The following is a 53,509-nucleotide window of genomic DNA, read 5'->3' as shown; positions in this document are numbered from 1 at the left end:
GAAAGGAGCTGATTGGTTTTTGTGTTCATTCGTTGACAGTGGGAAGATAGCATGACATAATGAAAAGAATATATGAGAGCATAGGCGATGTGATGTTTTGATGGGAGGCGTATTGATGAGAGATGAGCGAATTATCGTAGCTTTGGATATGCATACGATGGAGGATATGAAGCAGATGGTTACCCAGTTAGGCGATAGCGTATCGTTTTATAAGGTGGGAATGGAGTTATTTTATAGTGTTGGCATTGACGCAATTACTTATTTGAAACAAGCAAATAAGCAGGTGTTTTTGGATTTAAAGTTACATGATATTCCTCATACGGTAGCACAGAGTGTGCGTGCTTTAACGCGGTTAGGCGTTGATTTAGTCACGGTACATGGATTAGGAGGTAGAACGATGTTATCAGCTGCGGTAGAAGCAGCAAAACAAGAAGCGGAGATAAAGGGGGTTAAACGACCGAAGATTTTAGCAGTGACCATTTTGACTAGTATGGATACGAAAGATTGGCAAGAAATAGGCGGTGCTTTTGATGTATCGCAAGAAGTAAGCTGTTTGGCTTCAGTTGCCCAGTTGGCAGGAGTTGATGGAATGATATCTTCTCCGCATGAAGCCAAGGTGGTTCGTCAGCAATATGGTTCAGATTTTCTTATTGTTACTCCAGGGATTCGTCCAGCTTTTTCTATGTCACAAGATCAAAAACGTATTGCTACACCAGCACAAGCGTTGCGTAATGGTGCATCTTATTTGGTTATAGGAAGACCGATTACGGCTGCGACTAATCCTCAAGAGGCAGCAGAAAAAATAATAGAAGAAATACGGGAGGTATAGATATATATGATGACAGAAGAGAATGTTAAAAAATTATTAATTCAGACAAAGGCTATTTTAGAAGGGCATTTTTTATTGACATCGGGATTACATAGTCCTCTTTATGTAGAAAAATTTAATGTGTTACAACATCCCGAATATACAGAAATGTTGTGTAAAGAATTAGCTCGTCGGTTTGCCGATAAGCACGTACAAGTTGTTATCGGGCCTATGACGGGGGGGATTTTATTAGCACATGAAGTGGGAAAAGCGTTAGGAACACGGGCTATTTTTACGGAACGAGAAAATGGGGTTATGACGTTACGTAGAGGTTTTCGCATTGCCCCAGGCGAACGGGTTTTGATTGTGGAAGATATTGTGACTACGGGTGGATCTGTACGAGAGGTTGTAGATGTAGTAAAGCAAGCCGCTGGAGAAATTGTAGGTGTAGGTTTATTAGTAGATCGTAGTGGAAATAAAGCTGAATTTGGGGTGCCTCAACAGCAAGTGGAAGCATTATTGCATTTAACCGTACCTACTTATAAACCTGATATGTGTCCGTTATGTAAGGACGGGGTACCGATTACAGAACGTGGCAGTCATCATTTAAAATAAGGGAGGAAATAAAGCAATGGAAAGTGTTATGATCATTCTTCCTTTTGTAGGAGCAGGTTTATTTAGTGCTGTTTTTTCTCGCCTAACAGGTATGAATTTAAGTATGTGCATGATTTTTATCTTTTTGTATATGGGCGCAATTCCAGAGCAAGCGGTGGCGGCATTATTAATGTTTAATGCGTTTACGTATTTTACGACTTATTCACAAAAATATCCGGTACAATTTCAAACATTTACGTTTTTTAAGGGAGCTAAATTTTTGATTCCTATTGTTATTACCTTTGCTTTGGCGTTGGTAAATCCTTTCTTTGGCATTGTGTTTTTTGTCATTGTTTTTTTAGCGGAAATATTTGCAAAAATGTATCAGGCATTACCTGTAAAGGTGCGACCGTCAAGAAATCAAATTATTCGGATGGCTGTTATTGCTTCAATTTTGGCTGTAGTGGGAGTTAGAGTGGTGCATGTTATTCCTACTCAGTATTATTTTGCCGTAGTAGGGATAGTGGTTGTTGGCATAGTTCTTTTGATGTGGTTTGCTGGCGATAGACGCCGGTTTAGTAAATCGTGGGATGCGATATTATATGGCACGGCGTTTTTGACGGGATTAACGGGAATGGAAATTGCAGATTGGTTACAAGCAATGAAACGGACGGAAATAACTGTCTTATCACGGATGTATTCTATGGTTATTAATATTGCTATTATTGTCGCTTTAGTGGCATCATATGGATTTTATAGCTATTTTTCTTTAGCTGCATTGTTTGCTACAATCGGAGCTTCTTTGGGGATTCGTTTTTTTGGTATGTATACGTATAGTGAAAAAGGAGCCTTTTCTTATATCACCATGGGCATTACCTTTGTAGCGGCCTTGGTGTTTATGATTATACAACCGCAACCTAGTGGCTTTGTTGATTTACCCACGGTGACAACGGCTCATTCGATTTGGTCGATTTTACACTTTTAATGACATATGTCATTAAAATATGAGTATATTCTACTTTTTGTTGACAAATTAGATAAGGATATTTATAATAAGTTTAATTTATTGAATAATTAAAATAGTTATGAAAGAGAATAATTTTATTATTCGCTATAGAGAGCTAACGGTGGTGTAAGTTAGTGCGAAGATAAGAGTGTCCGCTCTGGAGCTGCAAATGATGAATTTGACAGGAATCGCCTGTTATAGCGATATCAAGTAGGCTATTATAGCAAGTTGGGTGGCAACGCGGGAATAGATTCTCGTCCCTTTTAGGGATGGGAATCTTTTTTTTGAGGAGGAATAGGGATGAAACGAGTTCATAATTTTAATGCAGGACCATCGGCTATGCCTTTATCTGTACTACAAGAGGTACAAGCAGAATTTCTTGATTATGCAGGTACGGGCATGAGTGTTATTGAAATGAGTCATCGTAGTGATTCGTATCAAACGTTACAAGCTGAAACAGAGACGTTATTACGGGATTTATTGCATATTCCTAAGGACTATCATATTGTTTTTATGCAAGGTGGGGGAAGTATGCAGTTTGTTATGCATGCACTTAATTTTTTGCATTGTCGTGGTGGGTATATTAATACAGGAGTATGGTCTGATAAGGCGATGAAAGCGGCTGCTGCGTTTGGTGAAGTATATGAAGTGGCTTCTACTAAAGCAGAAGGATTTACGCACATTCCGCGGGTATTGCCACAAGCAATAAAAGCACAAACGGATTATATTTATTTGACGTCAAATAATACGATTCATGGAACACAGTGGCAGACATATCCACAAGTTGATATTCCGTTATTTGGTGATTTATCAAGTGATTTCTTAAGTAGACCTATTCCTATTTCTCAATTTGACTTAATATTTGCGGGGGCACAAAAAAATATTGGACCAGCGGGTGTAGTTGTAGGAATTATAAAAGATACGCTTTTAGACAAAGCTAAAAGGGATATTCCTGATATGTTGCGGTATGATACGTATGTTAAACATCATTCGGTATATAATACGCCGCCCGTTTTTTGCATTTATTTTATTTATAAAGTATTGCAGTGGGTACAACAGCAAGGTGGGGTAGAAAAAATAGCACAACGCAATAAAGAAAAAGCAGATATGATTTATGAGGTAATTGATCAAAGCAATGGCTTTTATCGTGGACATGCAGATATACAGTCGCGAAGTGTTATGAATATTACATTCCATTTAGCAACACCGGAATTAGAAAAAATGTTTTTACAAGCATCTCTTCAAAATAATATGATTGGGCTTAAAGGACATCGGTTGTTAGGGGGGTGTCGAGCTTCTTTATATAATGCAGTAACCGAAGAAAGTTGTGCTTCTTTGGCAACCTTTATGAAATCATTTCAGCAAGCACATTAGTGCACGTATAGGAGGTACGGCAATGAAAATTTTAGTAAGTGATGATGTAGCCCAAGAGGGCATTTATTTATTGCGTCAGCATGGATATGATGTAGATGTAAAAATGAATTTAAAAGAAGCCGATTTAATTCAGTGTATTGGAGAATATGATGGACTTATTACTCGTTCGATGACGCATGTTACAGAAGCGGTTATAAAGGCGGCAACTAAGTTGAAAGTAATTGGACGAGCCGGCGTTGGTGTAGATAGTATTGATATTAAAACAGCTACGCGAAAGGGAATTATTGTAGTTAATGCCCCGACAGCGAATACGATTGCGGCAACGGAACATACTTGTGCTATGATTATGGCTATTACGAGACATATCCCACAGGCACATTATTCATTGATGGCAGGACAGTGGACACGCGAAGCATTTACGGGAATTCAATTAAAAGATAAAACGATTGGAATTATTGGCGTAGGTCGTATTGGTTCGCGGATTGCAAAACGCATGCAGGCGATGGAAATGAGGACGATTGGCTATGATCCGTATATCCCCAGAGAACGGGGTATACAACTTGGTGTGGAATTGATGGATTTGGAGTCACTTTTGGAACAATCTGATTATATTACGTTACATACGCCTTTGACGAAAGAAACACGGAATATGATTGGAGCAGAGCAAATTCGTAAAATGAAAAAGGGGGTCCGTCTTATCAATGTTTCGCGGGGGAAAGTTGTGGATATTAAGGCGTTAGCTGAGGCTCTTTTGCGTGGGCATGTTGCTGGAGCGGCCTTGGATGTATTTCCGGAAGAACCTTTATCGCAAGAGATAAATCCTTTTTTTGGGATGGATAATGTGGTGTTGACGCCTCATTTAGGGGCTTCAACAGTAGAAGCTCAAATTGGCGTTTCGATGGATGTGGCAAAAGGGGTTATAGCAGCATTACAAGGAGAACCTGTACCGACAGCGGTTAATATGGCACCTGTTCCGCCTAATGTATATAATGTAATTCAACCATATTTTAATCTAGTTGAGCGTATGGGAACGATGGGTGCGTACTTGGTATCAGCACCGATGCAAGAGATTCAAGTGGAATATACGGGAGAATTAGCTGAAACAGAAACAAGGTTATTGACTACAGCGGCTATAAAGGGAGCATTGAATCCGATTTTACAAGATTCTGTTAATTTTGTTAATGCGGCCGATGTTGCAAAGAGTAGACATGTGTCGGTTAAAGAAATTAAGTCCCAACAATCAGGTGATTTTACGGATGCTGTAACTGTTAGGATTAAAACAGAAAAGGGAGAACATGCTATTGTAGGAATGTTGTTTAATAAGAAGGAACCGAAAATAGTACAAATTGATAATTGGCGGTTAGATTTTACGCCTGAAGGATATTTGATCTTGGCACCGCATCGCAATCAACCCAATATGATTGGTCAAATTTCTACTATTTTAGGACAGGCTGGAATTAATATTACGGGTATGCAAGTAGGTAAAATGACGGAAGCTGATATTAATATTATGGCAGTGGCTGTGGCAGAAGATATTCCTCACGATATTATGTTAAAATTGCGTGCAATTGAGGGGATTTTAGATATTACATTAATTCATTGTGAAATACATTAAGGAGATAAGATGATACGGATTATATTAATTCGACATGGTGAGACAACATGGAATGTAGCAGGACGATTCCAAGGGCAAGAAGATACATGCTTAAGTGCAGCAGGACAACGGCAGGGGAAGCAAGTTGCTGAAGCGTTACGAGGGACGGCGATTGATGCGGTAGTGGCAAGTCCATTGCATCGTGCAAAAGTAACGGCACAATATTGTGCTCAGTTACATGACTTGCCCGTCCATACAGATGAACGGTTAATCGAAATTAATCATGGTAAATGGGAAGGTATGTTAGTAGATGAAGTACAAGCGACATATCCTGAACTTTATACACAGTGGCATCAACATCCACATTTGGTGACGATGCCGAATGGTGAAAGTTTAGCGGATATGAAACGCCGGATTCAGGACGCATTACATGAATATTGTTATAAATATGAGGGGAAAACGATATTAGTAGCTGCTCATGATGCAGTAAATAAAGTGATGATTTGCTCTATGCTGGGGTTGGATATGAGTCATTTTTGGCAAATAAAACAAGATAATACTTGTATTAATATTCTTGAAGGAACAGAACAGGCATGGCGAATTGTTTTATTGAATTCTGTTTCTCATCGTAATGTATTGTTTTGCGAAATGGAACAAAAGGGATTATAGATGGTTATGTGGTGTAAGAAAAAGATACCTTTTGATATAGTAATAATCAATTGCTTTTCTCGTTGTGGGTGGATGCGTTAGAAAAGAATGTTGTAAGAAAGGCTAGTTTTATAGTATAGTAATAGAGGTATATAATTGTTTTGATACGGTTTGATTGATGTATAGAGAATTGTATTGTAGAGAGGTAATAAGGAGGAACGAACACGTATGTTAGATGCAAAATTTGTTCGTGAAAATGTAGAAGCGGTAAAGGAAAACGTAAAAAATAGAAATGCTCATGTCGATATAGACGCATTTGTAACGTTAGATGGACAACGGCGTTCATTGATTCAAGAAGTTGAAGCAATGAAAAACAAACGAAATACGGTAACACAGCAAATTGCTAAATTAAAGCAAAATCATGAAAATGCGGATGCAGAAATTACGGCTATGAAAAAATTAGGTGAGCAAATTGCGGAATTAGATCAAAAGCTGCATGCAACGGAAGAACAATTGCGGCAAGTTCAACTTATGATTCCGAATATGTGCCATTCATCTGTTCCCGTGGGAAAAGATGATCAGGATAATCCGGAAATTCGTAAATGGGGCATTCTTCCATCTTTTGACTTTACGGTGAAAAATCATTGGGAAATTGGTGAACAATTAGGTATTTTGGATGCAGAACGAGCGGCAAAGGTTACGGGAGCCCGGTTTTATTATTATATGGGGATGGGAGCTCGCTTAGAACGTGCTTTGTATAATTTTATGTTAGATCAACACACGGAAAAAGATGGATATACTGAAGTTATACCTCCGTATATTGTGAATAAGGATTCTATGACAGGAACAGGGCAGTTACCCAAATTTGAGGAAGATATGTATGCGCTACAAGTAGAAGGTGCAAATATGTATTTAATTCCGACAGCGGAAGTACCACTTACAAATTATTATCGCGGAGAAATTATTGATGCGGCAAAGTTACCTATATCTTTTACAGCAATGACACCTTGTTTTCGTGCAGAAGCAGGATCAGCGGGTCGTGATACGAGAGGCTTAATTAGACAACATCAATTTCATAAAGTGGAAATGGTTAAGTATACAACGCCTGAAACAAGTTATGATGAATTGGAAAAATTGACAAATCATGCAGAAGGTATTCTTAAAGCATTGCAATTGCCCTATCGGGTGGTTTGCCTTTGTACGGGTGATATTGGTTTTTCTGCAGCGAAAACATTTGATCTTGAAGTGTGGTTTCCCGCACAGGGAAAATATCGTGAAATTTCTTCTTGTTCGAATACGGAAGACTTTCAAGCTCGTCGTGCGAATATACGATTTCGTAGAGAAGCAAAGGGAAAATTAGAATATGTACATACATTAAATGGCTCAGGTGTTGCTGTGGGTCGTGCTGTTGCAGCGATTTTAGAAAATTATCAACAAGCGGATGGCAGTGTAGTTGTACCGGAAGTGTTACGTCCTTATATGCGTTGTGATGTCATTCGTAAATAATTTTATAAAAAAAGAGTCTATGATAAGGAGTGTATTTGTTACATTTATCGTAATTTAGATAGAATGGTAATGAATATGGATAAGATAGGCTCTTTTTATTTGCGGAGAAAATAAGAGGAATACTCAATATTAAAGAGAATTATGTAAAGAGTAGGAAAATATTGATCAAAGGAGGCAGCTATTATGGATAGGTTATTAACATTAGAGTTTGTACGGGTGACGGAAGCCGCAGCAGTACGTGCTGGTCGCTTAATGGGAAAAGGAAATAAAGAAGGCTCGGATCAATTGGCGGTTGATGGTATGCATGCTATTTTAGCAGGGGTACCTATTGATGGAACCGTAGTTATTGGAGAAGGGGAAATGGATGAAGCACCAATGCTTTATATTGGTGAAAAAGTAGGTGCAGGTGGTACGCCAGTAGATATTGCGGTTGATCCTCTAGAGGGGACTAATTTAACGGCTAAAGGGCAAGATGGCTCAATTGCTGTTATAGCTATTGCTGGTAAGGGAAATTTACTTCATGCTCCAGATATGTATATGGAAAAATTATGTGTAGGTCCTCGTGCTAAAGGGCGTATTGATTTAACGCAACCGGTTACAGAAAATTTGCGACGTATTGCCGAAGGGTTAGAACGTAGTATTGATGACATTACGGTAGTAATTTTAGATCGGGAACGTCATCAAGATATGATTAATCAATGCAGAGAAGCTGGAGCTAGAATTAAATTAATCACAGATGGAGATGTATCACCAGCAGTTGATATCGGAATTGAAGGTTCGGGTGTGCATGTGTTGATGGGGATTGGCGGCGCACCGGAAGGGGTATTGGCAGCAGCTGCTTTAAAATGTTTAGGTGGAGATATGCAGGCTCGATTATTGCCAGCAACGGATGAAGAATATAACCGGTGTGTGGCTATGGGGATTACCGATGTTAAGCGTATATTAACCTTAGATGATTTGGTAAAAGGGGATGATTGTATCTTTTCTGCTACAGCAATTACGAATACGCCGTTATTGCGAGGTATTCAGTATTTTGGTGGTGGTGCACGTACGATGTCGGTGGTAATGCGGTATAAGAGTGGTACTATTCGAGTTATTGATACATTCCATCGGTTTGAACGGGATAGCAAATGGAGTATTCATTTATAAGTAATAGTGAGGATGGTAATAGGGGTGTCAGTCAAGTCGTATTTTCAATATAAACACTTTTAGTTTTGGGGTATTTATGGTACAATGACTTGATAGTAAAAGCGTTATGATGTATAGCATTATACATTAGATATATACTTGACTCATTATTATTAGGAGGCACCGGAATTGGAGAAACTTGTTATTCGGGGTGGAAATCCGTTACATGGAACGGTTCGCATTAGTGGTGCAAAGAATGCTGTGCTGCCCATTATTGTAGCATCTATGCTTGGTACAACCGAAAGTACGTTAACGGAGATTCCAAAGTTAGCAGATGTGTACACGGTTTGTGAGGTAATTCGTTCATTAGGAATTAGCATTGAAATGGTACGCTCAGGAGTGTTAAAAATTGATGCATCGTCATTAAATAATACAGAGGCTCCTTATGATTTAGTACGGCGTATGCGTGCATCATTTTTGGTTATGGGACCGTTATTAGCACGAAAAAGGAAAGCTTGTATATCGTTGCCGGGAGGATGTTCTATTGGTGCACGACCTATTGATTTGCATTTAAAGGCATTTGAGGCGATGGGTGCACAAATTACGTTGCAAGACGGTAATATTGAGGCACAAGTCCCGAATGGGTTGCAAGGAGCTCAAATATATTTGGATTTTCCAAGTGTAGGTGCTACGGAAAATGTATTGATGGCAGCATCCATGGCAAAGGGAAAAACGGTATTAGAAAATGCGGCCGAAGAACCAGAAATTGTTGATTTAGCTACGTATTTAAATAGTATGGGAGCCAATATTCGCGGTGCAGGTACGAATGTAATTCGTATTGAAGGGGTGCCGCAGTTACATGGTGCAGTGCATTCGGTTATTCCCGATCGTATTGAAGCTGGTACGTTTATGGTAGGGGCAGCTATGACGGGTGGGAATGTGTTTGTCGAAAATGCACTATCAGAACATTTAAAACCACTTATTGCTAAATTAAAAGAAGTAGGTGCAACCGTAGAAGAAGAAATTGACGGTATTCGTGTTATCGGCAATACGTCGCTTGTTGCAGCGGATATAAAAACGTTACCGTATCCGGGTTTTCCAACGGATTTACAAGCACAGTTTATGGCGTTAACTACTATTTGTAAAGGTACAAGTGTTGTTACGGAAACGGTATTTGAAAATAGATTTATGCATGTAGATGAATTTAAGAGAATGGGAGCTAATATTATCATTGAGGGACGAAGTGCGATTATTAAGGGGGTGGAGCAGTTACGTGGAACTGCCGTTAATGCGACAGATTTGCGTGCAGGTGCGGCTCTCGTTTTAGCGGGATTAGTAGCGGAAGGTAGGACTGAATTGGGCTATTTATATCATATTGATAGAGGCTATGATAATCTTGTAGCGAAATTACAAAGGCTAGGTGCAGACATTGTTAGGGTTGAGATGGAAGAAACATAACAAGGGACAAGCATTGTTAAATATTTCGTTCTGGCATCGTTCGTGGTGGAAACAAGATATTGCGATTGATTTGGGGACGGCAAATATTATGGTGTATGTAAAGCGGCGTGGAATTGTAGTTGAAGAGCCAGCCGTTATTGCTGTAGATACGCTGTTGCATCGTGTTGTTGCTATAGGCAAAGAGGCCTATGATATGTTGGGGCGGACACCACGTAATATTTCTGCGTATTATCCATTACAAAAGGGTGCCATTGTTGATTATGATGCGACAGCATACATGATTACGTATTTTATACAAAAAGCGATCGGTCGGCCGTGGTTGTTTAAACCTAATGTTATTATTAGTGTTCCTGCTAGTGTTACGAATGTAGAACGTCGTGCGGTAATAGAAGCCTGTATGCAAGCTGGAACAGGTAAAATTGTGGTAATGGAAGAAACCTTGGCAGCGGCTATTGGCGCGGGTCTTGATGGAACAAATTCGAATGGCTTTATGGTGGTTAACATAGGGGGAGGTACTACTAACGTAGCGATTCTTAGTGCGAGCGGTATTGTTTTTAGCGAATCTTTGCGTATGGGTGGACAGGCATTTGATGAAGCTATTTGTCAGTACTTGGAAAAGAAAAAAAATATTATTATAGGACGACAAACGGCGGAATTATTAAAAATTCATATTGGTACTGTGTTAAAAGAGAAGCAACAGGATCATGTTGTTGTACGAGGAAGAAGTGGTGAAACGGGGCTACCTGTACAAGTTGATGTGGATTCGCAGGAGATACGTAGTGCTTTACAAGAACATGTAGAAGCAATTATAAAAATGATTGTAGAAGTATTAGAAAAAGCACCTCCAGAATTAGCTTCGGATATTATGGATCATGGAATTGTTTTGGCTGGGGGAGGTATGCTTTTACATGGCTTAGAACGCCTTATTTCGGATCGTACTGGCATTGCGGCATATTGTTGTGATGATCCGTTGCGCTGTGTGATACAAGGTGCGGGAAAAACATTGTATAAGATGCAACGTTTAAAAGATAGTTTTTCAGAAGGATAGGGTGAAAACAATGAAGTTACTTTATAAAATCATTGCTTTTTTTGGATTAGCTAGTTTTTTTACATTTCCAGTGGCAGCGGCTGAAGTTTCATATACATCCGTATTAGCAGGTACGGTAGCGAGTATTGTTACTGTAGGGAGGCCTGTGAATGAGGGGGATGTATTGGTGACGATTCAATCGTTAGCAGGACCCATGGCAGCCGCAAGGGCTAATGGCAAAGGGGTTGTAAAAGCGGTATATGTCACACCTGGAACAGCAATTCAACAGGGGAGAGTAGTTGTTATAGTAGAGGAAGTATAAAGGTAGTTATTTATGAAAACGATAAAAACGAAGATATGTATATTTATTAGTATCTCTTTGCTTGTTCTTTTAGGGATGGTAGCTACGGTAGTACAAGCACAAGAATTTATGCAGGTGAAAGATGTTCGTGAAGGGATGACGGGGTATGCAAAAACGGTTGTTCATGGGCATAAAATTGAAACATTTCCTGTAGAAATTTTAGGTGTAATGAAAAATAGCGGCCCATCGGGGGATTTAATATTAGCTCGTTTTTCTGGACCATTAATAGAGCGTACTGGTGGTATTGCACAAGGTATGAGTGGTAGCCCTGTATATATTCAGGGAAAGTTATTAGGTGCGATAGCTTATGGTTGGGCTTTTTCAAATTCTCGTTTAGGCATGATTACGCCTATAACAGATATGGTAAAGTTATGGGATACGCCTACGAGTGAAGAAATTAGACCATTTAATGCACGGGAAGAATCGTTAGTACCGATTGCTACTCCATTGATGGTATCTGGTTTTGATGCATCTTCTTTGGATTGGATGACCCAAAAATTGCCACAGTATCATTTTTTACCAGTTGATGCACCTACCTCAGAAATCGATGAACGCACTTTTACTTTAGAACCAGGAAGTGCAGTGGCCGCAGCTTTTGTGAATGGTGATATGAAAATGGGTGCTATTGGTACGGTTACTTATGTTGATAAGGATCGTGTCGTAGCGTTTGGGCATCCATTTTTAAAAAAAGGAAGTACGCATTACTTTATGCATAATGCATATATTTTTACTGTTGTAAATAACCTTAATTCGTCTTTTAAATTGGGATCTATTGGTGCTGAAATTGGCAATATTGATCAAGATCGTGGCGCGGGTATTGCGGGAGTGCAGCATTCTCTTGCGACAGGAATTCCGGTTGAAATACGTGTAGATGATGAAGATACAGGTGTATCTTTGGTGAAACGGGTTAAGATTATAGAAGATAATGAATTAACTCCCGTTTTGGCTTCTACGGCAATTTATAATACGGTTAATAAAGCCCTTGATAGAGTAGGGGGCGGTACAGTTACATTACAATATACAATTCGTAGTACAACGGGAGAGACCCATACTGTTTCTCGGCATAATATGTATTATTCAGCTGATAATATTAATGAAAAAAGTATTGATGAATTATATAATGTAGTGGATCTGTTAAAGCATAATGAATTTGTAGAATATCCTGTGTTAGATATCAATATGCACATGCGTATTTCACAAGCGAAAAAAATAGCACGTATAGTGGATGCGACAGCTGCTCCAGCAGTAGTTAGTCCAGGAGATGAAGTTTTTTTAAATATTACATTACATCCGTATAGAGGCAAAGATGTACATCAAATCATGAGTTTTACTGTGCCGAAAGATCAACCTTTAGGGGAAATGATTTTGGAAATACGAGGTGGGGGTGTGATGCCTTTGCCTTATTTGATAGAACGACAAAAATATAATTTAACGGATGAAATTTTAGCTCGTTTACGCAAGTATAAAAGTTTTGCCGATTTAAAAAAGAAGATTGAAGAAGAAGAGGCTAATAATGATGTAGTGGTAGAAATATTGGAAAAAGATGTTAGCATGGTTCCTGATCACGAAAAAGGTCCTGGCAAGGTGAAAATTAGCGGAAAAGACACTCCTACGAAATCAGAGGATTTGGTGAAACCGAATAAGCATAAATTAAAAGATGATAATAAAAAAGAAGCTAAATCCATGGCCCAAACTCCCTATATTGTTGTGGGAGATGGACAGATATCATTGCAAGTGGTACGTCCAGAAGAACGGAATGCATATTTAGCTAGACATCGTCAGAAAAAGATGGCAAAAGCGGTTATGAAAGAAGAAGTGGAATCGACAACAGAAAAATCTACCTCGGAGAAATCGGAAAAAGGTAAAAAAGAAGATACATCGCATCAAGAAAAAGTGATTGATGTATCTAATTATAGGTGACTTATTTTTTGAAATAAAACATTCGATATGTCTTGTTAAAAAGAAATATCGAATGTTTTTTTTTATAGGTGTAATAAGTATGTCATATAGATGAAACATTTTGTAAAACAATTGCCGTCTTACTGATATAATGATATTATCATTATATCAGTACATATGAACTATATTTACAATAGTAGTTAGCAGGAACATAGATTGCACTTTATATGAAGGGGGAGTTATGGCTGTATTGGAAAGTATTGGTAAGTTTGTTTTGTCTATATTAGAACAAGTTGGTGTTATCACCATTTTATGGGGACAAACGATAAAACAATTGCCTAAAATACAATGGAAATTAACGATTTATCAAATGGCTCAATTAGGCGTAAATTCATTACCCATTGTTACGCTAACGTTATTGTTCGCGGGTATGGTCATGACATTACAAATTGTTGATATTTTACTTCGGTATGGAGCACAAGCAACCTTAGGAGGGGCTATGTCCGTGTCGATGGGACGAGAATTAGGTCCTATTTTAACTGGTGTAGTCATGGCGGGACGAGTTGGTGCAGCTATGACTGCTGAAATTGGCACAATGAAAGTTACCGAGCAAATTGATGCATTACGATGTATGGCGGTTAATCCTATTGCTTATCTAGTAGTACCTCGCTTTGTAGCGTGTACTTGTATGGTGCCTTTACTAGCATTTTATGGATATATTATTGGGACGGCTGGAGGATATGCTGTTGCTGTCTTTGGTGCCGGTCTTGCCCACTTTACTTATGTTAATTCAATTGAAGTATTGACCGCAATTACGGATATTATTTATGGATTGATCAAAGCAATGTTTTTTGGTGGGATTATATCTATTATTGCTTGCTATGAGGGCTTACATGCTAAAAGTGGGGCTGAAGGAGTAGGGAAGGCGACAACAAAATCGGTAGTTACATCCATTATTTTTATTTTTATTTGTAATTATATTTTATCGGTTATTTTATATTAGGGGGCATAGATGATATCATTACGAGATATTACTCTGGCTTATGAGCATCAGATTATTTTAGATCATATTTCTTTGGATATTCATAAAGGGGAAACATTGGCTATTTTAGGAGCTAGTGGTTCAGGTAAAAGTACGATATTACGAATTTTAATAGGCTTGCAAAAACCATCAAGCGGACAGATTTTTTTAGAGGGAAGAGAACTTTCATCGCTTTCTGAACAAGCATGGAATAAAGTTCGTGGACGCATGGGAATGGTATTCCAATATTCGGCGTTATTTGATTCATTGACAGTAGGAGAGAATGTTGCCTTTGGCTTACGCCAACATACATCATTAAAGGAACCTGATATTCGACGCATTGTAGCAGAAAAATTAGCGTTGGTTGGGTTAGTAGGTATAGAGGATAAAATGCCCAATGAATTATCGGGGGGGATGAAAAAACGAGTGAGTTTGGCTCGTGCTATTGCGTTAAATCCAGAAATTATTTTGTATGATGAACCTACGGCTGGCTTGGATCCGTTACGAAGTGCTTCGATTAATGAATTGATTGTATCGTTACAACAGCAATTAAAAGTTACATCGATACTTGTTACGCATGATATGACATCTGCTTTTTCGGTAGCCGATAGGATGGCTTTTTTAAAACAAGGAAAATTTCAACTCATTGCAGATAAGGAAACATTTAAACAAACGAAAGATAAAGATATTCAAATCTTTATTCATGGTGGAATGCTTCCGAATATGGAGGATTATAAAAATGAAGTGGAGTAGTGAAGCAAAAGTTGGATTGGTTACAGTTGTTGGGGTAATTTTATTTTCTTACACGATTATCGACTTGGCACAAGCAGAAATTTTAGGTAAACCTGGATATGAAGTACATAGTATTTTTTCAGATGCAAAGGGTGTCCAAAAGGGAAATACCGTTCGGTATGCTGGGGTCAATGTGGGTCGAGTGTTACGGGTAGAAACAACAAGTAGTGGAGTAGATGTTGTGTTGAAATTAGATAAACAGGTGATAATTCCTAAAGATTCCCCTATTTCTATTACTACTGATGGGCTGTTAGGTGAAAAAATTATTAATATTACACCTGGGAGCAATAAAGAGCGAGGATTACAAGAGGGTGATTATGTATTAGGCACATCAAGTAAAAGTATGGATGACTTGGTGAATACAGCGAATGATTTAATTCAAAATACGAATCAAATGGTAGTGAATGTAAATCGGATTATTGGGGATTCGCAAACGCAAGCGGCTATACGAGATTCCATGATTCATATTAATAATATTACGGCTCAGACGGATGCGATGTTGCAAGCAAATGCTGGTAATATTAGAGCAATTGCTCAAAATATGGCAGACCTTACAGCACAGATGAATAGTTCTTTGCAACGGATAGATGGTGATGGAGCGACATCGGATAATATTCGTTCTCTTGTAAAAAATATGAATGAATCGAGTAAACAATTAACGATGATTGCTAATTCATTTGCCAAGGTGACAGGAGATCCGCATACACAAGAGAATTTACAAATGACATTACAAAATACTGCCGCCATCTCACAAAAAGTAAATCAATTATTATCGGGAAATCGTGAATTGAACACAACGGGTGAAGCGGGAATATTATATAATAATACATCTAAAGAAAGTTATGGTTATGCTACTTTTAAAGTAGAGAAAAATAATAATTTCTTTCTTTTAGGTGCGGAGGGAATTGGTAATCGAACAAAAATGAATTTGCAATATGGAACACATCGGCCTTTTTTTGATATTCGTTGGGGTTTGGTGAATGGAGAATTAGGTGGAGGCATTGATTTGTTTCCTAAAAAAGTATTTCAATTATCTTTAGAAGGATATAATCCCAATCAATGGCAATATCGGATGAAGGGTAAATATCGAGTATCTAAGAATGTATATATTTTAGGTCAAGCGATACGTCCTATGAAAGGCGAGGGCGGTGGAAATTATTTCGGTGTGCATTACGTATTTTAAGATGGAGGTTTTTTATGACAAGGCATATTAAAGAAAAAATGATATGGGGGGTAGTATTTTCCCTTTGTTGTTTACCTGCGGGGGCGGCAAATTCAGTAGCGTTAAATAAGGATAATTATGCGATGGTTCGCCCAGTAGATATGACACCGTTGATACGGCAAGAAGTAGCGGATAAGATAACAAAACAGCATCATTTTATTTCTAATAAAAAAACGGTATCGGCATTGCGAAAAGATACAAATAGGAATACGTTATCTTTAACATTATCACAAGCGGTACGCCTGGCTTTAGCTAATAATCGTGATGTTAAAGTGGCCTACTATACATTAAAACAATCGGATTGTGCGATTGCTGAAGCGAAATCAGGAAAAATGCCTAAAATAGAGTATAATTTTTCCGCTGGGCGTACAGGTGAGCATAATGGCATGAATATGTTTGGTCATACGTTGAGTTTATCGCTTCCTGTGTATACGGGCAATCGTCTGGAAAATGCAGTTACATTAGCAAATATAGAAAAAATGGATGCACAAGAGGGCGTATTAAAAACTGAACAGGAAATTAAATTAAATGCTATTAAGGGATATTTTAAGGTCTTGGCAGCACAAGAAGTGCAACAAGTTTATCAAGAAGCGGTAGAAAATTTACAGGCACATGTAAAAAATGTGAAAGCACAATATACGGCTGGAACAGTAGCAAAATTAGATGTATTGAATACAGAAGTATCTTTAGCGGCGGCTGAAACAAAAAATGTGTCCGCCCTTAACGATGTGGCACTGGCATCGGATCAATTGAGTAATATTGTTGGAGTGCCTTTACAGACGGCATTAGTATTACAAGATCACACACTTCCTTTTCCTGCATATTCGCGTTCTCTTGATGAATCGGTGCAATATGCTATGAAATATAGACCAGAAGTATTGCAAGCAGCGTTAGCAGTTCAAAAAGCGAATGTGTATGTTGATTTGATGAAAGGGGACACGCGTCCGCAGGCGGGCATTCGGTTGAGTCAAGAGTGGAAAGATACTTCTTTTCCTGGAACGGCTCATTCATCGTGGCGTGTAGGTGGTGAAATTTCTTATTCGCTATTTGATGGGGGTATTGCAAGAGCTAAAATGGCTAAGGCTAAGCAAGATTTTTTCAAGGCTAATGAAATGGATCAAAAAGTTCGTGAAAGTGTTACGCTACAAGTAAAACAAGCGTATCTAGCTATTTCTAGTGCAAAAAAGAGGGTGGATGCGGCGAAAGCAGCTATTACACAGGCTAAGGAAGGGTTTAAAATATCGCAGGTGCGCTATCAAGCTGGTGTAGGTATTAATTTAGATGTGTTAGATGCACAATTGGCTTTAAATCAAGCGAAAATTAATTATATTCAAGCATTATATGACTATAATGTAGGCATTGCTATGTTAGAGCAAGCGATGGGTATAGATGCATATTCAGGTGTGATTCGTCCGTAATAAAATCATTAATGTAGAGATATTTTAGGGATAATAGATAAGCAGTATAGATGGGTGACTAAGGTGAGAAAAAGACAAATTGTCATAGGTGCGGTAGGCGTATGTGTGGTTTTGGGACTGGGGATATTTCAAGTGGCAAAACCAGCTATGATATACAAGACATCTACGATCATACAGACGACAATAAATAAAAAGCTAAATGGAACATGTGGATTTGCAGCTCTTTCTATGGACTGGAGAGGGAGAATTATATTGCAACATCCATTTGTCAAAGATAATAAAGGCCGCCTCGTGCTAACGAGTAATCATCTGTCTATACAAGTTAGTCCTTTTAAGATGATTCGTGTTTTACAAGGGCAAAGCATGGTAGAAGCTATTGATCTGATTGAAATACAAAAACCAGTAGTTCATGTATGGCAAGAGACGGAAGATCATACATGGAATGTGTTGGCTTTAGTGAAAAAGGACAATCGGCCGGTTGAATCTAGGTTTGGTGGTAATGTAGTTTTTCATGATGGTACTGTACGCTTGAGATTAGCAGATGGACAACTTGTCATGATAGAAACTTGTAGTGGTACTGTGAAAAAAAATAGTAATTCTCAATGGGTTGGTTCTAGTGAAGGGACATTGCAAGGGAAAAAATTTCGTATGTTAGGTCAGTATACGAATCCCAATGTATGGCAAGGTCAGTTTCGTTGTGATGAAATTGATGCTCCGTGGGTAAATTATGTGTTTAATGCTAAGCAGCTGTCAGGCGTTATCGAGCGGGGAAAGTTACAGCAGCTACGGTTGGGGATAGCAAAGAAAAATGGGCCTATGCAACTTCAAGGAGAAGTAGACTTGCAACATCTTCAAGGTGTTATAAAAAATATACGTTTTGCAAAAAGTCAGGGACACATTGTTTTTAATACGAAGGAAATTAAATTACAACGTATTCAAGGGTTGATAAATGGACAGGATTTTCAAATTGCAGGAAAAATCAATTTTTCAGGGACTTCACCAACGGTACAAATGGCAATAGATCTTAGACATGCCAATATGCAAGCTTTTCATGCGTATATACCTAAGGATATACGGGGAAAGATGGATTTTTCTGGAACCGTGAATGGTTCAATTGATGATTTTCATGTATTAGGTCGTTTAAAGATAAGAAATGGACAGTATCGACAATTACATGTGCGTCAGATGGGCATGAATATTAAAGCAGATCAGAATTATATTTCTCTTGATAATGTGCAAGCACAGATAGGAAATGGGCAGATAAAAGGTCAATTTTCTTATGCTATACAGCAAAAGAAAATAAGGGGAAAGGCCCACATAGCTTCTCTTGACTTACGGCATATTCCAGAGATCCCAGCGTCCATAAAGGGAACGGTTACAGCAGCGGATGTCGTACTAAACGGAAGATTGGATTGGCACAATTTAAATGTGCAAATGGTGGGCGAAGGTACGCGGTTGAATGTTTACGGGGTACATATTCCCACGATGCGTTTTCAAGGACGATATCAGCAAGGAAAAGTTTTCATACATTCTTTACGAGCTTGTTTAGGTGACGGTTATTTGTTGGCCCATGGAGAGTTTGACATTATACATAATACGCCTAATGTATGGGTTCAGGCACAACAAATCGCAGTGCATAAATTAGGTATTTCATTACCTATACGCATTCATGGTTTGATTAATGGGTCGGGTCATATAGTAGGTAAATTATGGCAATGGAATGGAAATATACATGCTGAACGAGGAAGTATTGCTTCAATGAAATATGATGAAGTGGACGGCGTATTACAAGGGCAAGGAAAACAAATACACATTCCTCGTTTGGTGTGGAAATATGACGAAGGACGCCATACAATTCAAGGAGATATTAATATTCAGAATAATCGAGTAAATCTTCGTGTTGATACAACGAAAATGCGTGTAGAAGATTTATTAAAAGCTGTGCCTCAATCATTGCCACGCATTACAGGATGGGTTAATAACCAAATGCAGATTAGGGGTACTTTAATGAATCCTCAAATAGAGGGCAATATATCTTTATGGGATGGCTCTATTAAGGGATATTTGTATCAACAAATTAAAAGTACTTATACGAGAAAAAATTCTATTTGGACACTTAAAGAAGGAAGCGGTACCGCTTATGATGCTCATTTCTTATTTAAGGGTAATATAGGAAAGACATGGGATGTATCTCTGAGTGGCACGAATATAGATGTATATCGTTTGCTTAAAAAAAATGACAATATTCCTCGGGGGAAGATGGAATTACAACTTCATTTGAGGGGGGCGGTAACAGATCCGATTTTAGAAGGACGTTTTAGCGGAAAAAAATTGGCGATTCGGGATACTCTTTTGACAGATATACAGGGCGATATTTATTATCATCGAAAAAAAATTGCGTTGCAGTCGTTTCAGTTTCGTCAAAAGAACAGTACGTTTAGTTCGTGGCTCCAGTATGATATTGCAACGCAGCGGATACGCGGAGAAGGACATGTTGAAAAGGGGAATATACCTAGCTTGATTCAATTTAGTAATGTTCCATTGCAACATATCACTGGGCAGGTAGATGGTGATATATTTCTTGACGGTTATTTGACGCACCCTAAAATTGCCGTGAGAGGCTGGATATCTGAAGGAAATATTGCAGGATATTCTGTAGAGCCAGCTCCTATTGATATTATGTATGATAATAAAAAGTTAAATATCAATACGTTTACATTTAAGAGTGGTCAAACTATATTTGCTGCGAAAGGAGTATATACGACAAATGGACCTGTTAATATGCAGGTTGCATTGAAAAACGTTTCTTCAAAAGCGTTGTTTTCTGTTGTGGGTAGAGATAATATTCCTCTGGTTGCTCCGATGGATGTTGTGCTAGATGTGCGGCGAAAGAATAAACGAGTGCAGGCAGATGTGTCGTTACAGATAGGTGAGGGAACTTTTAATCATATTCCTTTTAGTAAGGTATATGCCTTGGGAAATATTAAAGAAGGAAAATTAATTCTTAATCAAGTGCATGTTTCTAAGGGTAAATATCGTATTAGTGCTAATGGAATGATTCCGTTGGAAACGTTGCGTAGAACCGATTCTATGGAACCGATGTCTGTTAGTTTGAAATTGGATAATGCGAATTTAGATGCATTAACGTTTATCACTCCTTTGGTAAAATCAGCACAAGGGGATGTAAAGGGAACGCTTAATTTAGGTGGAACTGTGTCCCATCCATTGCTGCAGGGGAATATTGCTTTTACAGATGGTATGATTCAGTTTAGAGATTTGAAATATCCGTTAAGGAAGTTAACGGGGGTGCTTTCATTTAATGGACAAAAGGGAAATATAAATATATCGGGTGATATGGATAAAGAAGGCACGTCTAAGCCAGGACATCTTACGGTTATGGGTAAAGGTGCGTGGAAGGGGTGGCAGTTTACTTCTTATCAGATACAAGTTGATGCAGATCATTTGTATGTAGATAGTAAATACTATAAGGGACCGCTCCAAGGTCATATGCGTCTTGAAAATGGAAAAAATATGCCTAAATTAAGTGGAAATGTTATGTTGGAACATGTCACTATGGGTATTCCATTAGTGGTTTCGGACAGCACCTTTACTATCCCGCTCGGGTTAGATTTCACTGTAACGGCGGGTAATGCAGTGCGGTTGTATAATTCTGCAATATATGATTTAATGATAAAGGGTACATCTACGTTTAAAGGAACAACTTTACAACCTCATGCGGTTGGAAAATTTGTCGCCCAATCTGGGTCTATTCGGTATTTAGATACCAATTTTAAGATAACGAAGGCTCAAGCTGATTTTTCACAACGTAAGTCATTGTTGCCCGTGATGGATATAGAAGGGTATAGTAAAGTTGGTCAATATGATGTTACATTGATTATGCGAGGACCGGCAGATCAGATGGATTTGGTATTGCGTTCGAATCCACCGCTTACAAAAACACAAATTGTATCGTTGATCACATTGCGAAACAGTAATGGTAAACAGTTAAGTACTTTGGATGATACAAGTATACATCAATTATTTGATTCAGGTATTCGTATGACACTGAATAGTTTGGGTATTACACAAAAATTAGAACAGGCTTTATCATTGGATCGATTGATTGTCACGAACGGTTCATTAAATTTGAATGATCGCAATACGGATTTAAGTCGTAATTATTATAATATTGAAATGGGTAAGTATGTACGGGATAATATCATGTTAACTGCTGCATTTGGCTTAAATCATAAAGATAATCGTTTAGGAGTAGAATATGATTTAATGCGGGGACTTAGTTTGAATGCTTGGAAGTCCCGTAAGTCATTATATTTAGGTGGTACATATCGTTACATGTTTTGATGTGGGAGGGAAGTTGTATGTTAACTTCATATTTAAAAGAACTCAATACGATTTCTCTTTTATCGCGAGAAGAAGAAATGCGACTTTGGAAGGCGTATAAAGAAAAAGGAGATATTGCTGCCCGAGCAAAGTTGATTGAGCAATATCAGCCATTGGTTTTTAAAGAAGTGCTCCATTTATCTATGCCGACTGAATGGCAATTAGATGCTATTCAAGAAGGTACATTGGGACTTATAGATGCGGTGGAGCGTTTTCAAATAGAAAAAGGTATTGCCTTTTCTTTGTATGCAGTGCATCGTATTCGTGGCGAAATTTTACATTATTTGCAACGCGAGGGACGACATATGTATCAATCGTTGAATGAGGAAGACGAATACGGTCATATGATCCAAGATTATATTATAGATAGTGCTAATGATGTTACTACTCAAACGGAAAATAAACTTCTTTTTGAGGATGTTATTAAATTACTTGCACGCTTACCTGAAAAAGAACAAGTCGTACTATCAGGCGTATACTTGCAAGATCGGCAACAAAAAAGTATTGCGGAAGAATTGCAAATTAGCGTATCCTATGTATATCGTTTGCGTCAGAAAGGCATTCGGCGGATTCGAGGTATGGTGAGTCAATTGATGAGAGAGAAAAAGAAGAGTAAATGAGTATTGTCGTTGAGTAAAAAAGAGCAAACAGAATGAATGTATGGTTAATATATTCATTTTGAAACTTTTTATCTGTTGAAAAAAAGGCTTCTTTATAGGATTTTAATAACATAGTCTAGAAGGGAGCTAACTATGAAGAAGAGGGATAAAAAAATGGCGGTACATGTTCGTTCTGCACGAATTTGGTTAGAAAAAGCAGAGCGTGCTTTTGCGACTGATGCAGGGATTAAAGGGGAATTAAATTTGATGCTTGCTGAAGCGGAAATGAAAAACATGCGCAAACAAAACCAATATTATAGCAGTATAAAACGAGTATTGATAGGTTTTAGCTGTTTGTGTATAGTAGTAGTTATTATTTATAATGGCATGTTTTTTTTGAATGAAAAAAATAATTTATCGCCCTCTTCTGTACAAAAACCAACATCTGTATCTGCTTCGATAACTTCACATGAGTTAAAGGGGGAAACGAAAAAAAAGACGACGCAGACAGAACCAATTGTGTTTTCTGATGTAAAGACACATCGGGAAATAAAACATCAGCCTTCTTCTATACCAATACGAACTGCTGAGGTACAACCAGTAGTAGCATCAAAACAGGATAAAGAAGAAAATATTTTATCAGAAAGACAAATGCAAGAAACCGTACAAGCGGCAAGAGTCAGTTTGCAACGTGCGGAAATACAAAGTGAATAATGGAGGATTTTATGAAAACATGTACGAAACAACTTTTGACGGTAATGATAACTAGTGCATTGATGGCAGGTCCTGCATGGGCAGCTAATCAAGAAATGTCAACGATGGCTCCTACGATAACACAAGCAGCGACACAGGGAGACCAGGAAAGTAATAACGCGATTATGTCACAAGTAGCAAATCAAGCGTCGGAAGTGTCAGCCCAAACAGGGTTGCGTTCTACATTTAAGGGTAAACCAGTTGGATATTTTACTGGTATTGGAGATGTTATGATTGACCAAAGCGTGCCATCTCAACCATTTGCTGTGTTACAGCCAGGTGCGGAAATGAATTTGCCTTATGGAGATGAAGTGAGTGATGCTGATATTGCTAAATATATTGGGAAAACGATTACTTCTATTCAAGTTGCCAATGTTGAGGATAAGCAATTGGAAGCGGCCTTAAAAAAACGGTTTATCCTGCAGGTAGGGGATGCAGTGCAAGCGAATTATTTACGGCATGATGTTAATATATTGGGTGCATCTGGATTGTTTGCAACGATAAAACCGACTTTTCAAGTAGTGCCAGAAGGCGTGAAGTTAATTTATGTTGTTAAACAAAATCCGAGAATTACTCGTATTTCTATTAGAGGAAATAAATCTATTCCTGCAACGAAATTGCATCAATTATTAAACATTAAACCAGGCATGACGTTAAATACGACTTTCCTCAGTAAGGATGTTGCAAATATTAATTTATTATATAATAATTGGGGATATATGATTAGCCATGTTTCCGAAGTGAAAATGAACGATTCTGGGGTATTATGTATTGGTATTTCGGAGGCCCAAATAGAAGATATTCGTATTCGTGGTAATATAAAGACGAAAGATCATGTTATTTTACGTGAAATGCGGTTAGGTAAGGGTGATATTTTTAATAAAGAATTAGTGAGCCGTAGTATCCAACGTATTTATAATACGGGATATTTTGAAGATGTTAATGTGCGGTTATTACAAGGACAACAAGACCCACAAAATGTTATTTTGGAAATTGAAGTAGCAGAACAAAAGACAGGCTCTATTACTATCGGTGCAGGATATTCTGATGCAGATGGTTTTGTCGGAGTAATAGGCTTAAGTGAAACGAATTTGCGTGGTACGGGTGATAAAGTAAATATTAATTGGGAATTTGGCGGTAAGTCGCGTTCGAATAAGAACCACAGTTTATCATATACACATCCATGGTTAAATAAATATGGCGATTCATTAGGATTTAGTTTATATGATAGAAAGGGACAACAAACTGATTATGGTAGTGGCGGCAAGGCCATTGCTACGTATGAAAAGAAAACACGAGGATTAGGGATTACGTATGGTCGGTCACGGGGTGAATATTCGGCAGATTACTTTACTTTGGAATTAAAGAAGAGCGAATACGTGCGAGCTATTAGTGGGAAAGACTATCTTGCTGGTGATGTGAAGAGCAAACAGTTTTTAAAAAATAATTTTGGTCGTTCACATAGCTTGACATGGGCACATGTATTTGATAATCGAGATAATGTTTTTGATCCGTCACGAGGAAAACGCATCTCTTTAACATCTATTGTTACTGGATATGGATTAGGCGGTGATTTTAAGTATACAAAATTTATTGCTGAAGCACGGACATATCATAAAGTTAGCAATGGACGTGTGCTTGCCTTTCGTTTAATGGGTGGTATAGGCTTTGGCTCGGTTCCTTATAATGAATTATTTGCTTTAGGTGGAGCGGATACAATTCGTGGTTATGAAGATGATGAGTTTAGAGGCAAGAAAATGTATGCTGCAACATTGGAATACAGATATCCTATTGCAAAAAAAATTCAAGGGGTTGTGTTTGCTGACGTAGGTAATGCATGGGGTGGCACACAAGATATTGAAGGATACCAGGATGGTAATAAATTACATGCAGCAGGTGGATTAGGATTCCGCGTTACTACACCGATTGGTCCCGTTCGATTAGATTATGCATGGGGACAAAATGGAGGTAAATTCCATTTTAGCTTTGGCGGTAAATTCTAATATAATGGGGGGACAGTATGATGAAAAAAAATGGATACCGTTATGTATGTTGTTGATGGGATTCGTTTTTCCAGTTTCGGCTGCTCCCATTACACATGTTCAGGTTACAGTGAAAACGGCACAATACGCGTTGCCGCCTATTGTGCAAGCACGGATTGGGGCCAGTATTCAAACGGTAGGCAATCATGTGTTATTAAATCAAGATAGTCAGACCATTAAGGCTCAACAAGCGGCATATGTCCGTACGTTAAATGATATTGTCAATCGTGTTTTAATTGGTTATACCGTAGATGATATTTCTCTCAAACCAGGAACGGATACGCAATTGATGGTGCGTATCCGTCCTTGGAATGATACGGTTCAAAAGGTAACGCTTTCTATGGATTATGGAGCGGTTACTCCCTTAGGAAAAACTTATATTCAAGAAGATATACAATCTATAGAAGGAGTTGTCGATAATCTTTTATTGGGGCTTCCTATAGAGTCATTAGATTGGGCACAATTTACGGTTAAAGAGGTATTAGAAAAAAAATAGCCGATATGCTACCTGAGTTTTATGCCCATATTACAATTAAACCAGGGAAAACTAGTGCTGTTACCATTTTCTTTATTCCTAAATTGCCCGTGGTGCGACAGGTTGAGGCGAATGTTGAATCAGAACATGTTCCTCAGCTTCTTTTTTTGCAGGCACAACGAAATGTGGCAAATAAATATGCTGGGTTGGAAGGATTACCTATAGATTTTATTAAACGGCATAGTATGGCGATACAAGAACAAATTTATAAAGACATGTCTGAACAAGGTGTCATTAGAAGATACAAAATTAATGTTACACCTAAGCTGTTTGTGGGGGAAAAAACGCAGATTTATTTGCAGGCTAAAACACGGATATATGATATTCGTGGATTAGTGTATATGGATATTGGTAGAACGCAGAATCAATACATAGGAGAAACAGTGTTACAAGCTCATCTTGGTAGAAAAATAGGGACACAGCATGAAGTTTTTACAGATGTGCAGTTACGCCCAGGTAATTTTACATGGAATATGAGATTAGGATATTTTTGTCAAGCCAAACGGGTGCAGTTAGGTATCCGGTATGAAACGGCAGATGAAACAGTACATGTTTTTGGGAATGTTGATTGGCAAAAACGATGGCAATGGCGCTGGGATCGTAATATGACGATGAAGCGTAATGAATGGGGATTTCGTCATCGGATGCGTAATTATTTAGGGATAGAATATGTGGTGTCATCAACGGATCATTGGATTCGTTTGTTAGGATATATGTAAAATAAAGGAGTAATGTTATTATGATGTCAGAATTAGGTAACAAAAAAAATGTAAAAGTATTTTCAGCAGCGATTGCAGTTATATTTGTTCTAAGTATTGCTGGTTTGGCAGTGATGCAAATGGGAAATCCTGTAGATGCCGCACCATCTAGTAATATAGGGGTTGTAGATATGAGTAAGGCTGTACCGCCTGATAATAAAGACATTCAAGAAGCCCAGCAGAAAATGCAACAAATCAGCTCAGATATGCAAAAACAGTTTGAACAACAATCGGCAAATATGACAGAAGAACAAAAACAAGAATTATTCCAAAAAATGCAGGCTGAATTAGCACAAAAAAATCAAGAATTAATTAAAACAGTACAAGCTAAAGTGGAAACAGCTATCGGTGATGTCGCTAAAACAAAAGGACTGAGCGTCGTTTTAGATAAGCGTGCTGTATTGTATGGAGGGACAGATATTACCGAACAAGTTGCTAAAAAAATGAGTGCTACGCCAGCTAAATAAATGATGACTATAGGCAGGAAAGGGCGTGGCATAACATCCCATATAACAAGCTGAGGTTTGTTATATGGTCATTAATGAGAAGGCAATAGACAGAAAGGATAGGCATTTTTTATAAGTTGTTAGGTTGAGAGGGATTTACTTGGCGTTAGAAGAAGGAAGAAAATAATACATCTTATTGTAAAAATGTTTTTTCTCGTATACAAGTATGGCGAATGGTAGACATTATTGCAAATTTAAGATGACAGGAGGAAGTTGGCATGAATTTGAAAATACGGAAAATCATAACAGGATTTTCGTTGGTTGTAATGGTGGGAATGATTGCTGGGTGTGGAAGTGCTGATCGTGTGGGAACGGTGGACATGAATCAGGTTATGGAAAAAGCCCCAGCAGCACAAAAGATAAAAAAAGATATTGAAAATAAAGAAAATCAGAAGCAGCAAGAGTTGATTGCGGCGAAAAGTCAACTTTCTCCTGCGGAATATCAGAAAAAAGAACAACAAGTACAGCAAGAAATGCAAATCTATGCAACGAGTATGCAACGACAATTTCAAGCACAATTAGAAAGTCAATTAGCAGGGATTGCAAAAGAAAAAAAAGTAGGAATTGTTGTATATAAAGAAGCAGCACCTCAAGGTGGTATTGATGTTACACCTGAAGTCATTGCAAAATTGCAGTAAAGGAGTTTAGAGTGGTGAAAAAAACGGTACAGGAATTGGCAGAATTTGTAGGTGGTACATATGTGGGAATGGGTAGTACTATCATTGATGATGTAAAAGGATTACAAGAGGCAGGTGGTCATGATATTACGTTTGCTGTTGATCCATATACAGAGTATTTACCACAGGTGAAAGCAGGTGCTATTATCGTTGAGCGAGAAGTTCCAGCCGGAGATAACACATTAATTATTGTAGATAATCCTCGGCTTGCTTTTTCTCAACTACTTCTTCTATTTCACCCGCGTCAAGAAATTGTAGCTGAAATTCATCCTACTGCGATTATTGATAAGACAGCTAAAATAGGAAAGAATACAGCTGTTATGCCATATGTAGTCATTGGGAGACAGGTGGAAATAGGGGATAATTGTAGCATTTATCCGTATGTGTTTTTAGGGGATAATGTTAAAATTGGAAAGGGTGCAACTATTTATCCCGGTGCTGTTATCCATGAAAATTGTCGTATTGGAGAAAATGCGGTTATTCGTGCACATGCTGTTATTGGGGGAGAAGGATTTGGATTTGCTACGAAAAATGGTAAGCATATTCGTATTCCTCAAATTGGAAATGTGGATATTAGCGATGATGTAGAAATTGGAGCTTGTACTTGCATTGATAATGGGACATTGGGTTCGACATGTATTCAGCGAGGAACGAAAATAGATAATTTAGTTCATTTAGGGCATAATGTGGAAATAGGAGAAGATTGTTTTTTGATTGCTCAAACGGGTATTGCCGGTAGTACAAAAGCGGGAAATCATGTTACGTTTGCTGGGCAAACGGGATGTACTGGGCATGTTACGATTTGCGACAATGCCGTTTTTGCAGGCAAGACAGGAATTACAGGAAATATTGCTAAGGGAGGCGTATATGCGGGATTTCCAGCTCGTCCACATATGGAATGGAGTCGTACACAAGCACATATAAAGCATTTGCCGAGCTTAGTGAAAAAAATAAAGGCATTAGAAAAAAAATACGTGAATTAGAAACAAAACACGCATAGGTGATCTTATGTATATAGCAATGAAAGTGTTAAGTTTTATTCTTTGTCATCTATCGTATTCAGGCAGACGGCAAAGCGCACAATGGCTAGGAATGTTATTTTGGTTATTAGTACCTCAGAAGAGAAAAAAATTGGCTCAACAACAAATTTTGAATTGTAGGTTAACATTAGATCCTATAAAAGCAATGAGGATTGCAAAAGCAAGCACGGTGCGTTTTGGCACGATGATTGTATCGGTGTTGACCTATCCTTTGTACAAGACGAAGGGATTTTCTACCAATATTGTTTGGCATGGAAAAGCGTATTTGGATGAGCAGCTAAAACAAGGAACAGGTGCAATTATTATGGCTTCTCATGCAGGAAATTGGGAAGTATTAGGGGCCGCTCTTGCGATGGAAGGATATCCGTTAATCTCGGTTGCTCAGAGGCAAAATAGTCAAGGTGCTGATAAATTTATTAATGAATATCGCCGATTGATGAGGCAGCATGTAACTTATAAAACAGGCATTCGGGATATGGTACGGTTATTAAAAAGTGGGCATTATATTGGTTTGTTGATGGATCAAGATCCAGGGATGACGGGTATTCCTGTTCAGTTTTTTCAACAAAGAACATTAACCGCAGATGGTCCAGCAAAACTAGCAAGTATAGGAAATTATCCGATTTATCCTATATTTATTACAGAACGAGCTTGGAATCAATATGATATTACGATTCATCCACCTATTTTTGTATCAGCAAAATCTACACCTTTGTCGGGCAAAGCAAAGAAAGATGCTGTATATCGGGTTACACAACAATTGAATGATATATTAGAGAACCATATTACAGCACATCCGGAAGATTGGTTTTGGTTGCATAATCGGTGGAAATGGACACGTCGGTATGATTTAAAACAAAAATATAAAAAGACTGAATGACAATGAAGATCTAAATATCGAGATATATTGGTATGATTGAAGATAAATTGACGGACAGTCTTTTTTTATTGACAGAAGGGTATACTTTTATTCATAATATATGTAGCAAATAAAAGGAGAGAAGCAGTATGAATAACATGGATACAAGTTGTGTAAATGCTATTCGCATTTTATCGGCAGATGCAATTGAAAAAGCTAATTCGGGTCATCCGGGGTTACCCTTAGGGGCGGCACCGATGGCATATGAGTTGTGGGCATATCATATGAAGCATAATCCCAATGATGCTAAGTGGGAAAATAGAGATCGATTTGTTTTGTCGGGTGGACACGGATCAATGTTGTTATATTCGTTACTTCACTTGTTTGGATATGGGATGAAATTAGATGATATCAAGAATTTTCGTCAATGGGGGTCGATTACACCAGGACATCCTGAATATGGGCAAACGATAGGCGTAGACGCCTCTACCGGTCCTTTAGGTGCTGGCATGGCAATGGCGGTAGGAATGGCTATGGCAGAAGCACATTTAGCGGCATTGTTTAACGAACCAGCATATCCTATTGTCGATCATTATACATTTGTTTTGGGTGGAGATGGCTGCCTAATGGAAGGGATTTCATCGGAAGCCTTTTCCCTGGCTGGTACTCTGGGGTTACATAAATTAATTGTATTGTATGATAGTAATCATATTTCGATTGAAGGAGATACCAGGTTAGCTTTTACTGAAAATGTGCAAGAACGGATGAAAGCGTTTGGTTTTCAAACGATTACCGTAGAAGATGGGACGGATTTACAGGCAATTGGTGCTGCCATTGAGCAAGCAAAGGCGGATACAGAACATCCCTCTTTCATTACGGTCAAAACGGAGATTGGATATGGATGTCCAGCCAAGCAGGGGAAAGCATCAGCCCATGGTTCCCCATTAGGTGTAGATAATGTGCGGGCTTTAAAAACTAAAGTTGGTTGGCCAGATGTAGACACGCCTTTTTTTGTTCCGGATGAAGTTTATGCGTATTATCAATCATTGGGTGCACGAGGAGAAACGGCACAAGCGGAATGGGAAAGTTTGTTCTCTGCATATAGTGAAGCGTATCCAGAAAAAAGAAAATTATGGAATACGATGCATCATGGGATAGACAAAGAACAATTATTAAAAGATGACTTATTTTGGCAATTTGAAGATAAAGCACAAGCAACACGAAGTGTATCAGAAATCATGATTAATCGCTTACAAGAACGGATGCCTCAATTGATGGGTGGTAGTGCCGATTTAGCACCGTCTAATAAAACGTATATGAAAGAGGGGGGCGATTTTAGTCGTACCGATTATCGTGGCAGAAATATACATTTCGGTGTACGTGAATTAGCTATGTCTGGTATTATGAATGGATTAGCTTTACATGGCGGTATTCATCCTTATGGGGGAACGTTTTTTGTTTTCAGCGATTATATGAAACCGATGATTCGGTTAGCGGCATTGATGGAATTGCCTAATACATATGTACTAACTCATGACAGTATTGGCGTAGGTGAAGATGGTCCTACACATGAACCGGTAGAACAATTGGCGATGTATCGTGCTATGCCTAATATGATTGTGTTTAGACCGGCTGATGCAATGGAAACTGCAGCGGCTTGGTATACTGCGGTTACGAGTCAACATACACCAGTAGCACTGATTTTATCACGACAGAATTTGCCTCAGTTGGCAGGAAGCAGCAAAGAAGCATTACGCGGTGGATATATTATTTCTGAAGCGAACAAAACTATTCCTGACGCTATTTTAATTGCAACGGGTTCAGAAGTTGCATTAGCATTACAAGCACAAACGGTATTACAGAAACAGCAGATTGCCGTACGTGTGGTTAGTATGCCTTCGATGGAATTATTTGAACAGCAAGATGAAGCTTATCGAAAAGCTGTTTTGCCAGCTTTTATACGAGCAAGAGTGGCGATTGAAGCAGGAAGCTCTTTCGGTTGGCAACGTTATGTAGGTTTGGATGGAGCTACGGTTACGTTAGACCGATTTGGTGCATCAGCACCAGCAGAGGTATTGTTTAAAGAATTTGGTTTTACGGTAGACCATATTGTTGAAAAAACAAAACAGGTATTAAGAAAATAAGTAAAGAAAGAGAATCTTAATCCGTAATAAATGCGGATAAGACTTGATTTTTTTTGCGTGTTTTATTATACTAATAACATAGAGAAAACCCTACTGTGTACGTAAATGTTCCTCGATGTTTTGAACCAACATATTTTACATTGGGAGTTTGGACTCTATTGAAGTGAGGCAATGCCTAATTTGGACTGCCGGGCCCAATAGGAGAACACCCACCTGCTCAGGCAGGCTCAAAACTCGGTTTGTAACGGCATAGTGGGGCTTCTTTCTTTTATATGATCGTAGATAAGGTAAGGTATAGCCGCCGCTAAGTTAACTTGGCAGCGGTTTATTTCATACTGGGGGATATATATGAATAGTGATAATTTATTCTCTTTAGCTGATGAAGCAGAAAAGAAAACGTTTCAACCTCTTGCTATACGAATGCGTCCTAAACATTTAGATGATATAGTAGGGCAAGAAGAGGTAACTAGTAAGGGGAGTTTTTTGCGTGGTGCAATCGAAAGAGATATGATCCCTTCGTTATTGTTTTATGGTCCTTCGGGTGTCGGAAAAACAACCATTGCTCAGGTTATAGCAATGGAAACAAAAAGTACATTTATTACGTTAAATGCGGTTATGGCAGGTATGGCAGATTTACGTAAAGTAATTCAAACGGCTAAAGATGAATTGCAATTATATCAGAGGAGAACTATTGTTTTTATTGATGAAATTCATCGTTTTAATAAAAGTCAACAAGATATATTATTACCACATGTAGAAAAGGGAACGATTATTTTGATTGGAGCGACTACGGAAAATCCGTATTTTGAAGTGAATCGACCGCTTTTATCTCGCTTGCATGTGGTATCTTTAAAACCACTTTCGGTTAAGGCGATTGGCGAGGTATTAAAGCGAGCACTTAATGATACGGAAAATGGATTAGGACAGTTTGCTATGAAGGTTTCGCCAGAGGTGTTGGAAGTTTTCGCATCTTTAGCGGAAGGTGATGCACGGATAGCACTTAATTTATTAGAACAAGTCGTGGCGGCTGCTCCTTCAGGTGAAGACATTACGATGGAGATGATAGCTAAGGTAGCAGGTCAGCGTACGTATACATATGATAAAAAAGGCGATGGACACTATAATACCATTTCAGCTTTTATTAAAAGTATGCGAGGCTCGGATCCAGATGGGGCGTTGCATTATTTGGCAAGAATGATTGAAGCAGGGGAACAACCTTCTTTTATTGCCCGACGAGTAGTTATTTGTGCCGCGGAAGATGTAGGTTTGGCAGATCCGCAAGCGTTGGTTATTGCTAATGCTGCAGCCCAAGCAATACAATTTGTCGGTTGGCCAGAAGGGCGTATTATTTTGAGTGAAGCGGTTATCTATATTGCTTGTGCACCGAAAAGTAATAGTGCGTATAAAGCAATTGATGCAGCTTTAGCCGTTGTCCGAAAGGGGAATTGTGGCGATATACCAGCATATTTAAAAGATGCTCACTACCAGGGGGCTACATCATTGGGAATAGGGGTTGGTTATAAATATCCACATGCGTATCCCCGTGGATGGGTTGCACAGCAATATTTACCAGATAATATTAAGAATCACACTTATTATAAAGAAACGGAATATGGGGAAGAAGGCGTAAAAGCAGAACAATGGCGTAAACGACGCCATGAAAAGTAAGGTAGAGGTGAAAGTTGTGAAGGGTGAACCAACAAAGAACATAGTAAAAACCAGAAAAAAAGCCGGTAGCAATCACGTAGTAAAATCTAAAAGTACAGGAACTTCTTTATTGACCTTTGAAGTTATCGGATTATGTTTCATTTTTATAGGTGTTTTTGCAACTGTTGGGATTATGGGGATTGATACGGGAACAATCGGATATGGGGTTGATGAAATATTAGCTTATGGATTTGGCTTTACACGTATTGTTGTTTCCTTATCATTGATTATTATTGGGTTAAAATATATTATAGTACGCCGTAAATTTCCACTTACTAGATCATGGGGTATATGTATGTGGATTTATTTGTTAGTACAAAGTTTAATTCATTTGGTATTTATACCACAAGAGATTACTTTTTTGCCAACGAGTATACGGATAGGGGGCGGTATTTTTGGTGCAGCTGTTGCGGCAGGATTACGTTCTCTATTTGGTGAAATATGTGCAATTATTATGATTGTTATTGTTTTTATTGGCACGTTGGTTTTATGGAAACGTTGGTCTCTTGCACGACCATTGCAAAAGGCATCTCATCAGGCATCAATTAAATTTACGCATATTTCGGATAAGACAACGAATGGGGTCCAGGATGTTGCCCGTTCTTTTCAAGAGTGGCGAGATCGGCGTGAACGTTTTTTAGAAGGACAAAAAGAAATTCAAAAATTGACATCCGCTGCATTGGCTACAAATGAAAAGGACTTACAAGTAGATGAAATACACGATAATGAATTAACTACAAAGGATATGTCTAAGAATATAGTTGATATAAACACGTATCAAGAAAAAATAGACATGGAAGAATCTGCTTTGCAGGAAGAAAAGAAAGTACTGCAGGATGCACCTGTTTCGGAAAAAAAGGAAAAGCCGATTGCATCATCATCAATTTTTACGGAAGAACGATTAGGAGATATATCAGTTGTAAATCAGACCGCTGGTGATGATACAGCAATAGCATTGAATGAGATGGAGGCATTAAAGCCAGTTGAAATAGAACCGATGACAACGTCGGTAGAAATAGGTAATACTGAAACAAGTGCAGTACCTAAAGCAGTGGTGCATGAGCCATATCAATTGCCGTCGATAGAGATATTAAAACCGGGCACAGGTACGATTGGTGGCGTAAGTGCAGAAGTAAAGGAAAATGCAGCTATTTTACAATCTACTTTACAAAGCTTTAATATTGATGCACGGATTTTACATGCAAGCCAAGGTCCAGCGGTAACACGTTTTGAATTAGAACCAGCCGCAGGGGTTAAAGTAAGTAAAATCGTTCATTTAGCAGATGATATCGCATTGAAATTAGCCGCAACAGATATTCGTATAGAAGCACCTATTCCGGGAAAAGCGGCGGTGGGGATTGAGGTCCCTAATAAAAGCGTTTCATCTGTAACATTACGTGACATTTTAGAAAGCGACTCTTTCCGTTTAGCTAAAGGGGGAGTTCCCGTTAGTCTTGGAAAAGATATTGCTGGTAATCCTATTATTGCCGATTTGACAAAAATGCCTCACTTATTAGTAGCAGGTTCAACGGGCTCAGGAAAAAGTGTTTGTATTAATACCTTTATTGCGAGCATTTTATTTAAACAACGTCCAGAAGATGTAAAATTGGTATTAGTAGATCCGAAGGTAGTAGAATTATCTAATTATAATGGGATACCGCATTTGATGACGCCAGTGGTTACAGATCCGAAAAAAGCAGCTAGTGTATTACGATGGGCAGTACGCGAAATGGATGATCGATATAAACGATTTGCTTATACTAAAACGCGTGATATTTCGAGATTTAATGAATTACATCCGGAAGAAGCGATGCCGTTTATTGTTATTATTATTGATGAATTAGCTGATTTGATGATGGCTGCATCGGGTGATGTAGAAGAATCTATTTGTCGCTTGGCACAAAAAGCTCGTGCTTGTGGGATGCATTTAGTATTAGCAACACAACGTCCCTCGGTAGATGTGTTAACGGGATTGATTAAGGCGAATGTACCGAGTCGTATTGCCTTTGCTGTATCTAGTCAAATTGATTCAAGAACAATTTTAGATATGGCAGGAGCAGAAAAATTAATCGGTAAAGGTGATATGTTGTTTTATCCGATGGGGGCATCAAAGCCCATTCGAGTACAAGGTGCATTCATTTCTGATACGGAAATTGATGAGGTTGTAGAATTTATAAAACAGCAACGGAAACCTCATTATGATGAAGAAGTAGAAGCAGCCCAACAAGAAGATAAAGAAATGGGCGATTTTTTTGAAGATGATCTCATGGAACAAGCTATTAATATGGTTTTAGAAACAGGTCAAGCATCGGCATCTATGTTGCAACGGCGTTTTCGTATTGGGTATACGCGTGCTGCTCGATTAATAGATATGATGGAAGCGATGCACATTGTAGGAGCAAATAATGGTAGTAAGCCACGAGAAATTTTAATGACGGAGGAAGAAATACAAGAAAAGTTTGGGTTTTAACTATATCCGGTATAGTATAGAGTTTTTCGCTAAGCGGATGGGGGAAGGAGAATTGAACGTGGCAACAACTGGCAATCTGTTACGTTCTGAACGTGAACGACAAGGCTGGACATTACAAGAAGTATCAGTAGCGATACATATAAAAATAGAATATTTACAAGCACTTGAAATGGATCAATATGATTGTATCCCCGGAGAGGTGTTTGTAAAAGGGTTTATACGGTGTTATGCTTCTTTTTTAGGGGTTTCAGGAGAACCGTTAGTATCCGTATATAAGAAAAAAGGTATTACGATAGATAAGGACAACAAAGGACTGTCTTCGATGACAGATGTAAAAGAAACAAGGATACGCAAACGATACACAAAAAAGAAGGCACGATGGGTAGAAATTAGCCTTGTTGCAGGATTTCTTATTTTTTTAGTACTTATAATATGGATGAGGTAGTTATTTTGTTTATGTGAAAGAGGATTATATGAAACGATATATACCGTTGGGGACTTTAACCGTTTTTATTATAGTGATATTTGCTTGTAGTTATTATGTGTTTAATATACGGGAAAAGGCATCTCAGCAAATGCAAACTACGGCAGTACGGCATGTTATGGTTTTTTCTGATTTACCATCAGAGATAAATCAGGAAATGGCAACTGTTTTTTATCAACGAACAGGTATGCGGGTACAAATACGTACGGTGAGTGATAGTAATTTAAAATATTTGATGACCAATGTGGAAACAACGGAAAAACCAGATATTATTATTGCGACTGAACCCGTATTACGTATGGCTGGTGCAAACGGTCGTTTGCGTTCTTTTCCGGTAGTACCAAAAGAGCAAGTTTCTTTTCGTTTTCGGGATAAAAATCGGCGGTGGTTAGGGCTTTGGTACAATCCGACTGTATTTGTTGTGCGTTCAGAATATTATCAAAATCATGGTGGGAATATTCAAGGCTGGGAGGATTTAATTGTTGAAAACAAAGTGCGAATAGCGGTTCCCGATTTTGCCGCTACGGATATGGCAGGCGATTTGCTTTGTACGTTGGTAGAAGTAAATGGTATACAGAAGATGAAGACTTATTTACAAGCTATTCAACAAAACAGCGTATCTTATGCTAAAACGTTATCAATTAGTGCTAGACGCGTAGCTAGTGGTGAAGTGGATATTGGTGTTGTCGATGGTTCCCATGCACGGCAGTATCAAAAAGATGGAGCACCCATGGTTATAGTGTATCCAAAGGAAGGTACGGCTTATTGGTTAACGGGTGTAGGTGTTACTATTTGGAATCATGATGATGAATTTTCTAATCGTTTTTTAGAGTGGTTATTCTCTGAGGATATAGTGCAAATTTTGCAAAAAAATAAAATATTTGTAGATTTTACGACACCGATGATTCATCAAGAAGCAGATATACAAGGAAAATCATTGCGGGTATTTCCTGTACGAAAAGAATATACGGAAGAAGGTAGACTCGCATTGCAAGAATGGTGGGTACGGACGATTCGTTTTGGAAAGGATAATTAGATGGAAAAAATTGGATTTGTTAGTTTAGGGTGTTCTAAAAATTTAGTGGATACTGAGGTGATGTTGGGCATTTTAAAAGAACGCCATATGACGATAACAGACGATTTATCATTAGCGGATATTATCATTATTAATACGTGCACGTTTATTGAAAAGGCAAAGCAAGAATCCATTCAAGCTATTTTAGATGCAGCTCAGTATAAAGAAACGGGTCGATGTCAAATGTTATTAGTGACAGGTTGTCTGAGTCAGCAATATAAAGAAGAATTATTAAAGGAAATGCCAGAAATTGATGTATTGTTAGGAACTGGCTCTTGGGATCGTGTGTGGGAAGCCATTACTACGGTGCGACAGGGAAAAAGAGTATGTTTTATGGATGATGTTAGCCATTTATATGACCAAAAGACAAGTCGTTTACGAACGACTCCTGCATACAGTGCTTATGTCAAAATTGGTGAAGGCTGCAATAACGCTTGTACCTTTTGTATTATTCCTCGTGTGCGAGGAAAGTTATATAGTCGCCCCATTGAATCCATTGTAGCGGAAGTAGAATCATTGGCAAAAGAAGGGGTTAAAGAGATTAATATCATTGCTCAAGATACGACCAGCTATGGCGTAGATTTAGTGGGCTACTCTTTGTTACCTACTTTGTTAAAACAATTGGTTACGATTAAGGGAATTTCATGGATTCGATTATTTTATTTGTATCCTCATTTTTTTACAGAAGAGTTAATGGATTTGATTATTCGAGAAGATAAAATTTGTCCATATGTAGATTTACCACTACAACATATTGCACAAGGTGTATTAGAACGGATGAATCGTAAAGATTCAGAAGAGGATGTCCGAAAATTAGTAAAAAAATTAGCTAAAAAAGATAGAAAATTAACGTTACGTTCGACTTTTATTGTGGGATTTCCAGGAGAAACGGAAGAAGAATTTTTTCAGTTAAAGACATTTTTGCAAGAAACTGAATTTGATGATGTAGGAGTATTTACGTATTCTCAGGAAGAGGGAACACCAGCGGCCAAGATGACGGAACAAATTTCAGAAGAAGTCAAAGAGGAACGGTATCATACATTAATGGCTGTACAAGCACAGGTTTCAGAAAAGCGAAATCGGTTGTTAGAAGGAACGGAACATACGATGTTAATTGAACGGATTGAAAAAGAAGGAGAGGTCTGTCAAGCGGTAGGACGTATTGAAATTCAAGCACCTGAGGTAGATGGATTAACTTATTTGGATAATGCTGAAACGGTTTGTCCAGGTGATATGGTGCGAGTACGAATTGTACAAGGATTTGCCTATGATTTAGTAGCAGAATTAGTATAATTGAGGTGAGTCAGATGCAAGTTGAGATTATTACGGTTGGATCAGAATTGTTGTTAGGGGAAATTCTTAATCGCAATTCTCTCTTTTTATCGGAACAGTTGAATGCATTAGGATATTCTGTGTTATATCATACGACAGTAGGAGATAATATAGAGCGGTTACAGGCGGTATTAAAGCAAGCTCTTTTACGTGCAGATATCGTTATTACGACGGGTGGATTAGGACCGACACAAGGGGATATTACGAAAATAGTAGCGGCCGATGTGATGCAGGCACCTTTAGTCTTTCATGAAGAAGTGTATGATGACATAAAACAATGGTTAACTCGACGATACTCAAAACCAGTTATTACGGAGAATCAGAAACGGCAAGCAATGATTCCAGAGGGAGCTATTATTTTCTCTAATGAAGTAGGAACCGCTCCGGGAATAGCCATTCAACGAGAAAATAAGTGGATTATTCAATTGCCGGGACCACCACGGGAATTGCAATGGATGTTTTTTCAGCGTGTTGTAGCATTTTTACAGGAACAATTTGGTAATCAAGGATATATTGTATCTCGTTATATAAAGATATATGATTTAGGAGAAGCCTTGATAGAGTCCAAATTAATTGATTTAGAAAAGAACCATGCAAATCCTACGGTGGCTATGTATGCCCGTCCCGGATTTGTAGAAGTTCGCTTAACGGCGAAGGGAGGAACGCAAGAAGAAGCAAAAGCATTATTACAGCCATTACAACAGGAGGTGGAGAAAAGGTTAGGTAGGGTTGTTGTTAGTTATGACCAAGAAAATATAGCAGATGCATTGGGACGGATAGTAAAGGAAAAGCAGTTATCTATTAGTGCGGCCGAATCTTGTACGGGCGGTTTAATTGGAGCTTTTATTACAGATGTGCCTGGGTCTTCTGATTATTTTAAAGGAACTGTATGTACTTATACAAATCAGGCAAAAATGAAATTGTTGGGTGTGCGTAAAGAAACGCTAGAGGCATATACGGCGGTTAGTTCTAACGTTGCTAATGAAATGGCAAAAGGGAGCTTACGTATATATGATTCGGATATTGCTATTAGTACGACAGGAATTGCAGGTCCAGGGGGAGCAACAGAAACGCAGCCTGTAGGTTTGGTTTATACGGGGGTTACGGGTCCATGGGGAACGTGGATAAAGAAAGATGTGTATATGGGAGATCGATGCGAAATTAAGGTACGTGCCGCAACAAAAGCGATATATTATGCGGTTGCATATATTTTAAAACATACGGTATAGGAGAAAAAAACATGAGCGACAAACAGATAGCATTAGAAAATGCAATGAAAAAAATTGAGAAAGATTTTGGCAAAGGTTCTATTATGAAATTAGGAGATATTGCTGAAAAAATGAATTTAGAAGTTATTTCTACAGGCTCTTTGGCATTGGATTTGGCTGTTGGTATTGGTGGCTATCCACGTGGTCGTGTAATTGAAATTTATGGTCCTGAATCATCAGGGAAAACAACGGTGGCCTTACATGCTATTGCATCTGCTCAAAAAAATGGAGGTATCGCGGCTTTTATTGATGCGGAGCATGCATTAGATCCTGTATATGCAAGAAGATTAGGCGTAGACACAGCAGAATTATTGATTTCCCAGCCCGATAATGGTGAACAAGCATTAGAAATTACGGAAGAATTAGTTAGAAGTGGAGCTGTAGACATTATCGTAGTGGATTCGGTGGCTGCGTTGGTGCCTAAAGCTGAAATTGAAGGTGATATGGGTGACTCGCATGTAGGACTACAAGCTCGATTGATGAGTCAAGCGTTACGGAAATTGACGGGTATTATTTCTAAATCTAAAGCTATCGTTATTTTTATTAATCAATTACGTGAAAAAGTAGGGGTTATGTTTGGAAATCCTGAAACGACAACGGGTGGACGTGCTTTAAAATTCTATTCGTCTATTCGTATTGAAATTCGTAAAGGGGAAGCGATAAAAGTTGGTGGTGAATTTAAAGGAAATCGTGCTAAAGCAAAAGTTGTAAAAAATAAAGTGGCACCTCCGTTTAAAAACTGTGAATTTGATATTATGTATGGGACAGGTATTTCTCGTGAAGGAACGATATTAGATATCGGTTCATCTATGGATATTATTGAAAAAAGTGGGACTTGGTACTCTTATAATGGAGAACGATTAGGCCAAGGAAAAGAAAATGCTAAGACTTTTTTACGAGAACATCGTGAAGTAGCTGATGAAATAGAAAAAATTATTCGCGATACGTTGGCAGCAGAACCAGAGCGATTAGAAGAAGTAATGGAAGATAAACATTATGAAGAGGATGAAAATAATTAAGCATGATAAATAAAGAGGTGTATGGTAAAGCATTACGTTATTTGCAAGTTCGTTTTTTAAGCGAAGGCGAATTAGTGCAAAAATTAAACCGATATGGTGCAGTTGAAGGCGATATTGCGGCAGTTATTAACAAATTGAAGCAAGAACGGTTTATTGACGATCAGCGTTTGGCACTGGCTGTAGCCGAGCAGTATATGAAAAAAAAACAATATGGTCGATTATATATTGTTCATAAATTAAAAAGACGCTATTTGCCTATTCCGAGTATATTATCATCTTTAAATGAAAGAGATATAGCATGTCAATTGGTAAAGCAAAAATTTTTACAGGACGATGTAGACAAAAAAAAATTGCAAGATATTTAACAAATCGCGGTTTTTCTGTTTCCATAATCAGCGAAATATTGCATGAATACTTATATTAAAAACTATTTTAATTGATAAAAGAAACGCTTATTCCTGTCGTTTTTCTTGACATCAGTATAAAAAAATTTTACAATTAAAGTAGCCAAAATATATTTTGGTTATTGATAAAAAGAAGTTGTAAGGTTTTTTGAAGAAGATGTAATAATACATGTTAAAAAAAGCCGAATTTATATTCGGCTTTTTTTTATGACAAAGGAGGTGAATGATGTAATGATAGCTGTTATTGTAGCAGCGATTGTTTGTGGTGTTATTGGTACAGGAATAGGATATGTGTATCGTCGTAAGATCGCAGAGGGGAAAATAGGTCAGGCCGAAGTAGAAGCTGAGCGAATTTTGACAACTGCAAGACAAAATGGGGAAGCCCGTAAGAAAGAATTAGTCTTAGAAGGTAAAGAGGAAATTCATAAATTACGTAGTGATGCAGAACGAGAAAACAAAGAAAGACGAAATGAATTACAGCGATTAGAGCGTCGGATTTTACAAAAAGAAGAACATTTAGATAAAAAAATGGATTCTTTAGAGAAAAAAGAAGAATCGTTGCTTCATAAAGAAGAAGATATGGATAAAATGCAGTTGCAAATGAATGAACTGCAAGAAAAGAAATTAGCTGAATTAGAACGTATTGCGGGGATGACCTTTGAAGAAGCAAAAGAGGTATTGTTAAATACGGTTGAATCAGAAGTAAAGTATGAAAAAGCACAGTTGATTAAAAACTTAGAAGAAGAAGCAAAGAACGAAGCGGAAATGAAGGCAAAAGAAATTATTTCTTTAGCGATTCAGCATTGTGCGGCAGATCATGTGGCGGAAACAACGGTTTCCGTAGTGAATTTGCCTAATGATGATATGAAAGGTCGTATTATTGGTCGTGAAGGACGTAACATACGTGCTATTGAAACTTTAACAGGGGTTGATTTGATTATTGATGACACGCCGGAAGCAGTTATTTTATCTTGTTTTGATCCCGTGCGTCGAGAAATTGCACGTATTGCACTCGAAAAATTGATAGGTGATGGTCGTATTCATCCCGCTCGTATTGAAGAAATGGTAGAAAAAGCGCGGAAAGAAGTCAATCAAAAAAATCCGTGAAGCGGGGGAACAAGCGACATTTGAAACAGGTGTACATGGATTACATCCGGAAATTATTAAGACGTTAGGGCGTCTTCGCTATCGAACAAGTTACGGACAGAACGTACTCCGCCATTCGATTGAAGTATCCATGCTGGCAGGCGTTATGGCCGCAGAATTAGGTGTAGATGTAAAGCTAGCACGACGTGCAGGGTTATTGCATGATATTGGTAAAGCCTTAGACCGTGATATGGAAGGAACCCATGTTACGATTGGCACGGATTTAGCTAAAAAGTATGGAGAATCAAAATTGGTTGTTAATGCGATTGAAGCACATCATGGTGACGTAGAACCATTGAGTGTTGAAGCTGTTTTAGTTGCAGCAGCAGATGCTGTTTCCGCAGCACGTCCAGGTGCAAGAAGAGAAACATTAGAAAATTATTTAAATCGGTTGACGAAACTGGAAGAAATTGCAAAATCCTTTGATGGTGTTGAAAGTTGTTTTGCTATTCAAGCTGGAAGAGAAATTCGAGTTATGGTACAGCCTGAAAAATTAGAAGAAGCCGATTGTATTTTATTAGTGCATGAATTGTCAAAACGAATTGAAGCAGAATTAGAATATCCAGGACAAATAAAAGTAGTTGTTATTCGTGAAACACGAATGATTGATTACGCAAAATAGAAACAGTTAGTGGTAGGTTTTTTGCCGTAGAATTGCAACTGTTTTTTAGTTATCGGTGTAATTAGTGATAATACTGATTACGCCGATTTTGGTTTATAGAGAAAAAGGTATTTGTATTGATGTAGAGCTAATCGTACAGTGAACATTTTTTTATTATATAATTTAGGCACTAGGCTATTTCCTTTTGATGATTTTTTGGGGGGGAGATTTTTATAAATTTCTTGACAATATCAGAAGTTATCTGTAAAATAATTAGGTAAGCTTTTTACTTGGACTCCACTAGCCCCGGAGAAAAAGATCAAAGCTTGGGTGACTTATTCGATCAGGGAGGAATTATACAGCATGAAAACTACATTTATGGCCAATAAAGGCAACATCGAACGTAAATGGTTTGTTGTTGACGCTGAAGGTCAAACATTAGGTCGTCTTGCTGCTGAAGTTGCAAAAGTTCTTCGGGGAAAACATAAACCTATATTTACCCCGCATGTAGATACAGGCGATTTCGTTATTGTTATTAATGCAGCAAAAGTTAAATTGACCGGTAAAAAATTAATTCAGAAAACGTATTTCCATCATTCAGGATATCCGGGTGGATCTAAATTTACACAAGCCGGACATTTATTAGAAAAACGTCCGGAACGGGTGGTTGAAATGGCGATTCGTGGTATGTTACCTAAAAATAAATTAGGTGAACAAATGTATCGCAAATTAAATGTATATGCTGGTGCGGAACATCCTCATCAGGCACAGCAACCGACTGAATTAAAATTAAACATTCGTTAATACCAGGAGGAAGATTTCATGGCAGAAAAAACGTATTGCTACGGTACGGGCCGTAGAAAGACCTCCGTTGCTAGAGTTCGTCTGGTTCCGGGGCAAGGAAAAATTATTGTAAATAAAAAAGAATTAAACGACTATTTTGGTCGTAAGACATTAGAATTAATTATTAAGCAACCGTTAGTTTTAACGGGCATTGTTGATCAATATGATGTCATTGCTGATGTTAAAGGTGGTGGACCTTCAGGACAAGCTGGAGCGATTCGTCATGGTATCAGTCGTGCATTGTTAGAAGTTAATAGTGATTATCGCCAAAGCTTGAAAAAGGCTGGATTATTAACACGTGATCCACGTGAAAAAGAACGTCGTAAATACGGTCTTAAAAAAGCTCGTAAAGCATCGCAGTTCTCGAAACGTTAATTTTTCGATATGTCTAAACCCAGTAACTATATTGGTTGCTGGGTTTTTTTGTTTATTTTTCATAAGGCATAGATTTTTGGTTTGATAGGGAATAAAAGGCACTGCGTGGTCGATGGGATTTTAATTGCTTTGATAAGGTGGTAGTAGAGCGTAATTCAACTTGATTTTGGGCGACGGCGAGAAAACGATAAATATGATTCTAATTGCTTTTTGTAAGGGGTTTTTATATAATTAAATCATCCTAGATTTTATTTTATATCAGTATATTATTAATAGGAGGATAAGGGTATGTGGCGAAAAAAGGTAACATTAGGAATGACTATATTGGCTGTATGTGGTATGGTTGTAGCACAGGGAGCAGAATATACTATTTTAGAAAAAACAGAACGTATTGAAACTTCGTTGTATGGTACGCCGCAAACCGGAGCACTTCAAGATCGATTACAAGCCTTAGCGAACACGTTAAGGCTTAATCAAGCAAGTACCGATAATTTGCAGGAAATGACAGATGGACTATATAAGGATGTATATGGTAATGATGGCGAAAAGTTATCTGTGTTGACGACACTTAATTTGTTACAAAGTGTGTATGCCCATAAAGTTACAGATGAACCAGTAGTGGTACGGCTAGAAAATATAGAAGAAAGCATTTTTGGTCATACACAAGAAGGATCGATACAAAAGAGATTATCGGTTTTGCGACAGGTTATGTTGGGTAATCATAAGTATACTCCTCAATTGGTGGTAATCCCTGCAGGTATGCTTATTCCGTTGCAAACGTTGGATGCTATTGATTCAGTATCTGCTCAAGAAGGAGATATTATTCGTTTAGCTGCTACGAAGGATATACGTGTAGGCGATGCAATTGTCATTCCAGAAGGCACTACGACAGATGCCATAGTAGGTACGGTGCGCAAGGCACGGCGGTTTGGTATTGACGGAAAGCTTGAGTTGAAATATCAATATATACGAGGTATTGATGGTACGGCTATTGCATTGAAATGTGCCGATGTCAATTCTCAGGAGTATCAGCATATGGCTAATGCAGCAGGTGCTTCTGCAGCTGGGGCATTGATTTTAGGTCCAGTAGGATTGGTGGGAGGTTTATTTGTACATGGACAGGAAGCAGTGTTACCAAAAGGAACAACCGTTTATGTGCAGACTGTCAATACCATTGAAGTAAGTGGAGTAAAACAGCTTTCTACGAATGTTATGCAATTAGCGGATAAAGTGGCTGAAAGTGTTCCTGTGACTAAATTGGTAGGTGCAACAGCACCGCGTGTGCCTGTTCCTGTATCGCTCACGTCTACGGTAGATAGTAAGGAAAACCAGGGAGAAGAAAAAGCAGTATCTGTGGTAGATGTTGAGTCTACAAAATTTTCTGCGATGAATGGGCATGCACAGAAAATGCTTGTAAATAAGAACGATTTAAAAATTATCCCATCAAATCAGGCCGTAGATAATAAGCTAGTTGATGAAAGCCAACGCTCAAAGAAAAAAGTAGAAACAAAAGCAGTAAAGGGGAAGACATCTGAGCTAAAACAGAAGGAGGGGGTACAAAGTGGAAATGATGATGAAATCATCGTTACCATTAAACCTACTCGTAAAGGCGGTAAAAATGAAAAGTAAGCATGTTACTATTATTGGTATAAGTGTTATGTTAGGTAGTATTTCAATTACTTCGCTGGCGGCGGATAGATCTCCAGTTGCATTGCCTAACCAAGAGGCGGTACGGATGGTTGCTGATACAGTGGCTATGCAGCAGCACGATGGATATGTTATGGCTCGGGGAAACGTAGAAATATATTATCATGCGAATTTATTGAAGACGGATTATATTGAGGGAAATACGAACACAAAAGAATATCACATTCCCGATAAAATTAGCGTGCTTTATGGTACGGATCGGCTTATTTTAAATAAGGTTACATATTATCAAAATAACCAGAAGGCAGTGATGGATCAGGCGGAAGGCAATTGGTTGAATGGAGCAATTTATTTTCGCGGCCAACAGGTTTCTTTGCAAGATGGTGTGTTACACATAAAAAAAGGAATGCTTACGACACCGCATGCAGTAGCTAAAGTCCCTGATTATTATGTCACAGGTGAAGATATTATTATTGATAAAAAAAGAAAACTTACGATTAATAATGCCCAATTTTGGTTTAAAAACACTTGTTTATTATCGTATGGAACGTATGAAAAAAATGTCGGACATGGGAAAAGTGCGATGCCTTGGTTATTTTCGTTGTTTCCGAAACCCATTTATAAAAGTTATGAAGGATGGAGTGTTACTGGGGCGGTTTCTTTTCCTTTAAATGAATCCGGTGATTTATTTATTGAAGGGGAATATACAGCATCTGCAAGAAATCATATTCGTCCGACGTTACAATTTGCTCGGTATGTACGGAGTGGTGTTTTTTCTATTGGTTATAAGGAAGAGTTAAGTACAGATATAGAAGCGCCTACTTGGATTACGAAATGGCCTAATGTAGAGTATGTATCATCCCGTTTGTATTTAGGGAAATCATCCTTTTTTTTGAAATGGAAAATAGATAGAGGTTATTGGCGGGAAAATCATCAGGTTTCTGGTTGGCATTGGGGGATAAAAGGAGAAGTTTCTCATCAGCCTTGGGCTATTTGGCCTAAAGCATATGTTCAAGGATATATTGGATTTCAAAAAGATGGGTATTCCAGACAAAAACAAGCTCGATTTGATCGATATGGTGGAATTTCGTTGACACAGCGATTGACTTCCAAAGGATGGGCTACTTTTTGGTATAAATACCATGATATTCAAGGAAAAACACCATATCGGTTTGATGCTATTGAATATCCTCGACAAGAAGGGGTTTCACTAGGATATGCTATTACGGATAAGGATGTATTTTTATATTCGTTGACACGAGATATAGACACTCATCGTTTACAGGAAAGGCAATATACATGGATTCGTGATTTACACTCTGCTACATGGAGAGCGACGTATAAACAAGTGAAAAAGAAATGGGATATTTCTTTTGTTATTAAAGATTTGTAATAAAAAAGATAGACGATTGAATAAATCGCCTATCTTTTTTTCGGTAATTAATATTCAGGTGGACGTGACGTGCGTGTCCGAGGCATGACTAATGAATCGCCTGGATGGGTATGATATTTTGGCGCAGGTATTGTGAACCCCCGTCCAACGACTTCTGAGGCATCGCTGATAATCATAAAAGCTGAGGAATCTAGTTTATTTACAATTTCTTTTATTTTAGATACTTCCGTTAATTTGATAACGGCATAAATAATCCGTTTATCTTGCATAGTATAAGCACCTTGACCGTATAAATAAGTTGCACCATGTCCAATATAGCGCATAAGGACATTCGCTATTTCTTCAGCATGATTAGAAATAATGATAACGGATTTTCGTTGTTTCATGCCGATTACGACTTTATTGGTAACAATAGTAGCGATGGTAATACCGACAAAAGTGAGCACCGCCGGTTCTAAAGAAAACATATAGGCTGAACATAAGAGAACTAAAGTATTCATTCCCATTACAACATTTCCCATTTCTAAGGAGTAGTATTTTTTTACAATAGCGGCTACGACATCCATGCCACCGCTATTGACATTATATTTATAAAGAATACCAAAGCCGAATCCAGTTGTGATGCCTCCAGCTATACAAGATAACATGGGATCTTTGATGATATCCCATTGTGCAGTAAAAGCAGTCAAATCAATTGCCGCGGAAAAGAGAACGGTACCGATTAAACTAATTAAGGTATAGGTTTTTCCCATATATTTGTAACAGGCAATCATAATGGGAATATTTAAAATAAACACGGTTGTTCCCACGGGGAAACCTAAGGCGTAATAAATAATAATCCCAATTCCACTTAAGCCACTGCTCAATAAATGGTGAGGGATAAAAAAGGCGTTGATACCTAAACCGCAAATAATATTACCGACAATAGCAGCAATATATGGTTTTGCTTTGTTTAATATAGAAAAGAAATGGATTAAAGACATAATATATCTACTCCTAATATAGTTAAATGATTGTCATTTGGGATAAAAAAAAGTATAATTGATAAATATGAAGGATATCATCAAGCGAACTTAACTGAAATTATTATAACATAGAGGGATACTGATTTAAAATATGGAATAAGCTTTATTATTGGATTTGATGTGGGAGTAGATATGTGGGAAGAAAAAGGCTGTGGCAAAATTAATTTAGGTTTGGCTATTACGGGACGATGCACGAATGGGTATCACACGATTAATACGGTATTTCAGTCGATTGGATTAGCGGATATTATTCAATTTACAGAAGCTTCTACATTTCGACTTACGTGTACACATCAGGGGCTTCCATGTGATGAAAGTAATTTGGCTTATAAAGCATATCAGTTATTGCGTACATATGCCAAAAATAAAACACCGTTACATATTCATATAAAAAAAATATACCTATGGCGGCTGGGTTAGCAGGCGGAAGTGCAGATGGAGCTGCTGTTTTACGCGGATTAAATCAAATTTGGGAGTTACATTTGTCGGTAGATGAATTATGTCAATTGGGAGAAACGTTAGGTGCAGATGTTCCATTTTGCATACACGGGGGAACCATGCATGGTATGGGCAAGGGGGAAATCTTGAAAAAGTTACCATCGCTGCCACCTTGGCATGTGGTGTTGCTACATCCTGATGTAGCTGTGCAGACAAAAGAGGCATATGCTTTATTTGATCAACGTCAACAGGTTGAATTGGTTCCGATGCAAGAGATTATACAATGTGTATATGAAAAAAATATGATTCGTTTGGTTTCTATTTGGAAAAATACTTTTGAAGAATTAGTACTTCCGGAAAAGCCGTTAATACAGAAGTGTAAAGCTCTGTTTTCGGCATTTGGCATTCCTTCCTTGATGAGTGGCAGTGGATCGGCTGTATTTGCATTGATAGCTTCTGACGTAGATGAAAAACAATTACAAATGTTGGCGAAAGAAGCACACCACCAAGGTATTGCTTATTATAGGACAACGTTAATAGGGTGAGGGTGTATTAAATGGATAAGAAAAAAGAATATACATTAGCGCCGATACAATTAGACACGTATCGTTCACTCCGTGAAGTGGTAAGTGATGCATTGCGACAGGCTATAAAAGATGGGCGATTGTCACCAGGACAGCGATTGCGAGAAATAACGTTAGCAGATACTTTGGGTGTCAGTCGGACACCAATACGAGAAGCGATACGACAATTAGAGCAAGAAGGGTTTGTCGTGATGGTACCGAGAAGAGGGACTTATGTTGCCGATATATCGCTTAAAGATATTGCACAAGTATTTGAAATTCGAGGAGCCTTAGAAGAATTAGCTGCCGGATTGGCAGCCGAGCGGATTACTACGGAAGAATTGGAATGCTTGGAGCGTATTTTGGTGGAAATTAATGGATATATTGAACGAGATGAATTTGAACGTATTGTGGATGCAGATGTACGGTTTCATGATGTATTATATCATGCGAGTCGAAATCAACGATTAGTAGATATTTTACATAATTTACGTGAGCAGATGTTGCGTTTTCGGTCTATATCTATGCATTATCCGGGTAGACTTACGGCAACGTGGGAAGAACATCGTCAAATGGTGGAAAATATTGCTGCTCATAATAGTTCTATGGCACGAAAAGTGGCTAAGCGGCATATGGAAAATTCAGAAAAAACGCTATTAAAAGGGATTAGAGAGGATAAAAAATCTCTTCAGCAATGGAAAAAATGGTACCATGATGCGATAAAAGAATAAATATATGGAGGACATGAAATCTTAGTAGGGATTTCATGTTTTTAATTTTTATTATAGTAAGGAGAGGTAGTATATGTATCAAAAAGTAACGACAGAAGTTATAGAAAAATTGCAACATATAGTAGGCCCATCTTATGTAAAAATGAATAAAGATGAGCTAATTTCCTATTCATCGGACGAAAGTATGGCACCTGAATTGTGGACAATGCCGGAAGTAGTTGTAGCCCCAGCTAATGCAGAAGAAATTGGGGCTATAATTAAACTTGCTAATGTTTATCATATTCCCGTCACCCCACGCAGTGCAGGTACAAGCGTAAGCGGCGGTGCGATTCCTGTTTGCGGCGGCATTGTGGTATTGTTAGAACGGCTTAATCGTATTCTTGAATTGAATGAAGAAGGGTTATTTATGGTCGTTGAAGCAGGTGTACGTACGGTAGATATACAACAAGCAGCACGAGAAAAGGGGTTGTTATATGCAGGGGATCCGTGTAGTGCCGATAGTTGTTTAATTGGTGGTAATTTAGCTACAAATGCAGGGGGGAATAAAGCGGTGCGGTATGGGACAACACGGCATCAAGTATATGCTATTGAAGTAGTTTTACCAACAGGAGAAATTGTGGAACTCGGTGGCAATTTAAAAAAATGTTCGACTGGTTTTTGTTTAGAGCAATTGATTATTGGTTCGGAAGGAACATTGGGCGTTATTACAAAAGCTACGTTGAAATTAATTCCAACACCTTTGTATCATTTTGATGCATTGGCGGTATTTACTGATTTATCAAAGGCAATTAACTTTGTGCCTAATTTAATAAAAGAAAAATTGAATCCGACTTCTGTTGAGTTTATGGACAATCGCTTTGTTAAACGGGCGAATGAGTATTGTCGATTACAACTGCCGCATTGGCAAGATGGGTATTATGTTATTGTTTCTTTAGATACATATCGGGAAGAAGAATTACAGGATAATATTGAACGCTTATCGAATATATGTGAAGCGGCAGGTGCAACGGATATATTAGAAGCCGATGAACGTATTTGGCGAGTGCGGCGGAGTTGTTTGGAAAGCACGCGTGAATTATCGAAAGAAGCCACCTCGGAAGATTTAGTAGTACCTGTTTTGCGAATTGCTGAGTGTATTGAAACTGTTGTACAGATGGCAGCGGCATATGATTTTCAAGTATTTTGTTTAGCTCATGCGGGAGATGGTAATTTACATTTTCAGATTTTACGAGGCAATTTAGAAAAGACGGAATGGGAAAGACAGCTGGCTGATTTTCGTAAACAGGCATATCCATTTGTATATTCTTTAGGAGGTAAATTGTCAGGCGAACATGGTATCGGCGTAAAACGAGTTGATTATATGGAAACATACACGAATCCGGTAGAGTTGATGATGATGAAGAAAATTAAGCAGGCTTTAGATCCTAATTCTATTTTAAATCCTCGTAAGGTATTGAATGTAGAATAGAATATATAATTGTATTACAGGCAGGGAAAAAGTATTTTCCCTGCCTGTAATACAAATGAAGTGTATATAATAATTAATATCATGTAATATCGATACTAGATTATATAAAAATAATTTTAAAATATTATCTAAATCTTAAAAAAATAACATAATTTTATTCAGTTTCAACGAGATAACTCGACTTATCTTGACATGAATATGGGAAAACAAAGATAATTGTATTATATAAAATCGGAAGAAAATAAATAATATCATTTATAAAGTGACACATAAATTTATATAGTTAGGTAGTAATATAAGTAATAAAATTGTATATAAATATTTAATGAATATAGGGAGAAGATCGTTCGCGGCAACATGAATGTATTAATAGAAAGAAAGGTAGGCTATGAAAAATGACTATTACGCTTTCAAAAGAAACATTAGTGAAACGGACTGTAGAGAATATTTTACATGATTATGCACATGCTACAGGTATTGCATGTGTTTATGTAGATATTCGGGGACATGAACGATCTACGAAATATAAATTTACGAAGTTTTGTCAATTTATGAGAAGCATACCAGCTTTTCGGGATCGGTGCTATCAGTGCGATTTATGTGGCGGTGTAGAGACTTTAAAAAGACAGTATTGTTGTCCCTATCGCTGCCATTCTGGCTTGGTGGATTTTGCTGTGCCTATTATTCAAGAAAATAAATTATATGGATTTATTATTTCGGGACAAGTGGTTTTACAGGATAAGCGGATAGAATATTTACAGCAACCTACGTATTGGCATGATAACGCTAATGCAAAACTTTATTTTGAGTCAGCACCAGCGTATCGGTATGAAGAAATTATGAGTGCATCGAGAGTGTTACAAACATTGGTGGTATCTCAATTTCCTTGTTGTTTGCAAGCTCAGGGATATAATATGAGCGTATTGACAGAAAATGAAAGAGATATGCAGGAACCTGAGGAAATTAATATTAGACCAGAAATAAAAACGGCAATATCTTTTATTAAACGTAATTTGCATAGTAATTTATGTTTAAAAAGAATTGCTGAAGAAATTTTTTTAAGTGAATCTTATTTATCGAAGATATTTAAGCAAGAAATGAATATGAATTTAATGCAATATATTAATCAATGCCGGATTTGTGAAGCAAAAAAGATGTTATGTCAAACAAATGAATCTGTTGATTGCATTGGGAAAAAATTAGGTTATCATAGAACTAGTTATTTTTGCAAAATATTTAAACAATATACAGGAGAAACTCCGCATGTATATCGAAAAAGAAATAGCATAGAAAAATAAGTTGTATTTGTGAAATAATTCATATAAAACAAAAAGCCGCATTCAGAAGATG

45 protein-coding genes, 1 other RNA gene, 1 pseudogene and 1 other annotated feature are annotated in these 53,509 nt (G+C 37.9%); of the genes and pseudogenes, 46 read left to right on the top strand and 1 reads right to left on the bottom strand.

Features of this window, described 5'->3' with window-relative positions; all coding sequences use genetic code 11:
* Positions 1 to 115: 115 nt before the first annotated feature.
* From pyrF to HMPREF1040_RS04005, 41 genes and pseudogenes are all read left to right on the top strand, one after another.
* Positions 116 to 829: an orotidine-5'-phosphate decarboxylase gene (pyrF, locus tag HMPREF1040_RS04195; protein WP_007392673.1), complete on the top strand. Its 714-nt coding sequence runs from the start codon at positions 116 to 118 to the stop codon at positions 827 to 829.
* A 6-nt stretch (positions 830 to 835) separates the two neighbouring features.
* Positions 836 to 1,423 carry an orotate phosphoribosyltransferase gene (gene pyrE, locus HMPREF1040_RS04190; RefSeq protein WP_007392678.1) on the top strand — a complete coding sequence of 196 codons (588 nt, stop codon included), beginning with the start codon at positions 836 to 838 and terminating at the stop codon, positions 1,421 to 1,423.
* Between the two features lie 16 nt (positions 1,424 to 1,439).
* The gene (locus HMPREF1040_RS04185; RefSeq protein ID WP_007392658.1) at positions 1,440 to 2,387 is read left to right on the top strand and encodes a hypothetical protein; all 948 of its coding nucleotides are present in this window, start codon (positions 1,440 to 1,442) and stop codon (positions 2,385 to 2,387) included.
* 91 nt (positions 2,388 to 2,478) lie between these two features.
* Positions 2,479 to 2,673, top strand: a binding site (T-box leader).
* Positions 2,674 to 2,708: 35 nt separating this feature from the next.
* Positions 2,709 to 3,782, top strand: a complete 1,074-nt coding sequence (serC, locus tag HMPREF1040_RS04180) for a 3-phosphoserine/phosphohydroxythreonine transaminase (protein ID WP_007392650.1) — start codon at positions 2,709 to 2,711, stop codon at positions 3,780 to 3,782.
* Positions 3,783 to 3,804: 22 nt separating this feature from the next.
* The gene (gene serA, locus HMPREF1040_RS04175) at positions 3,805 to 5,397 is read left to right on the top strand and encodes a phosphoglycerate dehydrogenase (protein ID WP_007392653.1); all 1,593 of its coding nucleotides are present in this window, start codon (positions 3,805 to 3,807) and stop codon (positions 5,395 to 5,397) included.
* Positions 5,398 to 5,406: 9 nt separating this feature from the next.
* Entirely contained in the window at positions 5,407 to 6,045 is a 639-nt protein-coding gene (locus HMPREF1040_RS04170; protein WP_007392668.1) for a histidine phosphatase family protein, read from the top strand.
* 207 nt (positions 6,046 to 6,252) lie between these two features.
* Positions 6,253 to 7,530 (top strand): serine--tRNA ligase, encoded by a 1,278-nt coding sequence (gene serS, locus HMPREF1040_RS04165; RefSeq protein ID WP_007392676.1) that lies wholly within the window; start codon positions 6,253 to 6,255, stop codon positions 7,528 to 7,530.
* A 183-nt stretch (positions 7,531 to 7,713) separates the two neighbouring features.
* A complete protein-coding gene (gene glpX / locus HMPREF1040_RS04160) occupies positions 7,714 to 8,679 on the top strand; it encodes a class II fructose-bisphosphatase (RefSeq protein WP_007392656.1) in 966 nt (321 codons plus the stop codon).
* A gap of 168 nt (positions 8,680 to 8,847) precedes the next feature.
* Positions 8,848 to 10,116, top strand: coding sequence for a UDP-N-acetylglucosamine 1-carboxyvinyltransferase (gene murA, locus HMPREF1040_RS04155; RefSeq protein ID WP_007392681.1), 1,269 nt, complete (start codon positions 8,848 to 8,850; stop codon positions 10,114 to 10,116).
* Positions 10,088 to 11,164 carry a rod shape-determining protein gene (locus HMPREF1040_RS04150; protein WP_007392682.1) on the top strand — a complete coding sequence of 359 codons (1,077 nt, stop codon included), beginning with the start codon at positions 10,088 to 10,090 and terminating at the stop codon, positions 11,162 to 11,164. Before murA ends, HMPREF1040_RS04150 begins: the two co-directional genes overlap by 29 nt.
* Positions 11,165 to 11,174: 10 nt before the next feature.
* Positions 11,175 to 11,465, top strand: a complete 291-nt coding sequence (locus HMPREF1040_RS04145) for a biotin/lipoyl-containing protein (protein ID WP_007392637.1) — start codon at positions 11,175 to 11,177, stop codon at positions 11,463 to 11,465.
* Between the two features lie 12 nt (positions 11,466 to 11,477).
* Positions 11,478 to 13,424, top strand: a complete 1,947-nt coding sequence (locus HMPREF1040_RS04140; RefSeq protein ID WP_007392669.1) for a SpoIVB peptidase S55 domain-containing protein — start codon at positions 11,478 to 11,480, stop codon at positions 13,422 to 13,424.
* A gap of 220 nt (positions 13,425 to 13,644) precedes the next feature.
* Positions 13,645 to 14,406, top strand: a complete 762-nt coding sequence (locus tag HMPREF1040_RS04135) for an ABC transporter permease (protein ID WP_007392661.1) — start codon at positions 13,645 to 13,647, stop codon at positions 14,404 to 14,406.
* 9 nt (positions 14,407 to 14,415) lie between these two features.
* Entirely contained in the window at positions 14,416 to 15,177 is a 762-nt protein-coding gene (locus HMPREF1040_RS04130; RefSeq protein WP_007392640.1) for an ABC transporter ATP-binding protein, read from the top strand.
* Positions 15,164 to 16,399: an MlaD family protein gene (locus HMPREF1040_RS04125; protein ID WP_007392651.1), complete on the top strand. Its 1,236-nt coding sequence runs from the start codon at positions 15,164 to 15,166 to the stop codon at positions 16,397 to 16,399. The genes HMPREF1040_RS04130 and HMPREF1040_RS04125 overlap by 14 nt, the downstream gene beginning before the upstream one ends.
* A 14-nt stretch (positions 16,400 to 16,413) precedes the next feature.
* A complete protein-coding gene (locus HMPREF1040_RS04120) occupies positions 16,414 to 17,856 on the top strand; it encodes a TolC family protein (RefSeq protein ID WP_007392660.1) in 1,443 nt (480 codons plus the stop codon).
* 63 nt (positions 17,857 to 17,919) lie between these two features.
* The gene (locus tag HMPREF1040_RS04115) at positions 17,920 to 22,218 is read left to right on the top strand and encodes a translocation/assembly module TamB domain-containing protein (protein ID WP_036257558.1); all 4,299 of its coding nucleotides are present in this window, start codon (positions 17,920 to 17,922) and stop codon (positions 22,216 to 22,218) included.
* 17 nt (positions 22,219 to 22,235) lie between these two features.
* Entirely contained in the window at positions 22,236 to 22,877 is a 642-nt protein-coding gene (locus tag HMPREF1040_RS04110; protein WP_007392648.1) for a sigma-70 family RNA polymerase sigma factor, read from the top strand.
* A 132-nt stretch (positions 22,878 to 23,009) separates the two neighbouring features.
* Positions 23,010 to 23,570, top strand: coding sequence for a hypothetical protein (locus HMPREF1040_RS04105; RefSeq protein ID WP_007392675.1), 561 nt, complete (start codon positions 23,010 to 23,012; stop codon positions 23,568 to 23,570).
* A gap of 11 nt (positions 23,571 to 23,581) precedes the next feature.
* On the top strand, positions 23,582 to 25,612 hold the full coding sequence (locus tag HMPREF1040_RS04100) for an outer membrane protein assembly factor (RefSeq protein ID WP_007392643.1): 2,031 nt from the start codon (positions 23,582 to 23,584) through the stop codon (positions 25,610 to 25,612).
* Complete coding sequence (locus tag HMPREF1040_RS07930) at positions 25,572 to 26,147, top strand: hypothetical protein (protein ID WP_007392654.1); 576 nt, start codon at positions 25,572 to 25,574, stop codon at positions 26,145 to 26,147. Before HMPREF1040_RS04100 ends, HMPREF1040_RS07930 begins: the two co-directional genes overlap by 41 nt.
* Positions 26,148 to 26,152: 5 nt before the next feature.
* Entirely contained in the window at positions 26,153 to 26,905 is a 753-nt protein-coding gene (locus HMPREF1040_RS07925) for a hypothetical protein (protein WP_007392672.1), read from the top strand.
* A gap of 20 nt (positions 26,906 to 26,925) precedes the next feature.
* Positions 26,926 to 27,411 carry an OmpH family outer membrane protein gene (locus tag HMPREF1040_RS04090; RefSeq protein ID WP_007392657.1) on the top strand — a complete coding sequence of 162 codons (486 nt, stop codon included), beginning with the start codon at positions 26,926 to 26,928 and terminating at the stop codon, positions 27,409 to 27,411.
* Between the two features lie 257 nt (positions 27,412 to 27,668).
* The gene (locus HMPREF1040_RS04085) at positions 27,669 to 28,088 is read left to right on the top strand and encodes an OmpH family outer membrane protein (protein ID WP_007392664.1); all 420 of its coding nucleotides are present in this window, start codon (positions 27,669 to 27,671) and stop codon (positions 28,086 to 28,088) included.
* Positions 28,089 to 28,102: 14 nt separating this feature from the next.
* Positions 28,103 to 29,110 carry a UDP-3-O-(3-hydroxymyristoyl)glucosamine N-acyltransferase gene (gene lpxD, locus HMPREF1040_RS04080; protein ID WP_007392652.1) on the top strand — a complete coding sequence of 336 codons (1,008 nt, stop codon included), beginning with the start codon at positions 28,103 to 28,105 and terminating at the stop codon, positions 29,108 to 29,110.
* A 25-nt stretch (positions 29,111 to 29,135) separates the two neighbouring features.
* Positions 29,136 to 30,047, top strand: coding sequence for a lysophospholipid acyltransferase family protein (locus tag HMPREF1040_RS04075; RefSeq protein WP_007392679.1), 912 nt, complete (start codon positions 29,136 to 29,138; stop codon positions 30,045 to 30,047).
* A gap of 128 nt (positions 30,048 to 30,175) precedes the next feature.
* Complete coding sequence (gene tkt, locus HMPREF1040_RS04070; RefSeq protein WP_007392655.1) at positions 30,176 to 32,170, top strand: transketolase; 1,995 nt, start codon at positions 30,176 to 30,178, stop codon at positions 32,168 to 32,170.
* An 84-nt stretch (positions 32,171 to 32,254) separates the two neighbouring features.
* Positions 32,255 to 32,433: non-coding RNA, 6S RNA (gene ssrS, locus HMPREF1040_RS07825), on the top strand.
* An 85-nt stretch (positions 32,434 to 32,518) separates the two neighbouring features.
* Entirely contained in the window at positions 32,519 to 33,838 is a 1,320-nt protein-coding gene (locus HMPREF1040_RS04065; protein ID WP_007392665.1) for a replication-associated recombination protein A, read from the top strand.
* Positions 33,828 to 36,347 (top strand): DNA translocase FtsK, encoded by a 2,520-nt coding sequence (locus HMPREF1040_RS04060; protein ID WP_036257553.1) that lies wholly within the window; start codon positions 33,828 to 33,830, stop codon positions 36,345 to 36,347. The genes HMPREF1040_RS04065 and HMPREF1040_RS04060 overlap by 11 nt, the downstream gene beginning before the upstream one ends.
* A 58-nt stretch (positions 36,348 to 36,405) precedes the next feature.
* The gene (locus HMPREF1040_RS04055; protein ID WP_007392644.1) at positions 36,406 to 36,792 is read left to right on the top strand and encodes a RodZ family helix-turn-helix domain-containing protein; all 387 of its coding nucleotides are present in this window, start codon (positions 36,406 to 36,408) and stop codon (positions 36,790 to 36,792) included.
* A 28-nt stretch (positions 36,793 to 36,820) separates the two neighbouring features.
* A complete protein-coding gene (locus HMPREF1040_RS04050; RefSeq protein WP_007392683.1) occupies positions 36,821 to 37,867 on the top strand; it encodes an ABC transporter substrate-binding protein in 1,047 nt (348 codons plus the stop codon).
* Positions 37,868 to 39,199 carry a 30S ribosomal protein S12 methylthiotransferase RimO gene (gene rimO, locus HMPREF1040_RS04045; RefSeq protein ID WP_007392670.1) on the top strand — a complete coding sequence of 444 codons (1,332 nt, stop codon included), beginning with the start codon at positions 37,868 to 37,870 and terminating at the stop codon, positions 39,197 to 39,199.
* A gap of 14 nt (positions 39,200 to 39,213) precedes the next feature.
* Complete coding sequence (locus tag HMPREF1040_RS04040; RefSeq protein ID WP_007392639.1) at positions 39,214 to 40,467, top strand: competence/damage-inducible protein A; 1,254 nt, start codon at positions 39,214 to 39,216, stop codon at positions 40,465 to 40,467.
* Positions 40,468 to 40,478: 11 nt separating this feature from the next.
* A complete protein-coding gene (gene recA, locus HMPREF1040_RS04035) occupies positions 40,479 to 41,525 on the top strand; it encodes a recombinase RecA (protein ID WP_007392649.1) in 1,047 nt (348 codons plus the stop codon).
* Between the two features lie 2 nt (positions 41,526 to 41,527).
* Positions 41,528 to 41,890, top strand: a complete 363-nt coding sequence (locus HMPREF1040_RS04030) for a regulatory protein RecX (protein WP_007392677.1) — start codon at positions 41,528 to 41,530, stop codon at positions 41,888 to 41,890.
* 270 nt (positions 41,891 to 42,160) lie between these two features.
* Positions 42,161 to 43,697 (top strand): annotated as a pseudogene (gene rny, locus HMPREF1040_RS04025) (ribonuclease Y).
* 342 nt (positions 43,698 to 44,039) lie between these two features.
* Positions 44,040 to 44,480 carry a 50S ribosomal protein L13 gene (rplM, locus tag HMPREF1040_RS04020; protein WP_007392667.1) on the top strand — a complete coding sequence of 147 codons (441 nt, stop codon included), beginning with the start codon at positions 44,040 to 44,042 and terminating at the stop codon, positions 44,478 to 44,480.
* 18 nt (positions 44,481 to 44,498) lie between these two features.
* The gene (rpsI, locus tag HMPREF1040_RS04015; protein WP_007392666.1) at positions 44,499 to 44,894 is read left to right on the top strand and encodes a 30S ribosomal protein S9; all 396 of its coding nucleotides are present in this window, start codon (positions 44,499 to 44,501) and stop codon (positions 44,892 to 44,894) included.
* A 288-nt stretch (positions 44,895 to 45,182) separates the two neighbouring features.
* Positions 45,183 to 46,523: a hypothetical protein gene (locus HMPREF1040_RS04010; RefSeq protein ID WP_007392641.1), complete on the top strand. Its 1,341-nt coding sequence runs from the start codon at positions 45,183 to 45,185 to the stop codon at positions 46,521 to 46,523.
* Positions 46,456 to 47,934: a hypothetical protein gene (locus tag HMPREF1040_RS04005; RefSeq protein WP_141557795.1), complete on the top strand. Its 1,479-nt coding sequence runs from the start codon at positions 46,456 to 46,458 to the stop codon at positions 47,932 to 47,934. Before HMPREF1040_RS04010 ends, HMPREF1040_RS04005 begins: the two co-directional genes overlap by 68 nt.
* Positions 47,935 to 47,981: 47 nt before the next feature.
* Here HMPREF1040_RS04005 and HMPREF1040_RS04000 read toward each other — a convergent pair whose 3' ends face one another.
* Complete coding sequence (locus HMPREF1040_RS04000; RefSeq protein WP_007392663.1) at positions 47,982 to 48,917, bottom strand: YitT family protein; 936 nt, start codon at positions 48,915 to 48,917, stop codon at positions 47,982 to 47,984.
* 174 nt (positions 48,918 to 49,091) lie between these two features.
* Between HMPREF1040_RS04000 and HMPREF1040_RS07920 the strand changes: the two genes are divergently transcribed.
* From HMPREF1040_RS07920 to HMPREF1040_RS03980, 5 genes are all read left to right on the top strand, one after another.
* Positions 49,092 to 49,379, top strand: a complete 288-nt coding sequence (locus HMPREF1040_RS07920) for a hypothetical protein (RefSeq protein WP_007392642.1) — start codon at positions 49,092 to 49,094, stop codon at positions 49,377 to 49,379.
* Positions 49,364 to 49,942 carry a 4-(cytidine 5'-diphospho)-2-C-methyl-D-erythritol kinase gene (gene ispE, locus HMPREF1040_RS03995; RefSeq protein WP_007392674.1) on the top strand — a complete coding sequence of 193 codons (579 nt, stop codon included), beginning with the start codon at positions 49,364 to 49,366 and terminating at the stop codon, positions 49,940 to 49,942. The genes HMPREF1040_RS07920 and ispE overlap by 16 nt, the downstream gene beginning before the upstream one ends.
* A gap of 11 nt (positions 49,943 to 49,953) precedes the next feature.
* Complete coding sequence (locus HMPREF1040_RS03990) at positions 49,954 to 50,691, top strand: GntR family transcriptional regulator (protein ID WP_007392662.1); 738 nt, start codon at positions 49,954 to 49,956, stop codon at positions 50,689 to 50,691.
* 73 nt (positions 50,692 to 50,764) lie between these two features.
* A complete protein-coding gene (locus tag HMPREF1040_RS03985) occupies positions 50,765 to 52,159 on the top strand; it encodes an FAD-binding oxidoreductase (protein WP_007392659.1) in 1,395 nt (464 codons plus the stop codon).
* A 395-nt stretch (positions 52,160 to 52,554) separates the two neighbouring features.
* On the top strand, positions 52,555 to 53,457 hold the full coding sequence (locus HMPREF1040_RS03980; RefSeq protein ID WP_007392680.1) for a PocR ligand-binding domain-containing protein: 903 nt from the start codon (positions 52,555 to 52,557) through the stop codon (positions 53,455 to 53,457).
* The last annotated feature ends 52 nt before the right edge of the window (positions 53,458 to 53,509 follow it).

Origin of the sequence: Megasphaera sp. UPII 135-E (genome assembly GCF_000221545.1) — a bacterium.
In the GTDB taxonomy this organism is placed as follows: domain Bacteria; phylum Bacillota; class Negativicutes; order Veillonellales; family Megasphaeraceae; genus Megasphaera; species Megasphaera hutchinsoni.
The sequence above is the reverse complement of the archived record's forward strand: the minus strand, read 5'-3'. Positions and strand labels throughout refer to the sequence as shown.

What these genes read in the sequence shown, in the direction of transcription:
- HMPREF1040_RS04130 (WP_007392640.1), top strand. Translation starts at nt 14,416, where the DNA reads ATGATATCATTACGAGATATTACTCTGGCTTATGAGCATCAGATTATT.
- HMPREF1040_RS04030 (WP_007392677.1), top strand. Translation starts at nt 41,528, where the DNA reads ATGATAAATAAAGAGGTGTATGGTAAAGCATTACGTTATTTGCAAGTT.
- HMPREF1040_RS04000 (WP_007392663.1), bottom strand. Translation starts at nt 48,917, where the DNA reads ATGTCTTTAATCCATTTCTTTTCTATATTAAACAAAGCAAAACCATAT.
- HMPREF1040_RS04090 (WP_007392657.1), top strand. Translation starts at nt 26,926, where the DNA reads ATGATGTCAGAATTAGGTAACAAAAAAAATGTAAAAGTATTTTCAGCA.
- HMPREF1040_RS04100 (WP_007392643.1), top strand. Translation starts at nt 23,582, where the DNA reads ATGAAAACATGTACGAAACAACTTTTGACGGTAATGATAACTAGTGCA.
- HMPREF1040_RS03985 (WP_007392659.1), top strand. Translation starts at nt 50,765, where the DNA reads ATGTATCAAAAAGTAACGACAGAAGTTATAGAAAAATTGCAACATATA.
- HMPREF1040_RS04105 (WP_007392675.1), top strand. Translation starts at nt 23,010, where the DNA reads ATGAAGAAGAGGGATAAAAAAATGGCGGTACATGTTCGTTCTGCACGA.
- HMPREF1040_RS04185 (WP_007392658.1), top strand. Translation starts at nt 1,440, where the DNA reads ATGGAAAGTGTTATGATCATTCTTCCTTTTGTAGGAGCAGGTTTATTT.
- rimO (WP_007392670.1), top strand. Translation starts at nt 37,868, where the DNA reads ATGGAAAAAATTGGATTTGTTAGTTTAGGGTGTTCTAAAAATTTAGTG.
- HMPREF1040_RS04140 (WP_007392669.1), top strand. Translation starts at nt 11,478, where the DNA reads ATGAAAACGATAAAAACGAAGATATGTATATTTATTAGTATCTCTTTG.
- HMPREF1040_RS04125 (WP_007392651.1), top strand. Translation starts at nt 15,164, where the DNA reads ATGAAGTGGAGTAGTGAAGCAAAAGTTGGATTGGTTACAGTTGTTGGG.
- HMPREF1040_RS03980 (WP_007392680.1), top strand. Translation starts at nt 52,555, where the DNA reads ATGACTATTACGCTTTCAAAAGAAACATTAGTGAAACGGACTGTAGAG.
- HMPREF1040_RS04050 (WP_007392683.1), top strand. Translation starts at nt 36,821, where the DNA reads ATGAAACGATATATACCGTTGGGGACTTTAACCGTTTTTATTATAGTG.
- ispE (WP_007392674.1), top strand. Translation starts at nt 49,364, where the DNA reads ATGGCGGCTGGGTTAGCAGGCGGAAGTGCAGATGGAGCTGCTGTTTTA.
- HMPREF1040_RS04170 (WP_007392668.1), top strand. Translation starts at nt 5,407, where the DNA reads ATGATACGGATTATATTAATTCGACATGGTGAGACAACATGGAATGTA.
- recA (WP_007392649.1), top strand. Translation starts at nt 40,479, where the DNA reads ATGAGCGACAAACAGATAGCATTAGAAAATGCAATGAAAAAAATTGAG.
- serS (WP_007392676.1), top strand. Translation starts at nt 6,253, where the DNA reads ATGTTAGATGCAAAATTTGTTCGTGAAAATGTAGAAGCGGTAAAGGAA.
- rplM (WP_007392667.1), top strand. Translation starts at nt 44,040, where the DNA reads ATGAAAACTACATTTATGGCCAATAAAGGCAACATCGAACGTAAATGG.
- pyrF (WP_007392673.1), top strand. Translation starts at nt 116, where the DNA reads ATGAGAGATGAGCGAATTATCGTAGCTTTGGATATGCATACGATGGAG.
- HMPREF1040_RS04120 (WP_007392660.1), top strand. Translation starts at nt 16,414, where the DNA reads ATGACAAGGCATATTAAAGAAAAAATGATATGGGGGGTAGTATTTTCC.
- HMPREF1040_RS04065 (WP_007392665.1), top strand. Translation starts at nt 32,519, where the DNA reads ATGAATAGTGATAATTTATTCTCTTTAGCTGATGAAGCAGAAAAGAAA.
- rpsI (WP_007392666.1), top strand. Translation starts at nt 44,499, where the DNA reads ATGGCAGAAAAAACGTATTGCTACGGTACGGGCCGTAGAAAGACCTCC.
- tkt (WP_007392655.1), top strand. Translation starts at nt 30,176, where the DNA reads ATGAATAACATGGATACAAGTTGTGTAAATGCTATTCGCATTTTATCG.
- HMPREF1040_RS07930 (WP_007392654.1), top strand. Translation starts at nt 25,572, where the DNA reads ATGGAGGTAAATTCCATTTTAGCTTTGGCGGTAAATTCTAATATAATG.
- HMPREF1040_RS07925 (WP_007392672.1), top strand. Translation starts at nt 26,153, where the DNA reads ATGCTACCTGAGTTTTATGCCCATATTACAATTAAACCAGGGAAAACT.
- HMPREF1040_RS04075 (WP_007392679.1), top strand. Translation starts at nt 29,136, where the DNA reads ATGTATATAGCAATGAAAGTGTTAAGTTTTATTCTTTGTCATCTATCG.
- glpX (WP_007392656.1), top strand. Translation starts at nt 7,714, where the DNA reads ATGGATAGGTTATTAACATTAGAGTTTGTACGGGTGACGGAAGCCGCA.
- HMPREF1040_RS04145 (WP_007392637.1), top strand. Translation starts at nt 11,175, where the DNA reads ATGAAGTTACTTTATAAAATCATTGCTTTTTTTGGATTAGCTAGTTTT.
- serC (WP_007392650.1), top strand. Translation starts at nt 2,709, where the DNA reads ATGAAACGAGTTCATAATTTTAATGCAGGACCATCGGCTATGCCTTTA.
- HMPREF1040_RS03990 (WP_007392662.1), top strand. Translation starts at nt 49,954, where the DNA reads ATGGATAAGAAAAAAGAATATACATTAGCGCCGATACAATTAGACACG.
- serA (WP_007392653.1), top strand. Translation starts at nt 3,805, where the DNA reads ATGAAAATTTTAGTAAGTGATGATGTAGCCCAAGAGGGCATTTATTTA.
- HMPREF1040_RS04085 (WP_007392664.1), top strand. Translation starts at nt 27,669, where the DNA reads ATGAATTTGAAAATACGGAAAATCATAACAGGATTTTCGTTGGTTGTA.
- HMPREF1040_RS07920 (WP_007392642.1), top strand. Translation starts at nt 49,092, where the DNA reads ATGTGGGAAGAAAAAGGCTGTGGCAAAATTAATTTAGGTTTGGCTATT.
- HMPREF1040_RS04110 (WP_007392648.1), top strand. Translation starts at nt 22,236, where the DNA reads ATGTTAACTTCATATTTAAAAGAACTCAATACGATTTCTCTTTTATCG.
- HMPREF1040_RS04040 (WP_007392639.1), top strand. Translation starts at nt 39,214, where the DNA reads ATGCAAGTTGAGATTATTACGGTTGGATCAGAATTGTTGTTAGGGGAA.
- pyrE (WP_007392678.1), top strand. Translation starts at nt 836, where the DNA reads ATGATGACAGAAGAGAATGTTAAAAAATTATTAATTCAGACAAAGGCT.
- HMPREF1040_RS04010 (WP_007392641.1), top strand. Translation starts at nt 45,183, where the DNA reads ATGTGGCGAAAAAAGGTAACATTAGGAATGACTATATTGGCTGTATGT.
- HMPREF1040_RS04060 (WP_036257553.1), top strand. Translation starts at nt 33,828, where the DNA reads ATGAAAAGTAAGGTAGAGGTGAAAGTTGTGAAGGGTGAACCAACAAAG.
- HMPREF1040_RS04135 (WP_007392661.1), top strand. Translation starts at nt 13,645, where the DNA reads ATGGCTGTATTGGAAAGTATTGGTAAGTTTGTTTTGTCTATATTAGAA.